Annotated in this window: 54 protein-coding genes and 1 riboswitch (1 of these 55 only partly in view); of the genes, 48 read left to right on the top strand and 6 right to left on the bottom strand. The window is 72.4% G+C overall.

The window, feature by feature from the left end:
* The 10 genes from M1R94_RS17705 to aroQ form a co-directional block, all read left to right on the top strand.
* Positions 1-500, top strand: partial view of a type II secretion system protein gene (locus M1R94_RS17705; RefSeq protein WP_249383057.1) — the 3' portion only. The gene continues 187 nt to the left of window position 1, outside the view; only the last 500 of its 687 coding nucleotides appear in the window; its start codon lies off the left edge, out of view; it ends in the stop codon at positions 498-500.
* Positions 501-583: 83 nt separating this feature from the next.
* Positions 584-2,101, top strand: a complete 1,518-nt coding sequence (locus M1R94_RS17700; protein WP_249383056.1) for an RICIN domain-containing protein — start codon at positions 584-586, stop codon at positions 2,099-2,101.
* On the top strand, positions 2,041-2,925 hold the full coding sequence (locus tag M1R94_RS17695; protein WP_308199930.1) for a prepilin peptidase: 885 nt from the start codon (positions 2,041-2,043) through the stop codon (positions 2,923-2,925). Before M1R94_RS17700 ends, M1R94_RS17695 begins: the two co-directional genes overlap by 61 nt.
* A 107-nt stretch (positions 2,926-3,032) precedes the next feature.
* Complete coding sequence (pilM, locus tag M1R94_RS17690) at positions 3,033-4,094, top strand: type IV pilus assembly protein PilM (protein ID WP_249383055.1); 1,062 nt, start codon at positions 3,033-3,035, stop codon at positions 4,092-4,094.
* Entirely contained in the window at positions 4,091-4,783 is a 693-nt protein-coding gene (locus M1R94_RS17685) for a PilN domain-containing protein (protein WP_249383054.1), read from the top strand. Before pilM ends, M1R94_RS17685 begins: the two co-directional genes overlap by 4 nt.
* Before the next feature lies 1 nt (position 4,784).
* Positions 4,785-5,585, top strand: coding sequence for a type 4a pilus biogenesis protein PilO (locus tag M1R94_RS17680; RefSeq protein ID WP_249383053.1), 801 nt, complete (start codon positions 4,785-4,787; stop codon positions 5,583-5,585).
* 94 nt (positions 5,586-5,679) lie between these two features.
* Positions 5,680-6,897, top strand: a complete 1,218-nt coding sequence (gene aroC, locus M1R94_RS17675) for a chorismate synthase (RefSeq protein ID WP_249383052.1) — start codon at positions 5,680-5,682, stop codon at positions 6,895-6,897.
* Positions 6,894-7,556, top strand: coding sequence for a shikimate kinase (locus M1R94_RS17670; protein WP_249383051.1), 663 nt, complete (start codon positions 6,894-6,896; stop codon positions 7,554-7,556). Before aroC ends, M1R94_RS17670 begins: the two co-directional genes overlap by 4 nt.
* On the top strand, positions 7,549-8,691 hold the full coding sequence (aroB, locus tag M1R94_RS17665; protein ID WP_249383050.1) for a 3-dehydroquinate synthase: 1,143 nt from the start codon (positions 7,549-7,551) through the stop codon (positions 8,689-8,691). The genes M1R94_RS17670 and aroB overlap by 8 nt, the downstream gene beginning before the upstream one ends.
* A gap of 50 nt (positions 8,692-8,741) precedes the next feature.
* On the top strand, positions 8,742-9,182 hold the full coding sequence (aroQ, locus tag M1R94_RS17660) for a type II 3-dehydroquinate dehydratase (RefSeq protein ID WP_249383049.1): 441 nt from the start codon (positions 8,742-8,744) through the stop codon (positions 9,180-9,182).
* A gap of 55 nt (positions 9,183-9,237) precedes the next feature.
* Here the strand turns inward: aroQ and M1R94_RS20860 are convergent, their stop codons facing one another.
* The gene (locus tag M1R94_RS20860; protein WP_249383048.1) at positions 9,238-10,116 is read right to left on the bottom strand and encodes a DUF559 domain-containing protein; all 879 of its coding nucleotides are present in this window, start codon (positions 10,114-10,116) and stop codon (positions 9,238-9,240) included.
* A 286-nt stretch (positions 10,117-10,402) separates the two neighbouring features.
* Between M1R94_RS20860 and M1R94_RS17650 the strand changes: the two genes are divergently transcribed.
* The 4 genes from M1R94_RS17650 to nusB all read left to right on the top strand — a co-directional run bounded on the left by M1R94_RS17650 (position 10,403) and on the right by nusB (position 12,665).
* Positions 10,403-11,017 (top strand): hypothetical protein, encoded by a 615-nt coding sequence (locus M1R94_RS17650; RefSeq protein ID WP_249383047.1) that lies wholly within the window; start codon positions 10,403-10,405, stop codon positions 11,015-11,017.
* The gene (locus tag M1R94_RS17645) at positions 11,014-11,490 is read left to right on the top strand and encodes a hypothetical protein (RefSeq protein WP_249383046.1); all 477 of its coding nucleotides are present in this window, start codon (positions 11,014-11,016) and stop codon (positions 11,488-11,490) included. The genes M1R94_RS17650 and M1R94_RS17645 overlap by 4 nt, the downstream gene beginning before the upstream one ends.
* 190 nt (positions 11,491-11,680) lie before the next feature.
* Positions 11,681-12,241 (top strand): elongation factor P, encoded by a 561-nt coding sequence (efp, locus tag M1R94_RS17640; RefSeq protein ID WP_249383045.1) that lies wholly within the window; start codon positions 11,681-11,683, stop codon positions 12,239-12,241.
* 7 nt (positions 12,242-12,248) lie between these two features.
* Positions 12,249-12,665, top strand: coding sequence for a transcription antitermination factor NusB (nusB, locus tag M1R94_RS17635; RefSeq protein ID WP_249383044.1), 417 nt, complete (start codon positions 12,249-12,251; stop codon positions 12,663-12,665).
* Here the strand turns inward: nusB and M1R94_RS17630 are convergent.
* The gene (locus M1R94_RS17630; RefSeq protein WP_249383043.1) at positions 12,643-14,901 is read right to left on the bottom strand and encodes a putative bifunctional diguanylate cyclase/phosphodiesterase; all 2,259 of its coding nucleotides are present in this window, start codon (positions 14,899-14,901) and stop codon (positions 12,643-12,645) included. The genes nusB and M1R94_RS17630 overlap by 23 nt on opposite strands.
* 143 nt (positions 14,902-15,044) lie before the next feature.
* A complete protein-coding gene (locus M1R94_RS17625; protein WP_249383042.1) occupies positions 15,045-18,359 on the bottom strand; it encodes a bifunctional proline dehydrogenase/L-glutamate gamma-semialdehyde dehydrogenase in 3,315 nt (1,104 codons plus the stop codon).
* 91 nt (positions 18,360-18,450) lie between these two features.
* Between M1R94_RS17625 and M1R94_RS17620 the strand changes: the two genes are divergently transcribed.
* The 14 genes from M1R94_RS17620 (at position 18,451) to M1R94_RS17555 (ending at position 34,577) form a co-directional block, all read left to right on the top strand.
* Positions 18,451-19,284: a helix-turn-helix domain-containing protein gene (locus M1R94_RS17620; protein WP_249383041.1), complete on the top strand. Its 834-nt coding sequence runs from the start codon at positions 18,451-18,453 to the stop codon at positions 19,282-19,284.
* Positions 19,285-19,366: 82 nt separating this feature from the next.
* Positions 19,367-19,972, top strand: coding sequence for a bifunctional pyr operon transcriptional regulator/uracil phosphoribosyltransferase PyrR (gene pyrR / locus M1R94_RS17615; protein ID WP_249383040.1), 606 nt, complete (start codon positions 19,367-19,369; stop codon positions 19,970-19,972).
* The gene (locus M1R94_RS17610; RefSeq protein ID WP_249383039.1) at positions 19,969-20,988 is read left to right on the top strand and encodes an aspartate carbamoyltransferase catalytic subunit; all 1,020 of its coding nucleotides are present in this window, start codon (positions 19,969-19,971) and stop codon (positions 20,986-20,988) included. The genes pyrR and M1R94_RS17610 overlap by 4 nt, the downstream gene beginning before the upstream one ends.
* Positions 20,985-22,337, top strand: a complete 1,353-nt coding sequence (locus tag M1R94_RS17605) for a dihydroorotase (RefSeq protein WP_249383038.1) — start codon at positions 20,985-20,987, stop codon at positions 22,335-22,337. The genes M1R94_RS17610 and M1R94_RS17605 overlap by 4 nt, the downstream gene beginning before the upstream one ends.
* Positions 22,337-22,891 (top strand): PH-like domain-containing protein, encoded by a 555-nt coding sequence (locus tag M1R94_RS17600; protein ID WP_249383037.1) that lies wholly within the window; start codon positions 22,337-22,339, stop codon positions 22,889-22,891. Before M1R94_RS17605 ends, M1R94_RS17600 begins: the two co-directional genes overlap by 1 nt.
* A complete protein-coding gene (gene carA / locus M1R94_RS17595) occupies positions 22,888-24,096 on the top strand; it encodes a glutamine-hydrolyzing carbamoyl-phosphate synthase small subunit (RefSeq protein ID WP_249383036.1) in 1,209 nt (402 codons plus the stop codon). Before M1R94_RS17600 ends, carA begins: the two co-directional genes overlap by 4 nt.
* On the top strand, positions 24,080-27,433 hold the full coding sequence (carB, locus tag M1R94_RS17590) for a carbamoyl-phosphate synthase large subunit (protein ID WP_249383035.1): 3,354 nt from the start codon (positions 24,080-24,082) through the stop codon (positions 27,431-27,433). Before carA ends, carB begins: the two co-directional genes overlap by 17 nt.
* Positions 27,430-28,344 carry an orotidine-5'-phosphate decarboxylase gene (pyrF, locus tag M1R94_RS17585; RefSeq protein WP_308199929.1) on the top strand — a complete coding sequence of 305 codons (915 nt, stop codon included), beginning with the start codon at positions 27,430-27,432 and terminating at the stop codon, positions 28,342-28,344. Before carB ends, pyrF begins: the two co-directional genes overlap by 4 nt.
* A 96-nt stretch (positions 28,345-28,440) precedes the next feature.
* Entirely contained in the window at positions 28,441-28,752 is a 312-nt protein-coding gene (gene mihF / locus M1R94_RS17580; protein WP_249383034.1) for an integration host factor, actinobacterial type, read from the top strand.
* 102 nt (positions 28,753-28,854) lie between these two features.
* Positions 28,855-29,403 (top strand): guanylate kinase, encoded by a 549-nt coding sequence (gene gmk / locus M1R94_RS17575; RefSeq protein ID WP_283253614.1) that lies wholly within the window; start codon positions 28,855-28,857, stop codon positions 29,401-29,403.
* A gap of 82 nt (positions 29,404-29,485) precedes the next feature.
* A complete protein-coding gene (gene rpoZ, locus M1R94_RS17570; protein ID WP_249383033.1) occupies positions 29,486-29,749 on the top strand; it encodes a DNA-directed RNA polymerase subunit omega in 264 nt (87 codons plus the stop codon).
* A gap of 34 nt (positions 29,750-29,783) precedes the next feature.
* Positions 29,784-31,049, top strand: coding sequence for a bifunctional phosphopantothenoylcysteine decarboxylase/phosphopantothenate--cysteine ligase CoaBC (gene coaBC / locus M1R94_RS17565; RefSeq protein ID WP_249383032.1), 1,266 nt, complete (start codon positions 29,784-29,786; stop codon positions 31,047-31,049).
* Positions 31,050-31,107: 58 nt separating this feature from the next.
* Positions 31,108-32,313 (top strand): methionine adenosyltransferase, encoded by a 1,206-nt coding sequence (metK, locus tag M1R94_RS17560; protein ID WP_249383031.1) that lies wholly within the window; start codon positions 31,108-31,110, stop codon positions 32,311-32,313.
* A gap of 104 nt (positions 32,314-32,417) precedes the next feature.
* Complete coding sequence (locus M1R94_RS17555; RefSeq protein WP_249383030.1) at positions 32,418-34,577, top strand: primosomal protein N'; 2,160 nt, start codon at positions 32,418-32,420, stop codon at positions 34,575-34,577.
* 16 nt (positions 34,578-34,593) lie between these two features.
* On the opposite strand, the gene M1R94_RS17550 is transcribed toward M1R94_RS17555, so the two are convergent.
* Positions 34,594-34,836: a hypothetical protein gene (locus M1R94_RS17550; protein WP_249383029.1), complete on the bottom strand. Its 243-nt coding sequence runs from the start codon at positions 34,834-34,836 to the stop codon at positions 34,594-34,596.
* Between the two features lie 63 nt (positions 34,837-34,899).
* Positions 34,900-35,208: an ArsR/SmtB family transcription factor gene (locus M1R94_RS17545; protein WP_249383028.1), complete on the bottom strand. Its 309-nt coding sequence runs from the start codon at positions 35,206-35,208 to the stop codon at positions 34,900-34,902.
* A 119-nt stretch (positions 35,209-35,327) separates the two neighbouring features.
* On the opposite strand from M1R94_RS17545, the gene fmt reads away from it, so the two are divergent.
* The 10 genes from fmt to M1R94_RS17495 all read left to right on the top strand — a co-directional run bounded on the left by fmt (position 35,328) and on the right by M1R94_RS17495 (position 44,084).
* Positions 35,328-36,269: a methionyl-tRNA formyltransferase gene (fmt, locus tag M1R94_RS17540; protein WP_249383027.1), complete on the top strand. Its 942-nt coding sequence runs from the start codon at positions 35,328-35,330 to the stop codon at positions 36,267-36,269.
* On the top strand, positions 36,266-37,894 hold the full coding sequence (locus M1R94_RS17535) for an RsmB/NOP family class I SAM-dependent RNA methyltransferase (protein WP_249383026.1): 1,629 nt from the start codon (positions 36,266-36,268) through the stop codon (positions 37,892-37,894). The genes fmt and M1R94_RS17535 overlap by 4 nt, the downstream gene beginning before the upstream one ends.
* Before the next feature lie 4 nt (positions 37,895-37,898).
* Positions 37,899-38,564, top strand: coding sequence for a ribulose-phosphate 3-epimerase (rpe, locus tag M1R94_RS17530; protein ID WP_249383025.1), 666 nt, complete (start codon positions 37,899-37,901; stop codon positions 38,562-38,564).
* A gap of 54 nt (positions 38,565-38,618) precedes the next feature.
* Positions 38,619-38,765: riboswitch (FMN riboswitch) on the top strand.
* A gap of 119 nt (positions 38,766-38,884) precedes the next feature.
* Positions 38,885-39,991, top strand: a complete 1,107-nt coding sequence (gene ribD, locus M1R94_RS17525; protein ID WP_249383024.1) for a bifunctional diaminohydroxyphosphoribosylaminopyrimidine deaminase/5-amino-6-(5-phosphoribosylamino)uracil reductase RibD — start codon at positions 38,885-38,887, stop codon at positions 39,989-39,991.
* Positions 39,991-40,614, top strand: a complete 624-nt coding sequence (locus M1R94_RS17520; RefSeq protein WP_249383023.1) for a riboflavin synthase — start codon at positions 39,991-39,993, stop codon at positions 40,612-40,614. The genes ribD and M1R94_RS17520 overlap by 1 nt, the downstream gene beginning before the upstream one ends.
* The gene (gene ribA, locus M1R94_RS17515) at positions 40,611-41,939 is read left to right on the top strand and encodes a GTP cyclohydrolase II (RefSeq protein WP_249383022.1); all 1,329 of its coding nucleotides are present in this window, start codon (positions 40,611-40,613) and stop codon (positions 41,937-41,939) included. The genes M1R94_RS17520 and ribA overlap by 4 nt, the downstream gene beginning before the upstream one ends.
* The gene (ribH, locus tag M1R94_RS17510; RefSeq protein WP_249383021.1) at positions 41,936-42,403 is read left to right on the top strand and encodes a 6,7-dimethyl-8-ribityllumazine synthase; all 468 of its coding nucleotides are present in this window, start codon (positions 41,936-41,938) and stop codon (positions 42,401-42,403) included. Before ribA ends, ribH begins: the two co-directional genes overlap by 4 nt.
* 9 nt (positions 42,404-42,412) lie before the next feature.
* On the top strand, positions 42,413-42,676 hold the full coding sequence (locus tag M1R94_RS17505; protein WP_249383020.1) for a phosphoribosyl-ATP diphosphatase: 264 nt from the start codon (positions 42,413-42,415) through the stop codon (positions 42,674-42,676).
* A gap of 67 nt (positions 42,677-42,743) precedes the next feature.
* Positions 42,744-43,601: an ATP phosphoribosyltransferase gene (hisG, locus tag M1R94_RS17500; protein WP_249383019.1), complete on the top strand. Its 858-nt coding sequence runs from the start codon at positions 42,744-42,746 to the stop codon at positions 43,599-43,601.
* 21 nt (positions 43,602-43,622) lie between these two features.
* Positions 43,623-44,084, top strand: coding sequence for a PH domain-containing protein (locus tag M1R94_RS17495; RefSeq protein WP_249383018.1), 462 nt, complete (start codon positions 43,623-43,625; stop codon positions 44,082-44,084).
* Between the two features lie 44 nt (positions 44,085-44,128).
* On the opposite strand, the gene M1R94_RS17490 is transcribed toward M1R94_RS17495, so the two are convergent.
* A complete protein-coding gene (locus tag M1R94_RS17490; protein ID WP_249383017.1) occupies positions 44,129-45,271 on the bottom strand; it encodes a DUF3866 family protein in 1,143 nt (380 codons plus the stop codon).
* Between the two features lie 34 nt (positions 45,272-45,305).
* Here M1R94_RS17490 and M1R94_RS17485 point away from each other — a divergent pair, with 34 nt between their 5' ends.
* The 10 genes from M1R94_RS17485 (at position 45,306) to M1R94_RS17440 (ending at position 57,074) form a co-directional block, all read left to right on the top strand.
* Positions 45,306-46,337: a helix-turn-helix transcriptional regulator gene (locus M1R94_RS17485; protein ID WP_249383016.1), complete on the top strand. Its 1,032-nt coding sequence runs from the start codon at positions 45,306-45,308 to the stop codon at positions 46,335-46,337.
* A complete protein-coding gene (locus M1R94_RS17480; RefSeq protein ID WP_249383015.1) occupies positions 46,330-47,331 on the top strand; it encodes a helix-turn-helix transcriptional regulator in 1,002 nt (333 codons plus the stop codon). The genes M1R94_RS17485 and M1R94_RS17480 overlap by 8 nt, the downstream gene beginning before the upstream one ends.
* A 9-nt stretch (positions 47,332-47,340) precedes the next feature.
* The gene (locus M1R94_RS17475; protein WP_249383014.1) at positions 47,341-47,667 is read left to right on the top strand and encodes a hypothetical protein; all 327 of its coding nucleotides are present in this window, start codon (positions 47,341-47,343) and stop codon (positions 47,665-47,667) included.
* A gap of 46 nt (positions 47,668-47,713) precedes the next feature.
* A complete protein-coding gene (locus M1R94_RS17470; RefSeq protein WP_249383013.1) occupies positions 47,714-47,956 on the top strand; it encodes a twin-arginine translocase TatA/TatE family subunit in 243 nt (80 codons plus the stop codon).
* Positions 47,957-48,002: 46 nt separating this feature from the next.
* On the top strand, positions 48,003-48,851 hold the full coding sequence (gene tatC, locus M1R94_RS17465) for a twin-arginine translocase subunit TatC (RefSeq protein ID WP_249383012.1): 849 nt from the start codon (positions 48,003-48,005) through the stop codon (positions 48,849-48,851).
* Entirely contained in the window at positions 48,848-49,765 is a 918-nt protein-coding gene (locus M1R94_RS17460; RefSeq protein ID WP_249383011.1) for a diacylglycerol/lipid kinase family protein, read from the top strand. The genes tatC and M1R94_RS17460 overlap by 4 nt, the downstream gene beginning before the upstream one ends.
* A 55-nt stretch (positions 49,766-49,820) precedes the next feature.
* A complete protein-coding gene (locus M1R94_RS17455) occupies positions 49,821-52,637 on the top strand; it encodes a DEAD/DEAH box helicase (protein ID WP_249383010.1) in 2,817 nt (938 codons plus the stop codon).
* Positions 52,638-52,658: 21 nt separating this feature from the next.
* Positions 52,659-54,329, top strand: a complete 1,671-nt coding sequence (locus M1R94_RS17450) for an amidohydrolase (RefSeq protein ID WP_249383009.1) — start codon at positions 52,659-52,661, stop codon at positions 54,327-54,329.
* A gap of 332 nt (positions 54,330-54,661) precedes the next feature.
* On the top strand, positions 54,662-56,227 hold the full coding sequence (gene lnt, locus M1R94_RS17445; RefSeq protein WP_249383008.1) for an apolipoprotein N-acyltransferase: 1,566 nt from the start codon (positions 54,662-54,664) through the stop codon (positions 56,225-56,227).
* Position 56,228: 1 nt separating this feature from the next.
* Positions 56,229-57,074, top strand: a complete 846-nt coding sequence (locus tag M1R94_RS17440; protein ID WP_249383007.1) for a polyprenol monophosphomannose synthase — start codon at positions 56,229-56,231, stop codon at positions 57,072-57,074.
* Positions 57,075-57,366: the final 292 nt, after the last annotated feature.

Below are 57,366 nucleotides of genomic sequence, written 5' to 3'. Positions count from 1 at the left end.
AGATGATGGACAAGCAGATCCGGTATGCGAACTCGATCAACTCACCCGGGCCCGGAGCCAGCGGTGCTCACTACGTCGAGTTCCTGACGACGTCCCTGCCTGGAGGGCAGGAGCCGCTGTGCACCCAGTGGCGGTTCGACCCGACCGCCCGGGTGCTCCAGGTCAGGACGTGGCGTGACGTTCCGACTGGTACCAGGTCTGCCTGGAACACCATCGCGACCGACGTGCGCAACGACATGCTCGGGGACCTCGCGGCCGGTATTGCACCGAATCCGCCATTCGTGCTCGAACGCGCCGGAGGCACGCTGACCCGCCAGCAGCTCATGGTCAGCGTGGATGTCGGACGAGGCTCGGCTGGACCGGGTTCGGTGACAGGAGCCGATGTCGCCACCGTCTTCGTCGCCCGCAACAGCTCCTACGAGTCGCCCAGCAACGCCGACCTCAACGGCGACGGAGTGAGCGACACCTTCATCTGCACGAGCCACCTGGAGCGCCCATGACAACCCTGACGTCAACGGCTTCGCGCGTCTTGAGCCGGTTCCGGTTGTGCCGCTCGGCGCGTGACTCCGAGGGTGGGGTGGCGATGGTGACCACTCTGATCGCGATCCTGCTGACCGCCATGCTGAGCATGCTCCTGCTGGGGATCATGATGTCGCAGATGATGCCGACGAGCTTCATGCGCACCAGCAGCCAGACGATCTTCGCTGCCGAAGCCGGCGTGAACACGGTGATCGGACAGATCCGGACCGCGGAGGCGCCTGCGGACTTCACCGGAGCGGTCTACGGCGACCGGGCAAAGCTGCCGTGCTCGGCCGAAGGGCCGGTCGATGACGCCGGAGCGAGCCTGACGTACACGGCCTCCATCCAGTACTTCTTGCAGGACCCTACCGGCCGTAGTGCCTCGTGGATCGCGTCCAACGCCCTTGCCTGCACCCCGGGTTCCGGCCCGACGGCCGACCCGAGCTACGCGCTCGTGACCGCCTCGGGGTTGGCCGAGGGTGTCGCAGGGATGGGCGCAGACGCAGGTAACCGCACCGTCCAGGTGACCTACGAGTTCCAGATCACCAACAACAACATCCCTGGCGGCCTGATCTATAGCTTCGACGGGTCGATCACCCCGGATCGCTTCTGTCTGGAGGCGTACTCGGCGAGTGTCGGGTCCCACGTGAGGTACGTCCCGGCGGTCGACTGCGGCACCGACGACGTGCACCAGCTGTGGATCTACGACACCGACTACCAGATCAAGCTCGCCAGTACGACGCTGCCTGGCCTCGGCGTCGATCCTCTGTGCCTGACCGGCCCGGTCGGCGGCAGCCCTCCACAGCGCATCACCCTAAGGGTGTGTGAACCCAAGACTTCCGCGGCGCGGTGGAACCAGCTCTGGAGCTGGGAGGGAGGAGCTCGCTGGCGCGGCCAGCGCGACCCCATCTCCTCAGGGTATGCGAGTACGTGGTTGAGCTCGGGGACCGCGTCAGGTTCGCCCAACGGCCGTGACCTCTGGGTGACGGGAAGTGCCCCGAGCAACAATGAGTGGGGCTCGTTCAATCCTGACCCACGGGTAGGTGCCGGAGCCGCGGGTGAAGACACCCGTCAGATCGTGAACTACCTGGAGTTTGGACGGTGCTTCGACGTCACCAACGAGGACGTCAACTACTCGCACATGATCGTCTACCCGTGCAAGCAGGACCCGATCCCCGGACAGCCCAACCTGCTCTGGAACCACAAGTGGTACTACACCGAACCGGCGAGCAAGGTCGGGTCGAGCGGACCGCAGCAGATCTCGATCCTGCGCCTGAACAGCACGTCGGCGCGCTACTGTCTCGTCTCACCCGGGACAGAAGGCGGCTACGTGTACCTGACCAGCGCGTGCAGCAGTTCGGCTGCCAACCAGAGGTGGACACGGTTCGCCGACACCGGCAGCTATGCGACCTCCTACACGTTCGTGGACAGCTGGGGTAGGTGCGCCTCCCTCGGGGACAAGTTCCTCGGTGCGTTCTCCAAGATCACCACGGCCACCTGCAACTCGGGTCTTGGCCAGAAGTGGAACGCGCCTCCGAGCACGGTGTCCGCCTCGCTCGACGGCTACCAGGAGATCCCCTGAACCTCGCCGAACCTGCCGTCCTGACAGGTCACGCTCAGGCCGCAGTGCTTGCCCTGGTCGCAGGGATCGGGCTGCTCATCGGGTCGTTTCTCAACGTCGTCATCTGGCGTGTCCCCCGCGGGGAGTCTGTGGTTGCCCCACCGAGTGCCTGCCCGCGCTGCGCGCACCCCATCCGCCGTCGGGACAACGTGCCAGTACTGTCATGGCTCGCGCTGCGTGGAAGCTGCCGTGACTGCCACGAACGGATTCCCGTCCGATATCCGTTGGTCGAACTGGTCACGGGAGTCGCCTTCGTCGTCGTCGCGGTCCGATTCGGGCTCGGAACGGACAACGGCTGGGCGGTACCCGCCTACCTATACCTCGCTGCCATCGGCGTGGCGCTCACACTGATCGACCTGGACACCCGTCGGCTGCCCAACGCGATCGTGCTTCCGTCCTACCTCGTCGGCCCCGTCCTGCTCGCGGTCGCCTCGTGGGGGATACAAGACTGGGGAGCGCTCATGCGTGCCGTCGCGGCCGGTGCTGTGCTCTACGTCTTCTACTTCGTCCTGATGGTGGTGTACCCGGTGGGCATGGGTTTCGGTGACGTCAAGCTCGCCGGGGTTCTCGGTCTCTACCTCGGGTGGATCGGCTGGGGCGCATTCGTTGTCGGCGCCTTCGCTGCCTTCCTCCTGGGCGGCGCCTTTGCCGTCGGTCTCCTTGCCAGCGGACGCGCCGGTCGCAAGTCGGGCATCCCGTTCGGGCCATGGATGGTCGGCGGGGCGGCCGTCGGTGTCGTGTGCGGCGAACAGCTCTGGTCGGGATACATCGGTCTGATGTCCTGATTGCCGCCGCGCCGTCAGCCCGTGTGGTCGTTCTTCTCAAGGGACCTGCCAGACCGTCCGATAGGACTGGTGCAGGGCACGAACACATCGGCAGAGGCGGAAGAAACATGGGCAAGACCCGGGTCGTAGGGCTCGACATCGGCTCGACCGCGGTGCGCGCTGTTGAGCTCGAGTTCGGCAGCGGTGGTCCGTCGGGCCGCCACCAGCCGACCTTGGTCCGGTGCGCAGAGATCGCTCTCCCGCCAGGTGCTGTTCAGGACGCCGAGGTCGCCGAGCCGGAGACCGTCGCATCCACGCTCAAGGACCTGTGGCGCCGCGGGAAGTTCAGCACGCGCGACGTGGTGCTCGGGGTCGGCAACCCCCGTGTCGTGGTGCGCGAGCTGGAGCTCCCCTGGGCCCCGATGGCGCAGCTGCGCGCATCCTTGCGGTTCCAGGTGCAGGAGCTGCTCCCGATGCCCGTCGATGAGGCGCTGCTCGACTACTACCCGACTGCCGAGTACCAGGGCTCCTCAGGTCGAACGCTCCAGGGCATGCTGGTCGCTGCCTCGCGGGAGACCGTCCGTTCGAACGTCATGGCCGCGGAGAGCGCGGGCCTGCGACCCGGAATGGTCGACCTTAACGCCTTCGCGCTCCTCCGCGGGATGGCCCGAGGGGAGTTCGCCGACAAGGTCGTCGCACTGGTCGACGTCGGCGCCCGGGTGACCAACGTCATCATCTCGGCGCACGGCGTGCCACGATTCGCGCGCACACTGCCCTCGGGTGGGAACGACGTCACCGACGCGTTGGCGGGGCAGATGCAGATGTCGGGTCCGGATGCAGAACGGCTCAAGCGCGAGATCGGGGTCGGTTACCCGGTCGCTCCCGAGCTCTCCCTAGGGGCCAACGCTGTGAGCGAGGTGACACGGAACCTGGTCGAGGCGATCCGTAACACCTTCGTCTACTACTCGAGCAACAACCCTGGTTCAGGCCTGGACGTTGCGCTCCTGACAGGCGGTGGTGGTCTCCTGCCAGGACTCGCTCAGTACCTGTCGACCGCCAGCCGCCTACCCGTGACCTACGGCGACCCGCTGGCCACCCTGAAGGTCGGAGCAGATGCCCGCAAGCACCTGCCCGAGTCCATCTCCCTGCTGGCCATCCCGGTGGGCCTCGCCATGGGAGTCGCCGCGTGAGCGCCACCTCCGTCGCTCCTGTTCGCACCGCCGCGATGGTGCCCGGAGCTCCCGCACTGCCGCAGGTCAACCTGCTCCCGCCGGAGATCACGGCGGGACGTCGGCTCGGCCGGCTCAAGGCGTGGCTCGGCGTTGCGATCCTCGTGTCGATCTTCCTTGCTGGACTGCTCCTCCTATGGGCCACCTTCAGCGCACGCCAGGCCCAGGCCGAGCTCAGTGATGTCGAAGCCGTGAACCAAGGGTTGCTCGCCGAACAGGCCGAGTACGCCGAGGTGCCCCGCGTCCTCAATCAGCTCAGCGAGGCTCTGACGGCTCGCCGGCTCGGGATGTCGACCGAGGTCAGGTGGCGTCCCTACCTCGCTGCACTGGCTGCGACGTCTCCGACGGCCGTGAGCTTCGACACGTTCTCCGTCGTGGCTGCCACCCCCACGATGGCACCTGTGGGAGCCGCTCACCCGTTGCAGGGCCCCAACGTCGGGACGCTCACCTTCACCGCGCGATCGGTCACCGTCCCGGACACCGCGGCCTGGCTCGACAACCTCGACGCAGTCACCGGGTTCTCCGACCCGTGGATCTCGTCTTCGCAGGTCACCGAAGACGAGGGCGTCTACTTCATCGTGTCGGGTTCGGTGCAGATCACTGAAGACGCCTACGCACAGCGCTTCATCGACATCGACGAGGAGAGCTGACATGGGCACCGCCAAGGCCAGCAGGTGGATCGCAGGCACGGTCGTCGTGGCCCTCCTGATCGTCGCTGGGGTCTGGTTCCTCGCTGTCACCCCCAAGCTCACCGAGGCACAAGAGACCCGCGACATCACCGAGTCGGAACTGGCCCGTCAGGACATCCTGCAGCTCCAGCTCGCCACCCTCAAGAAGCAGTACGAGGACCTCGACAGCTACAAGGCGCAGCTCGAAGCCATCCAGGTCCAGTTCCCGCAAGATGCAGACCTGGCCGACTACCTCCGTGAGATTGATGCTGCAGCGGCGGCGCACGGCGTGACGATCGTGGGGCTGACCCCTGGCCTTCCGCAGCTCGTCGTCCCGCCTGTCTCGGTGGCACCGGTGCCCGCAGCCGAGGAGGCCGACGCGGAAGAGGTTCCGGCCGAGGAGGCCGACGACATCACCCGTGACCCCACCCAGGACGCCGCACCGGAACCGGTCGCCGAAGCGACGCGCCTCGTCGGTATTCCCATGTCGATCACCCTGGTAGGCCCCTATGCCAATGTCTCTGCATTTCTCGAGGCACTCCAGGAGGGCACACGGCGGCTGTATCTCGTGACCAGTCTCAACACCTCCGCGTTGCCGCTCGCCGAGGCATCGGGCGGCAGGCCCGCTACCCAGGCGGGCGATCTGGACATGACGATCGACGGGATGATCTACGTGCTCCCCGCGGTCGACGTGCCAGCGGTCGACGGGGAGGAGCCTGAGGTCGAGCTCGCGCCCTTGCCAGCGAGCGAACGCAACCCGTTCGCACCCGTCGTCGGCAGCTGACCCGACCGCTTGCTCTTGCCGGTTCGCCCCTCGGCCCGCGTCCGCAGCCCGGACGCGGGCCGAGGTGCGTCCGGGGCCGTGGAAGGATCGACCCATGCTGCGCTGGTTGACCTCAGGTGAGTCGCACGGTCCCGCTCTGGTCGGGATCCTCGAGGGCCTGCCCGCCGGGGTCGAGGTCACCACCGACGACGTCCGGGAGAAGCTGGCCCGTCGTCGGCTCGGCTACGGTCGCGGGGCGCGGATGAAGTTCGAGCAGGACGAGGTCCGGATCCTCGCGGGGCTGCGTCACGGGGTGAGCCAGGGCGGCCCGATGGCGATCGAGATCGGCAACACCGAGTGGCCCAAGTGGGTCGACGTGATGTCTCCCGACCCGGTGGCGCCCGAGCGGCTCCAGGTCGACGCCGGCACCGGGGATGTGCGGGAGGTGGCACGCAACCGCCCTCTGACGCGTCCTCGTCCGGGTCACGCGGATCTGGTGGGCATGCGCAAGTTCGGCTTCGCCGACGCTCGCCCGGTGCTCGAACGGGCTTCCGCGCGCGAGACCGCGACCCGCGTCGCTCTGGGCGCCGTGGCGGCCGCGTTCCTCGAGCAGGCCGTGGGCATCCGGCTGGTCTCCCACGTGGTGGCCATCGGTCCGGTGAGCGTGCCCGACGGCGTCGACCTGCCCACCCCGCAGGACGCCGCGGCCCTGGACGCCGACCCGGTGCGGTGCTTCCACGCCGAGTCCTCGGCGGCGATGGTCGCCGAGATCGACGACTGCCACACCGCGGGTGACACCGTGGGCGGCGTGGTCGAGGTCCTGGCCTATGACGTGCCCTCGGGCCTGGGCAGCTACACGCACTGGGACCGTCGGCTGGACGCGCGCCTGGCGGCAGCGCTGCTGGGTATCCAGGCGATCAAGGGCGCCGAGGTGGGCGACGGGTTCCGCACCGCCACCCGACGTGGCTCGCAGGCCCACGACGAGATCGAGCGGGACGAGCAGGGTCGCATCCGCCGGCGCACCAACCGGGCCGGGGGCGTCGAGGGCGGCATGTCCAACGGGGAGGTCCTGCGGGTCCGGGCGGCCATGAAGCCCATCTCGACGGTCCCGCGTGCGCTGGACACCGTGGACGTGGTCACCGGTGAGGTCGCGCAGGCCATCCACCAGCGCTCCGACGTGTGCGCCGTCCCACCGGCCGCGGTGGTCGCCGAGGCCATGGTCGCCCTGGTGCTCGCCGAGGCCGTGCTGGAGAAGTTCGGCGGGGACAGCGTCGCCGAGGTCCGTCGCAACGTCGACGCGTACCTCGCGTCGATCCCCGAGCTGCAGCGGTGACCGGCGCCCCGCACGGACCCCGGGCCGTCCTGGTCGGCCCTCCCGGGTCGGGCAAGTCGACGGTCGCCCGGGCGTTGGCTGCGCTGTGGCACGTGACGAGCCGCGACACCGACGAGGACGTCGAGGCGGTTGCGGGCAAGTCCATCTCGGAGATCTTCGTGGTCGACGGAGAGCCACGGTTCCGCGAGCTCGAGCGTGAGGCCGTGACCACGGCCCTGGCGACCCACGACGGCGTGCTGGCCCTGGGTGGGGGAGCGGTGCTCGACCCGCACACCGAGCAGGCGCTGCACGCCTACACCGACGCCGGCGGCATGGTCGTCTTCCTGGACGTGTCGCTGGCTCAGGCCGCTCCCCGGGTCGGCTTCAACACCTCACGACCGCTGCTGCTGGGCAACCCCCGCGCGCAGTGGCAGGCGCTGATGGACGCCCGTCGCCCGGTGTACGACAGGGTCAGCACCCTGCACGTCGTCACGGACGGGGTCCGTCCGGGGCAGGTGGCCGCGAAGATCGCCGAGCACGCCCGCGCGCAGCAGCCCGACGCCGAGCAGGTGCCACCGCCCGACCCGACGTCGTCGGCGGCCCCGTCCGCGGCACCCGCCCGGCTCCCCGCGCCGCCACCCGCTCACGCCGCGACCCCGGAGGACGACCAGCATGAGTGAGACCACGCCCCCCTCGACGCCCACCTCGGTCCACGTGCCCGGGGACAGGCCCTACGAGGTGCTGATCGGCAGCCACCTGCTGGGCGAGCTGCCCCGGCTGCTCGGCGACCGCACCCGACGCGTGCTGCTGATCCACCCCGGCGCGCTCGCCACCTCGGCCGAGGCGGTCCGCGAGGACCTCGTCGCCCAGGGCTACGAGACCCTGCTCGCCGAGATTCCCGAGGCCGAGGAGGCCAAGACCGCTCAGGTCGCTGCGTTCTGCTGGCAGGTGCTGGGGCAGGCCGACTTCACCCGCAGCGACGCCATCGTCTCGCTGGGCGGGGGAGCGACGACCGACCTGGCCGGCTTCGTCGCCGCGACCTGGCTGCGGGGCATCAAGGTCGTGCACATCCCGACGACCCTGCTGGCCATGGTCGACGCGGCCGTGGGAGGCAAGACGGGCATCAACACCGCGGAGGGCAAGAACCTCGTGGGGGCCTTCCACCCGCCTGCCGGGGTGCTCTGCGACCTGGAGACCCTCGACTCGCTGCCCCGGCACGACCGCACCGCCGGGCTCGCCGAGGTCATCAAGACCGGCTTCATCGCCGACGAGCGGATCCTCAACCTCATCGAGGCCGACCCCACCGCCCTGACCGGCGAGACCCTCGAGCCGGCCGGCCGTGCCGTCCTGCGCGAGCTGATCGAGCGGTCGGTGGCGGTGAAGGCCCGGGTCGTCGGGCAGGACCTCCGTGAGGCCGACCTGCGCGAGATCCTCAACTACGGCCACACCTTCGCCCACGCCATCGAGCATGTCGAGCGGTACTCGTGGCGCCACGGTGCGGCCGTCAGCGTCGGGATGGTCTTCGTCGCCGAGCTCGCCCGGCTCAGCGGCAGGCTCTCCGAGGACGTCGTGGACCGCCACCGGGCGATCCTCACCTCGGTCGGGCTGCCGGTGACCTACCGCGGGGACCGCTGGGAACAGCTCCTCTCGGCGATGCGCCGGGACAAGAAGACCCGCGGTGACCTGCTGCGCTTCGTGGTCCTCGAGGGCATCGGGCGGCCGACCCGTCTCGAGGGGCCCGACCCGACCCTCCTGGTCGCCGCCTACGCCGAGGTGAGCCGCGAGGCGCCGTCGGGCACCGCGATCTCCCTGTGAGGTCGGCGGGCCGGTCGGAACGGGCCGCGGCGATCCCCTAGCCTTGCGCCATGACCCGTGTTCTGGTGCTCAACGGACCCAACCTCGGACGGCTCGGGGTGCGTGAGCCGGAGGTCTACGGGTCGGCGACCCTCGCGGACCTCGTCCAGGCCACCCAGCGCTGGGGGACCGAGTCGGGACTGGACGTCGAGGTCCGCCAGACGGACGACGAGTCCGAGCTCGTGGGCTGGATCCACGAGGCGGTCGACACCGGTGCGCACGTCGTGATCAACCCGGCGGCGTTCACCCACTACTCCTACGCGCTGCGGGACGCCGCCGCGCAGATCACCACCGCGGGGCTGCTCCTGGTCGAGGTGCACCTGTCCAACCCCGCCGCCCGCGAGGCCTTCCGGCAGCACAGCGTCATCGGCCCGGTCGCGACCGGCACCGTCGCGGGCTTCGGCCTCGACTCCTACCGCCTGGCCCTGTCGGCCATCGCCGCGCGCCTCTGAGCCTCGTCGCTCGCGAGATCGCGCGAGGTCTGCGTCGCTGAGAACAGCAGGAACCTCACCGGATCGTGTGTGCCCGCAGGCGGGTGCGGGTCACCGTGTGGAGCACGGTGTTGGGGCGGTCGGTGAGGTCGTGCCAGGTGAAGCGCAGGACGGTGAACCCTGCGGCGACCAGCCGGTTCTGCCGGGTCCGGTCCCGCTGGAACTGCGCGCCCTGGTGGTAGGCCTGTCCGTCCACCTCGAGCACCAGCTTCTCGGCGCGGAACAGCACGTCGGCGTTGCCGATGATGCCTGTGTCGTCCCTCAGGGTCTGGTCGGCCTGCCATCCGGCGACGCCGCCGCGCTCGAGGATGGTGTGCAGGCGGCGCTCGGCGAGGCTCATCGCCCCGCCCCGGGTGGTGGCGAGCAGGGCACGACGACGGACGTTCCCGGCAAGACCCGGGCGTTCGCTGAGCAGCCGCTCAAGGTGGGCATGGGTGAGCACGCGGCGGGTGAGCACCCAGACGAGCAAGGACTCGCTCTCCCGCTCGGGCAGGTGTCCCAGGAGGTCCAGGACGGTCCGAGGCAGCGTGGTCAGGGCGAAGCCGGCGAAGCGCAGGACGTCGTCCTCGGGCAGAGCGACCCGTAGCGGTTCCAGCCGTGCGCGGGCGCGTCGGCCGTGCGGGACGATCGCGTGGACCCTGCCCGTGAGGTCGACCGGAAGGCCATGGACCCTCGCCGCCGCCCGGCGGCAGACCACGGCATCGGGCCAGGTGAGGCACGCCGCCCAGACCGGGACCATCGGGTCCCGTCGTGCGTCGAGGTCTCGGTGCCGCAGGGCTGACCCGGCCACCGGGACCCACAGCCGGGTGGAGCGGCGGTGGCGCACCTGCCCGATCGTCATTCCCGCCGACAGCGCCTGAGCCGCGGTGAAGACCGAGGACTGCCCGTTGGCCACCGGGGGGATCCACTCGGATGCAGGAGGTGGCCGCACCGCCCCACCCTCCCGCACATCCCGACGCCACCACCACGCCCCCTCGGCCCCTGTGCACAACCTGCCCCGCCCGCCCCTCCCGACCCAGCCCCACCCGCCCGCCCCCACCCCGCGGGCTGCCGGATCGCGCGAGGTCTAGGTCGCTCAGAGCGACCGAAACCTCGCCGGACCGCGCGAGGGCGTGGGGTTGATGGGGGTGGGTTAAGGCTGGGGGCTTGAGGGGGCGGGATCTAGGGTCTAGCCTTGAGCGATGTTCGTACTGACGGTCGACCAGGACGCCAGCACCACGCGCGGGGACCTCGTGCCTGAGCTGCTCACGACGATGGCCCCGCTCACCGCCGCACTGCCCGGCGTGCTGCGACCCTTCGAGCGGACGGTGGGGGACGAGGTGCAGGCCGTCCTGCGCGACGCCGACGACCTCACGACCGTGACCCTGGCCCTGCTGCGCATCGGCGGGTGGAGCATCGGCATCGGCATCGGGCCGGTGCACGAGCCGCTCCCGGCCTCGAGCCGCGCCGCCTCGGGGGAGGCCTTCGTGCGCGCCCGTGCCGCGGTGGAGCGGGCCAAGGGTCGGGGGAGCGCAGCCCCGGTGGCGGTCGAGGCCGGTGCGGGTGAGACGGGGGCCAGAGGGCGCGAGGCGGAGGCCGTCCTGCGCCTCCTGGGCGGCGTGATCGCGCGACGCTCCGACGCGGGCTGGGAGGCGATCGAGCTGGTCGGTGCGGGCGGTCTGCGGCAGAAGGACGTCGCGGCGCGTCTCAAGATCAGTGAGCAGGCCGTCAGCCAACGGCTGCGTACGGCACTGTGGTCCGAGGAGGTGGCCGTCCGTCCGGTGGTCGCCCGGTTGCTCGCAGAGGGAGACCGATGAACCCCTGGCTCGTCACGCTCATCGGTGCCGCGGCGCTGGCCCTCAGCGCCCTCGTCGGCGCCCCGCTCACCGCCGGGGTGCTCAGGCTCGCCGCGCGATCGGCCGATGCCGGTGGCGAGGAGGGGGCCGCGCTGCGCGACGAGGCGCCGCAGGACGCCCCCCTGTCCGCGGAGCTCACCCGCGACCCCGACCTGGACGCCCGTGTGGGTGACGGCCCGGTGGGTGACCGTTCCCGGGACGCGCTGCGGGGCGGGACGTGGATCGGGATCCTCGAACGCATCGCGATCACCGGGGCGCTGCTCGCGGGCTACCCGGCGGCGATCGCGTTCGTCATCGCGATCAAGGGACTGGGGCGCTACCCCGAGCTGCGGGAACGGCCCTCCGCGTCGGAGCGGTTCGTCATCGGCACCCTCGCCTCGATGCTCTGGGCGGTCGCCGTGGGTGGGGCGTTCCGCGGTCTGCTGACCGGCTGACATCCGCAGGCGACCTGGCTGGCCCGTCCGGGGGACACGCCACGCTAGACTTGACGTCGCCCTCATGCCGTCGCCGGTCCCCACCGTCCCGCGCTGCCCTGGCAGCCTGCGGTGATCCGCTCGGCCCGTCCACGGGACGTGCCGCCTGGGCTCGGGCACGACCTCTTCGACCTCGACAGGAAGACCCACTGTGGCCACGACGAATGACCTGAAGAACGGCACGGTTCTCAAGATCGACGGCCAGCTGTGGTCCGTCATCGAGTTCCAGCACGTCAAGCCCGGCAAGGGTGGTGCCTTCGTGCGCACCAAGCTCAAGAACGTGCTCTCGGGCAAGGTCGTGGACAAGACCTTCAACGCGGGTCTGAAGGTCGAGACGGCCAACGTCGACAAGCGCGACATGCAGTACCTGTACAAGGACGGCACCGACTACGTCTTCATGGACAGCTCCTCCTTCGAGCAGCTGAACGTCTCCGAGACGACGGTGGGCGACGCGGCCAGCTTCCTGCTCGAGAACCAGCAGGCCATGGTCGCGACCAACGAGGGCATCCCGCTCTACGTCGAGCTCCCCCCCTCGGTGGTCCTGGAGATCACGTACACCGAGCCGGGCCTGCAGGGTGACCGCTCGACGGGCGGCACCAAGCCCGCGACCGTGGAGACCGGCGCGGAGATCCAGGTGCCGCTCTTCATCGAGAACGGGACCAAGGTCAAGGTCGACACCCGCGACGGCTCGTACCTCGGCCGAGTGAACTGATCAGCCGGTGAGCGCACGCAGCAAGGCGCGCAAGCGCGCGCTGGACGTCCTGTTCGAGGCGGACCAGCGCGGACTGGCCCCGCTCCAGGTGCTCAGCGACCGCATCGCCCAGCCCGGGACCGAGGCCTCGTTGCCCCAGTACTCGGTCGACCTGGTCGAGGGGGTGCTCGACCAGCGCGATCGCATCGACGAGCTGATCGCGACCTACGCCCACGGGTGGAGCCTGGACCGGATGCCCGCGGTCGACCGTGCCGTGCTGCGCATCGGCGCCTGGGAGATCCTCTTCAACGACGAGGTGCCCGACGCCGTCGCGGTGGACGAGGCCGTCGAGCTCGCCCGGGCACTGTCCACCGACGACTCGCCGACCTTCGTCAACGGGTTGCTCGGGCGGCTCGTCGAGCTCAAGCCGACGCTGCTGGGCTGATCAGCGGTCGCGGGCCGGTCAGGCGGCCCGGGCCGCTGGGTCGGGGTCCCCGGACCGGCAGGCCCGCTGCCGGCCGACCGAGCATGTGGCCCTGGACCGTGGGGACGTTCATCGCGATCAGGGCGGTGAGCTCGTCGACCCGCTCGACCCCTTCGGCGATGACCTCGAGGTGATGAGCCTCGGCCAGCGCCAGGATCGCCCGGAGCACCGCGGCGCCCTCGGGGGTGCGGATGTCCCGGACGAAGGTCCGGTCGATCTTGAGCACGTGCACCGGCAGCTCGCCGAGGCGTGAGAGCGAGTTGTAGCCGGTGCCGAAGTCGTCGAGAGCGATCTTGACGCCCTTCTCCGCGAGCGCCGCCAGGGCCGCGCAGACGTGCTCGGCGTCGTGCAGCAGCGCCGACTCGGTCACCTCGATGGTGAGGCGGTCCCAGGCGGTGTCGCCCCATGCCTGCTCGACCAGGTGCAGGAAGCCGGGCTCGTCGAGCTGACGGGCGGCGACGTTGACGGCGACCGGCAGGTCGAAGCGTTCCATGCCCTCGCGGGCGGCGACGAACATCTGTCGGCCGATCTCGACGATCAGCCCTGACTCCTCGGCGAAGGGGAGCCACTCGGCCGGGTGGCGCAGCCGACGCCCGTGACGCCACCGGGCGAGGACCTCCAGGCCGACGACCTCGAGGGTCGAGGTGTTCGTCAGAGGTTGGAAGTGGGCGATGATCTCGCCGTTGGCCACACCGTTCTGCAGGTCACGGCGCAGGGCGTTCTGAGCGGTCACCCGGCTGCGCAGGACGTCGTCGTACAGGGCGACCCCGGACCGGTGGCGTTTGGCCTCGAGCATCGCTACGTCGGCATCGCGCACCAGCGCCGAGGTGTCGACCTGCTCACCGGGCTCCCAGGCGGCGACCCCGATCGTCAGGGAGGTGGTCGCACTCTCGTCGTCGGGCGGACGGAAGTCTGTGCGCAGGCGAGTGGCCAGGTCGGCGAGCTCGTCCAGGCTCCCTGCGCGTTCGATCACGACGACGAACTCGTCACCGCCGTGACGAGCGATGAAGGGCTTGGGGCCCACGACCTCACGCAGGTGCTCGGCGGTGAGCACCAGCAGGGTGTCACCCCACTCGTGGCCGTGGCGGTCGTTGACCTGCTTGAACCCGTCGAGGTCGCAGAAGAGCAGTCCCACCCGGGTGCGCTCGACGTTGGCCTTCTCGAGCGCCTCGGTCAGGTAGCGGTCCAGGGAGTGGCGGTTGTGCAGCTGGGTCAAGGAGTCCGTCGACGCGGCCCTGCCGAGCCGGTTGGTGAGCTCCTGGCGTTCGGCGGCACCCGAGACGACCCGTGCGATGTCGCGCAGGAAGACCTGCTCGTCGGTGTCGAAGACGTGGCCTCCGCGCGAGTAGAGCTCGGTCACGAAGCGGTGGCGGGCCAGGGGCCGCAGGCTCCCCTCGATGGACTCGTCGGCGAGGAGGTCGCGGCTCTCGGCGATCGCCCGGTCCAGGATCTGCTCGGGGCACTTGACGAAGAGCGCCGCGTTGGCGACGGCGGACAGGGCGTCGCGCATCCGTGCACGGCGGACCGCGGCGCGCTGGACGGTCGAGATGCGGACCGCGGCCATGACGTGCAGGCCGATCACCATCGGCACGACCCACACGCCTCGGAGGAGCTCGCCGGCAGCGGAGGCAGGCTCGGCGTGAGAGGCCACGAGGAGCAGCGCTGACACGCACGCGGTCACCGTCACCACGGCGCCGACGGGGTTGATCGGTCGGCCGCGGACCGCGCGGACGAGGTACTGCCCGACGGCGAGCAGGGGCAGCAGCGCGACGGCGGTCGACAGCGGTCCGTAGACGGGCAGTCCGTCCTCGAAGCCGCGCACGCCCACGAGGTCCGTCGCGACCCACAGGACCGCACCCACCAGGTACCACCCGCCGACGGCGGCAGTCAGGGCACGGACCGACGGCCCACGGGTGTAGGCCTGCGTCGCGGGGAGGCTCAGGGTGATCGCCGCAGCGAGCGCGCAGAAGCGTGCGAAGGTCAGCGCGGAGGCCTGGCCAGTCTGCTGGGCACCGTCGAGCAGGCCGTTGGTGAGCAGGACCACCGCGAGGGCGAGGGACAACGTGAGGGTCCACGCGGCGCCCGAGCGACGGAGCTCGCTGCGCCACCACACCCAGTGGAGTGCGCACAGGCCGATGACCGCGCCCGCGACGACGCACTGGACGACCGTGAGCCACGAAGGCGCGAGTCCTTGCACGGATCAAGTATCGGCGCAGGCCAGCCTTACCGTGAGGACCTTTGCCCGCAGTTCTCCGTTTCTCTCCCATTTCACTCGTTCGGGCGTACCCGGAGCGGACACCTCGCCGGACCTGGTCACCCGTCCGGACGCAGCTCGTGCGGTCAGCGCTTCGACCGGGGCTCCGTGACGTGCCCGAAGCGGTGCAGGGTACGACTGATCGCCTGCTCGCGCAGCACGGTGAGCAGCTCCCGTCGGCCGCTCGCGAGAACCGGACCGTCGAGCACGGTGACCTCACCGACACGGCCCGCGGCGGCGTCGCGCAGACCGGCGGCGGTGCCGATCACGCGGACCCGGCCCGAGACCGCGCCCGAGCGGACGCGGGCGGCGAACGTCGCGTCGTCCTCGTGCGAGGCGCGGCTGACGGTGACCGGCACACCTGCCAGCGCAGCGGCTGCCAGGACCCGGCGGACCTCGCGGTCCCGGGCGTCCTGGGTGACCCGCACGGTCAGGTGAGGGACGGGCCGGTACCGCAGCACGTTGGCCTCGCTGTGCAGCCCGCTGGGGTCGTGCTCGCCCCCGAGCTCGCGGTCCCACCAGCGTTGGTCGTCGGCCTCGGCCCACGCCAACCACTCGTCGTCCTGCTGGGGGACGTCGGGCGAGTCGGTCCAGGTCCCCAGCTCGGCGAGGTAGTTGGGTCCACCCGCCTTGGCGCCCGGCCCGACGACCGACGCCTTCCACCCACCGAAGGGCTGGCGTCGCACCACGGCCCCGGTGATGTGACGGTTGACGTAGGCGTTGCCCACCTCGACGCGTTCCAGCCAGGTTGCGACCTCGGCCTCGTCGAGCGAGTGGATGCCCCCGGTCAGGCCGAAGGCGACCGCGTTCTGCCACGCGATGGCCTCGTCGAGGGTCTCGGTGCGCATCACACCGAGCACCGGACCGAAGCACTCGGTCAGGTGGAAGAACGAGCCGGGCGCGACCCCGTGCTTGACCCCGGGGGTCCATGACCTGCCCTCGGCATCCAGGCGGCGCGGTTCGACGAGCCACGCCTCACCGGGGTCGAGGGTGGTCAGGGCACGCAGCAGCTTGCCGGTCGCCGGCTCGGTCAGGGGCCCGACCGTGGTCGAGAGCTCGGTGGCGGGCCCGACCTGCAGCGAGGTCACCGCATCGGCGAGCTGGCGACGCAGCCGGTCGGACCGCCCGGCCGAGCCGACCAGGATCAGCAGCGACGCGGCCGAGCACTTCTGACCGGCGTGCCCGAAGGCCGAGCGGACCGCGTCGGCCACCGCCAGGTCGACATCGGCCGAAGGTGTCACGATCAGGGCGTTCTTCCCGGAGGTCTCCGCCAGGACGTCCAGGTCGGGGCGCCACGAGGCGAAGAGCTGCGCGGTCTCGATCGAGCCGGTCAGCACCACCCGGGAGACCGCCGGGTGGGTCACCAGGCGCCGGCCCACCTCGCCCTCGGGGGACAGCACGACCTGGACGACGTCGCGGGGCAGGCCCATGTCGTCCAGGGCCCGGTGGACCGCGCCCACCGCGACCTGCACGCACCGGGGTGTCGGCGGAGCGGGTTTGACCAGGACGGGGCTCCCGGCGGCGAGCGCCGCGAGGGTCGAGCCGAGGGGGATGGCGACCGGGAAGTTCCACGGCGGGGCCACGACCGTGAGCCCGTGCGCCCGGTAGACGGCACCCGGCACCGCTCCGTCGGCCAGCAGCTCAGCCTGCTCGGCGTAGTAGCGGGCGAAGTCCACGGCCTCGCTCACCTCGGGGTCCGCCTCGGCGACGGTCTTGCCGGCCTCCTGGACCATCGTGGCGACGAGGTCGCCGCGCAGTTCCTCGAGGTAGCGGGCGGCGAGCCGGAGAACCTCGGCCCGACGCCCGGGTGGCGTGTCGTGCCAGCCGGCGGCGAGCTCCGCGGCCCGGTCGACGGCGGCGTCGACGTCGGCGACCGAGGTGATCGGCACACCGTCGGGCACCAGGACGTCCCGGGTGAGCAGGTCCTGCGCCCAGCGACGGGATGCCTCGACGGCGGGGTCGGTGTCGGGCGCGTTGGTGAAGGGGTCCTCTGCCGGGAGGCCGGTGCGCTCCGTACGGCGCGGCGTGGTGCTCACCGTGCCCGCCTCGCGCACCGAGGTGAGGAAGGCCTCACGCTGCCGGTCCAGGGCGCTGGGCCGGCGCCCGCCGTGGGCCGGTTCACCGGCGAACAGGGCGTGCAGGAAGTTCTGCTCGGCGGCGTTCTCCTCGAGCCGGCGGATCAGGTAGGCGATCGCGACGTCGAAGTCCTCGCGCGCGACCACCGGTGTGTAGAGCAGGACCCGTCCGACGTCGGCCTGGACCGCCCGTGCCTGGGCCGGTGCCATGCCCTGCAGCATCTCCACGTCGAGGTCGGCGCCCACCCCGCGTTCGGCGGCGACCAGGTGCGCGAGGGCGACGTGGAACAGGTTGTGGCTGGCGACGCCCACCCGGAGCGCCGATGTGCTCGCGGGCCGCAGCGCGGTGTCGAGCAGGCGCACGTAGCTCGCGTCGACGTCGGGCTTGGTCGGGTACGGCGCCTGCGGCCACCCGTGGATCTCGGCCTCGACCCGCTCCATCGCCAGGTTCGCGCCCTTGACGAGGCGCACCTTGAGTCGTGCGCCGCCCTGCTCGACCCGCCGCTGAGCCATCGCGGCGATCTCGTCGAACGCGGCGTGGGCGTCCGGGAGGTAGGCCTGGAGCACGATGCCCATCTCGAGGTCGTGCAGCGCCGGGTCGGTCACCAGCCGCTCGAAGACCTGCACCGTGAGTGCCAGGTCGCGGTACTCCTCCATGTCGAGGTTGATGAAGGTGCCGTGGTGCTGCGCGGTCAGGTACAGCGGTCGGAGGCGCTCGACGACCCTGTCGCGGCTTCCCGCGGTGTCCCAGGTCGAGAGCTGGCTCGCGACGGCGGAGACCTTGATCGAGACGTAGTCGACGTCCGGCCGCTCGATCAGCGCACGCACGCGATCGAGACGGCTCCGGGCCTCGGCCTCACCCAGCACGGCCTCGCCGAGCAGGTTGAGGTTGAGCCCGAACCCGTCGGCCCGGGCAGCGGCCAGGTGCGCGCCGAGCCCGGGCCCGGCGTCGGCGACGAGGTGCCCGACGAGCTGGCGCAGCCGGGCGCGGGCCGCCGGCACCACGACCTGGGGGAGCACGGGGGCGACCAGGGTCCCCAGGCGCAGCAGGGTGCGATCCACGGGGCCGAGGAAACCGGCCGCGGCGTCGGCCGACGCGGCCAGGCCTGTGAGCTCGTGGGCGGCGACCGCGGTGTCCTGGGGCCGAGCCACCCGGTCCACGAAGCGGACCGCCAGCTCGAGCCCCGCGGGATCGGAGACCAGGGCCGCCAGCCGCCCGGTGGTGCGCCTCTCGCGGGCCGTCTCACCGGCGGCGGTCGCGGCCATCCACCGGTCGGCGAGGTCCGCGGCGGGTCGGGCGCACTGCGTCAGGGTCTGGGTGTGCATGGGCCCATGGTCCGTCGCGAGGGCCGTACGCGTCTTGTACGAATCCCGCAGGCTGCTGGTCGGCCGCCGGTCTTGTACTGTCCCCCCTGCCATGACGCCACGTCCGACCCGGCCTGCGGGCCACGCCGACCCCTGGCCCGAGGGTGAGCGTCTGCTCGCCGCCCTGAGCCCGGCCGTCCTGCAGCTCATGGACGAGCTCACCGCGACGATGTTCTGCGCCAAGGACACCAGCGGCCGCTACGTCGCGGTCAACCAGGCCTTCGTCGAGCGCACCGACGAGCGGTCCCGGCGGTCCGTGGTGGGCCGCCGCGCCGAAGAGGTCTTCGACGCGCAGCTCGCCGAGCACTACGTCGCCCAGGACGAGGTCGTGCTGCGGACCGGCAACCCGGTGCGCAACGAGCTCGAGCTGATCCGGCGGCCCGGGGGAGCGCCCGGGTGGTACCTGACCTCCAAGGTCCCGGTGAGCGTCGACGGCGTGGTGGTCGGCCTCGTGAGCATCTCGGAGGACCTGCGCACCTACGACCCCGCCGACGCAGCGGTGAGCTCGCTCTCCAGGGTCGTGGCCCTCGTGCACGAACGGGTGTCCGAGACCGTCACGGTGGCCGAGATGGCCGCCGCGGCGGGATGCTCCGCGTCGACCCTGGACCGTCGCATGAGGCGCGTCTTCTCGCTCTCGCCCCAGCAGTTCGTGCTGCGTGCGCGCATCGACCGGGCGACGGTGCTGCTCAGCTCGACCACGTTGCCCCTGGTCGAGGTCGCCCACCGGACGGGCTTCTACGACCAGGCGGTCTTCACCCGGACCTTCGGCCGGCTCACCGGTCAGACCCCCGCGCAGTTCCGTCGCCGGGCGGGTGCCGTGCAGCGTGCGCCGGGGCCCGAGGAGTCGTCCGGCGCGCCACGTCCCGACCGTCGGGACGAGCCCTGAGAGGTCGGTCGGGTGCAGTAGGGTGCGCTGTGTCCGACATCCTTTAAGACCCGTCCTGTGAGGCGGGGAAGGAGGTCGCCAGATGTCCTCTGGCCCTGCTCTGCCCGTACCCGCCTCCGGAGTCCCGGGGGCTGAGGTCCTCGGCCCCGCCGAGATCACCCGTGCGCTGACGCGCATCGCGCACGAGATCCTCGAGCGCAACAAGGGAGCCTCAGGAATCGTCCTGCTCGGCATCCCGACCCGTGGTCTGCCCCTCGCTCACCGGCTCGCGGCCAAGATCGCCGAGGTCGAGCCCGACGTCGACCCGAGCTCCCTGGTCGGCTCGCTCGACGTCACGATGTACCGCGACGACCTGCACCGCCACCCCACCCGGACCATCGGCGCCACCGAGGTCCCGGCCGACGGCGTGGACGACAAGGTGGTGGTCCTGGTCGACGACGTGCTGTTCTCGGGCCGGACCATCCGTGCCGCGCTGGACGCCCTGAACGACCTCGGCCGGCCCCGCGCCGTCCAGCTCGCCGTCCTGGTCGACCGCGGCCACCGCGAGCTGCCGATCCGCGCCGACTACGTCGGCAAGAACCTGCCGACCTCACTCAGCGAGAAGGTGCGGGTCCGGTTGAGCGAGACCGACCCGGACGCGGGTCCCCAGGTCGTGGACACGGTCCGCATCGACGGGGGCGAACGATGAAGCACCTCCTGAGTGCCGGCGACCTGGACCGTGACGCCGCGATCCACGTGCTCGACACCGCGGCACGGATGGCAGCGACCCAGGGCCGGGAGATGAAGAAGCTGCCGACCCTGCGCGGGCGCACCGTGGTCAACCTCTTCTTCGAGGACTCCACACGCACCCGGATCTCGTTCGAGACCGCCGCCAAGCGCCTCTCGGCGGATGTCATCAACTTCGCGGCCAAGGGCTCGAGCGTGTCCAAGGGGGAGTCGCTCAAGGACACCGCGCAAACCCTTCAGGCCATGGGGGCCGACGCCGTCGTCATCCGGCACCCCGCCTCGGGTGCCCCGCACCGGCTCGCGCACTCGGGTTGGGTGGGGACCTCGGTGATCAACGCCGGGGACGGGACGCACCAGCACCCGACGCAGGCACTGCTCGACGCCTACACGATCCGTCAGCACCTCGCAGGTGGTCCGACCCACGACCCCACGGCGGAGCCGGACCAGCGCGGTCTCGGCCAGGACCTGGCCGGTCTGCGCATCGCGATCGTGGGCGACGTGCTGCACTCGCGGGTCGCGCGGTCCAACGTTCAGCTGCTGCACACCCTGGGGGCGCAGGTGACGCTCGTCGCGCCACCGACCCTGGTGCCCGTCGGCGCCCAGGCCTGGCCGTGCGACGTCTCGTACCACCTGGACGAGGTGCTCGCCGACCAGCAGCCGGACGCGATCATGATGCTCCGGGTGCAGCGCGAGAGGATGGGGGCCGGAGCCGGGTCGGGCCCGTCCCACGGCACCGGGTTCTTCCCCAGCCCGCTCGAGTACACGCGGGCCTTCGGGCTCGACGCGCGGCGCCTGCGGATGCTCCCGGACCATGCGATCGTCCTGCACCCGGGCCCGATGAACCGCGGGCTGGAGATCTCGGCCGACGCTGCTGACTCGGCCCGCGCGGTGATCCTCGAGCAGGTCACCAACGGCGTGGCCGTCCGGATGGCGGTCCTGTACCTGCTGCTCGCCAAGGAGAAGGAGACGTGGGCGTGACCACTCAGTACCTGTTGCGGGGAGTCGCCCCGCTGGGCGGCGCACCGACCGACCTCCTGCTGGCCGACGGGCGGATCGTGGCCGTGGGACCCGACGCCTCCGACGGCGCCGGCCCGGAGGCGGTGACGATCCAGGGCGACGGCCTCGTGGCCCTGCCCGGGCTGGTGGACCTGCACACCCACCTGCGCGAGCCGGGTCGGGAGGACGCCGAGACGGTGGCCACCGGTACCCGCGCCGCTGCGCTCGGCGGGTTCACGTCGGTGCACGCGATGGCCAACACCTCACCCGTGGCGGACACCGCCGGGGTGGTCGAGCAGGTGTGGCGGCTCGGTCGCGACGCCGGCTGGGTGGACGTCCATCCGGTGGGTGCGGTCAGCATGGGACTGGCCGGTGAGCAGCTCGCCGAGCTCGGTGCGATGGCCCACTCGGCCGCGCGGGTGCGGGTCTTCTCCGACGACGGTCACTGCGTCGACGACCCGGTCCTCATGCGCCGGGCCCTGGAGTACGTCAAGGCCTTCGACGGCGTCATCGCCCAGCACTCCCAGGAGCCACGCCTGACCCTCGGCTCCCAGATGCACGAGGGGATCGTCTCGGCGGAGGTCGGCCTGGCCGGGTGGCCGGCGGTCGCCGAGGAGGCGATCATCGCCCGTGACGTGCTGCTGGCCGAGCACGTGGGCTCGCGGCTGCACGTCTGCCACGTCTCGACCGCGGGTTCGGTGGAGATCCTGCGCTGGGCCAAGTCCCGGGGGATCTCGGTGACGGCCGAGGTCACCCCGCACCACCTGCTGCTGACCGACGAGCTCGCCCGCTCCTACGACCCGCTCTACAAGGTCAACCCCCCGCTGCGTACCGCCGCCGACGTCGAGGCGGTGCGGGAGGCCCTGGCCGACGGCACCATCGACATCGTGGCCACCGACCACGCCCCGCACACCCGCGAGGACAAGGACTGCGAGTGGGCTGCTGCGGCCTTCGGCATGACCGGTCTGGAGACCGCGCTGGGCATCGTGACCCGGACCATGGTCGACACCGGCCGGATGACCTGGGCCGACGTCGCCCGTGTCCTGTCCTCCGCCCCGGCACGTATCGGCCGGGTGCACGAGGGGGAGCGGCCGCAGGGGCGTCCGCTGAGCGTCGGCGAGCCCGCGAACGTCACCCTGGTCGACCCGGCCGCGCGGTGGACGGTCGACGGCACACAGCTGGCGAGCACGAGCCGCAACACGCCGTTCGGCGGACGTGAGCTGAGCGGCCGCGTCGTGGCGACCTTCCTGCGGGGCAGGCCCACCGTGCTCGACGGCGTCGCGGCCGACGGGACTCGCTCGGGCGCGGCCGGCCCTCCTGGTGGCGCCTGATGGGCACCGGTGCCGCGATCGCGATCCTGGTCGGGGTGTTCGTCCTGGTCCTGCTGGGCATGTGGCTCGGCTGGCGCGCGCGTGGGCGTCGCACCGCCCGGGTCGTCGTCTCGATCCCGGACGTGCCGTCCACGGACGACCTGGGTGCGGGGCGCAGCGCCCCGATCCCCGCGACCTACGTCTCGACCACGCTCGGGGGTGACTGGCTCGAGCGCGTCGTCGCGCACGGTCTGGGTGTGCGTTCGGCCGCCACCGTCCGGGTGCACGACGCGGGTGTGGTGGTCGAGCGTCCCGGCGCGCGCGACGTCTTCGTCCCGGCCGCCTCGCTGCGCGAGGTGAGCCTCGCCCCGGGCATGGCCGGCAAGTACGTCGGCGGCCAGGGGCTCGTGGTCCTGCGCTGGGAGACCGGCGGACAGGTTCTGGACACCGGGCTGCGGACACGCGTCGCCGGCGACCGCGAGGTGCTCGCCACGGCGGCACGTGGTCTGGTCACCCCCCGTACCGCCGCGGCCGAGGCCGCTGCCCCCGACCGCACGAGCGAGGAGAACCCATGAGCGAGCACACCGCGGTCCTGGTGCTGGAGGACGGCCGGACGTTCACCGGTCTGGCCTACGGGGCGACGGGGCGCACGGTCGGGGAGATCGTCTTCAACACCGGGATGACCGGCTACCAGGAGACCCTCACCGACCCCTCGTACCACCGGCAGATCGTGGTGATGACCGCCCCGCACGTGGGGAACACCGGCATCAACGAGGAGGACGTCGAGTCGCGGCGCATCTGGGTCGCGGGCTACGTGGTGCGTGACCCGGCCATCCGACCCTCGAGCTGGCGCTCGACCCGGAGCCTGGCCGACGGGCTGGTCGACGAGGGGATCGTGGGGATCAGCGACATCGACACCCGCGCACTGACCCGCCACCTGCGTGACCGCGGTGTGATGCGTGCCGGGATCTTCTCGGGCGACGCGCTGGTCGACGCGAGCGGTCGGCAGCGGACCTCGGAGGACCTCCTGGCCGTGGTCACCGCGGCCCCGGTCATGTCCGGCGCGGACCTGGCCGGCGAGGTCACCACGAGCGAGCCCTACACCGTGGAGGCCCAGGGCGTCGACGCGCCCGTGGCGACGGTGGTCGCCCTGGACCTGGGGATCAAGACGATGACCCCGCAGCGGCTCGCCGAGCGGGGGGTCCGCACGCACGTCCTGCCGGTCGGCTCGAGCGTGCAGGACGTCCTGGCCCTGCGGCCCGACGGCGTCTTCTTCTCCAACGGCCCGGGGGACCCCTCGGCGGCCGTGCACGAGGTCGCCCTGCTGCGCGAGGTGCTCGACCGCAGGATCCCCTTCTTCGGGATCTGCTACGGCAACCAGCTGCTCGGTCGGGCGCTGGGCTACGGCACCTACAAGCTGACCTTCGGCCACCGCGGGGTCAACCAGCCGGTGATGGACCGTCGCACCGGCAAGGTCGAGATCACCGCGCACAACCATGGCTTCGCTGTCGACGCGCCGCTGGACGGCGAGTCCGTCGCCCCGCACGACGGCGGCCGCTACGGGCGGGTCGTGGTCTCGCACGTCGACCTCAACGACGACGTCGTCGAGGGCCTGGAGTGCCTCGACCTGCCGGCCTTCTCGGTCCAGTACCACCCTGAGGCCGCTGCCGGCCCGCACGACGCCGCGTACCTCTTCGACCGGTTCGTCGAGCTCATGTCCAGCGCCGGGTCGACCGGCAGCCCCACCGAGGAGTCACCCGCACATGCCCCGTCGCACTGACATCTCGAGCGTCCTGGTCATCGGCTCCGGTCCGATCGTCATCGGCCAGGCCGCCGAGTTCGACTACTCGGGCACCCAGGCCTGCCGGGTGCTGCGCGCCGAGGGGATCCGGGTGATCCTGGTCAACTCCAACCCGGCGACGATCATGACCGATCCCGAGTTCGCCGACGCGACGTACATCGAGCCGATCACCACCGAGGTGCTCGAGTCGATCATCGCCAAGGAGCGGCCCGACGCGGTGCTGGCCACCCTGGGCGGCCAGACCGCGCTCAACGCGGCGATCGCGCTGGACGAGGCGGGTGTCCTGGAGCGCTACGGGGTCGAGATGATCGGGGTCAACACGGCCTCGATCCACCTCGCCGAGGACCGGCAGGCCTTCAAGGAGGTCGTCGAGCGGTGCGGTGCCGAGTCCGCCCAGAGCGCGATCGCGCACACCATGGACGACGTCCTGCGCTACGCGGACGAGCTCGGCTACCCGGTGGTCGTGCGCCCTTCGTTCACGATGGGCGGGCTGGGCTCGGGCATCGCGTACGACGAGGCCCAGCTCCGGCAGATCGCCGGTGCTGGCCTGCACTACTCGCCGACCACCGAGGTGCTGCTCGAGGAGTCGATCCTGGGGTGGAAGGAGTTCGAGCTCGAGCTGATGCGCGACCACGCGGACAACGTGGTGGTGGTCTGCTCGATCGAGAACGTCGACCCGGTCGGGGTGCACACGGGTGACTCGATCACCGTCGCGCCGGCGTTGACGCTCACCGACCGTGAGTACCAGCGGATGCGTGACGTGGGGATCGCCATCATCCGCGAGGTGGGCGTGGACACCGGCGGGTGCAACGTGCAGTTCGCCGTGGACCCGGCCACGGGACGCATCGTGGTCATCGAGATGAACCCACGGGTCTCGCGGTCGAGCGCCCTGGCCTCGAAGGCGACCGGCTTCCCGATCGCCAAGATCGCCGCGCGGCTCGCGGTGGGCTACACCCTCGACGAGATCCCCAACGACATCACCAGCTCGACGCCCGCCTCGTTCGAGCCGTCGCTCGACTACGTCGTGGTGAAGGTCCCGAGGTTCGCGTTCGAGAAGTTCCCCGCGGCCGACCCGACGCTGACCACCACCATGAAGTCGGTCGGTGAGGCGATGGCCATGGGGCGCAACTTCGCCGAGGCGCTCGGCAAGGCCATGCGGTCCATCGACAGGTCGGGCTCGGTCTTCCACTGGGACGGCCCGGCGCCCGAGGGTGAGGTGCTCGACGACCTCCTGGCAGCGATCCGGATCCCCACCGAGCACCGGCTGATCCAGGTCCAGCAGGTGCTGCGCACCGTCGGCCGTGAGGGCGGTGCGAGGTTCGAGCAGGTCTTCGACGCGACCGGCATCGACCCGTGGTTCCTGGACCAGATCGTGCTCGTCAACCAGATCGCCGAGGAGGTCTCCCAGGCCCGTGAGCTGGGCCGCACCCTGCTGCTGCGGGCCAAGCGGCACGGCCTGTCCGACGTCCAGATCTCCCGGCTGCGGGGGATCAGCGAGCAGACCGTGCGTGAGGTCCGTCAGGCGCTGGGGGTGCGCCCGGTGTTCAAGACGGTGGACACCTGCGCGGCCGAGTTCGCGGCCACGACGCCGTACCACTACTCCTCCTACGACGAGGAGACCGAGGTGCAGCCCCGGACCCGCCCGGCGGTGCTGATCCTCGGCTCGGGTCCCAACCGCATCGGCCAGGGGATCGAGTTCGACTACTCGTGCGTCCACGCGGCGCTCGCGCTGCGGGGTGAGTTCGAGACGGTCATGGTCAACTGCAACCCCGAGACGGTCTCGACCGACTACGACACCTCCGACCGGCTCTACTTCGAGCCGCTGACCTTCGAGGACGTGCTCGAGGTCTACCAGGCCGAGCTCGCTGTCGGTCCGGTCGCGGGCATCATCGTCCAGCTCGGTGGCCAGACCCCGCTCGCCCTGGCCGAGCGCCTCGAGGCCGCGGGTCTGCCGATCCTGGGTACACCGCCCTCGGCCATCGACGCTGCGGAGGACCGCGGTGCGTTCGGCCGGGTCCTGGCGGCCGCGGGGCTGCCGGCACCCGCCTTCGGCACGGCCCGCACCCTGGCTGAGGCGACCGAGGTCGCCACCAGGATCGGGTACCCCGTCCTGGTCCGTCCGTCGTACGTGCTCGGCGGTCGCGGGATGGAGATCGTGTACTCCGACGGGCAGCTCGAGGGCTACGTCACGCGAGCGCTCGAGGGTGCCGCCCTGGCCGGGGGCACGGGCAGCAGCGGGGAGATCCCCCCGCTGCTGATCGACCGCTTCCTGGACGACGCGATCGAGCTCGACGTCGACGCGCTCTACGACGGCACCGAGCTGTACCTCGGCGGTGTCATGGAGCACATCGAGGAGGCGGGGATCCACTCGGGCGACTCGGCCTGCGTGCTCCCCCCGGTGACCGTCTCGGTCTCCGAGCTGGACCGCATCCGGGTCTCGACCGAGGCGATCGCCCGCGGGGTCGGGGTGCGGGGCCTGCTCAACGTCCAGTTCGCCCTGGTCAGCGACGTGCTCTACGTCCTGGAGGCCAACCCGAGGGCCAGCCGGACCGTTCCCTTCGTGTCCAAGGCGACCGGTGTCCCTCTGGCCAAGGCGGCGGCGCTGGTGATGGCAGGGCAGAGCATCGCGACGCTGCGCGCCTCGGGGGTGCTGCCCTCGACCGGTGACGGCGGGACCCTCGGGCTGGACGCCCCGATCGCGGTCAAGGAGGCGGTGCTGCCGTTCAAGCGGTTCCGTACCAAGGAGGGGCTGGTCGTCGACACCGTCCTGGGCCCCGAGATGCGTTCGACCGGTGAGGTGATGGGCTTCGACGTCGACTTCCCGACGGCCTTCGCGAAGTCCCAGGCAGCGGCGTTCGGTGGGCTGCCCGTCGGGGGCAAGGTCTTCATCTCGGTGGCCGACCGTGACAAGCGGGCCATCACCTTCCCGGTCAAGCGGCTCACCGAGATGGGGTTCGAGGTGCTCGCCACCGCGGGGACCTCGGCGGTGCTGCGTCGCAACGGGATCGCGTCGACCGTGGTGCGCAAGCACTCCTCGGGCCGAGGGCCTGCGGGGGAGCCGACCATCGTGGACCTGATCGTCGCCGGCGAGGTGGACATGGTGGTCAACACGCCCTCGGGGCAGGGGGCACGGGCGGACGGGTACGAGATCCGCACCGCGACGGTGGCCGCCGACAAGGCGATCGTGACGACCGTCCAGCAGTTCGCCGCGGCGGTCCAGGCCATCGAGTCGCTGCAGCGTGGACCGTTCGAGGTCCGCAGCCTGCAGGACCACACGCTCGAGCTCCGCGCCGTCCCCACCGCGATCCTCACGTGAGGACCGACGGCGCCGCCCGGCCGACCTTCGGTGACCGGCTGGCAGCGGCGATGGACCGTCTGGGACCGCTGTGCGTGGGGATCGATCCCCACCCGGCCCTGCTGACCCGCTGGGGGCTCTCGGACGACGTGGACGGTCTGCGTCGGTTCTCGATGGGTGTCGCGGAGGCGCTCGACGGCCACGTGGCGGCTCTCAAGCCCCAGTCGGCCTTCTTCGAGCGGCACGGGTCGCGGGGTGTGGCGGTCCTCGAGGAGCTGTTGCGCGCGGTGCGCACCTCCCCGAGCCTCACCCAGGTGGTGCTCGACGCCAAGCGGGGTGACATCGGCTCGACCATGGACGGCTACGCGGACGCGTACCTGCGCCCCGGCGCGCCGATGGCCTGCGATGCCCTCACGGTGAGCCCGTACCTCGGGTTCGGGTCGCTCCAGCCTGCGGTCGACGCAGCGACGGCCTCGGGCAGCGGGTTGTTCGTGCTCGCGCTGACCTCGAACCCCGAGGGCGCCTCGGTGCAGCACGCCCTGCGTGACCGGCAGCCGCCGGGCGGGGCCGACGGTCCCTTCGGGCGCTCGGTCGCCGGGTCGGTGGCGGCAGGTGCCGCTGCGCTCAACGCCGCGGAGATCTCGCTCACCGGTTCCAGGCTCGGCTCGGTGGGCCTGGTGGTCGGGGCGACCATCGGTGCGGCCGTGGCCGAGCTCGGGATCGACCTCGGCGCGGTCCAGGGACCGCTCCTGGCCCCGGGGGTCGGCGCCCAGGGTGCGGGGCCCGCCGAGCTGGTCGCGGTGTTCGGCTCGGCGCGGGGGGCCGTGCTCGCCTCTACCTCGCGGGCCGTCCTCGAGGCCGGTCCGTCGCCTGCCGCACTGCTCGACCAGGCACGTCGGGCGGCCGATGACGCCGCTCGCGCGGTGCGCTGACCTCGGTCGCTGCCGCTCTCGCGTTGCCGAGCGGGCCTCCGGCTCGCTAGGTTCGACCTCGTCCACCCACCCCGTCTGGGAAGAAGGTGAGCCCGCGTGGCCCTACCCCCGCTGACTCCTGAACAGCGTGCCGCTGCCCTCGAAAAGGCAGCTGCTGCCCGCCAGGCTCGCGCAGAGGTGAAGAACCGCCTGAAGTACTCGCAGGGATCCCTCTCGGAGGTGATCGAGCAGGGGCGTACCGATGACGTGATCGGCAAGCTCAAGGTCTCGGCCCTGCTGGAGTCGCTCCCCGGGGTCGGCAAGATCAAGGCTCGAGCCATCATGGCCGACATCGGCATCTCGGAAACCCGACGGCTGCGTGGCCTGGGCCCTCACCAGGCCCGCGCCCTGATCGAGCGGTTCGGCTGAGCTGCCGCGATCTTGACCTCCTCCGAGCAGCACCCCATCTCTCGTCATGCCCGGGGGCCGTCAGAAGCCCTCGCCGGCGCGGCCGACGGCGGTCGGTCCCGACTGACCGTCCTGGCCGGTCCCACCGCCGTCGGCAAGGGCACCGTCTCCGCCGACATCCGCCGGCGGTACCCCGAGGTCTGGCTGTCCGTCTCCGCGACGACGCGTGACCCTCGCCCCGGGGAGGTCGACGGCGTGCACTACCACTTCGTGGGACCCGCCGAGTTCGCCCGGATGGTGCACGAGGGCGAGCTGCTCGAGTGGGCGGTCGTGCACGGTCGGAACAGCTACGGGACGCCCCGCGCCCCTGTCCAGGAGCGGCTCAGCGCCGGGCGACCGGCGCTGCTCGAGATCGATCTGGCCGGCGCTCGGCAGGTCCGGCTGGCGATGCCCGAGGCACGTTTCGTGTTCCTCGCACCGCCCAGCTGGGACGAGCTGGTCCGGCGGCTGGTCGGGCGAGGGACCGAGGACGCCGAGGAGCGGGCCCGTCGCCTGGCCACGGCCAGGGTCGAGCTCGCGGCCGAGAGCGAGTTCGACCACGTGATCGTCAACGACGACGTGCACCGCGCCACGGACGAGCTGATCGAGGTCATGGGTCTTCCGAAGCGGTAGCATGGGAGGCTGCGTGCCTGGGAGACCGCCCCGGGCAGGGCCCGAGTGGTCACCCGCAGCCCCACGAACACCCGGAGCGAACATGTCTGGAACCGTTGCTGCCCCCGAGGGCATCACCGACCCGCCCATCGACGAGCTGCTCGCCGCGGCCGACTCGAAGTACGCGCTGGTGATCTACTCGGCCAAGCGCGCTCGGCAGATCAACGCGTACTACTCCCAGCTCAACGAGGGCCTGCTCGAGTACGTCGGCCCGCTGGTCGAGACCCGTCACCAGGAGAAGGCCCTGTCGATCTCGATGCGGGAGATCAACGCCGGCCTGCTGACCGTCGAGCCCATCGAGGGCTGACGAGCCCCGAGCCACCCCCCGGACTGAGTCGGACGTGCGCATCCTGCTCGGCGTGAGCGCCGGCATCGCGGCCTACAAGGCGGCTCTGCTGCTGCGCCTGCTCACCGAGTCCGGGCACGACGTGCACGTGGTCCCCACACGCGCCTCGCTCGAGTTCGTCGGCGCGGCCACCTGGGAGGCGCTGTCAGGTCACCGGGTCACCACGGGCGTGTTCGAGGACGTCCCGGCCGTCGAGCACGTCTCGCTCGGCAAGCAGGCCGACCTCGTGGTCGTGGCCCCTGCGACGGCCGACCTGCTCGCACGCGCTGCGTCAGGTCGCGCCGACGACCTGCTCACCGCAGCGCTGCTCACCGCCCGCTGCCCGGTGCTGATGGCTCCCGCGATGCACACCGAGATGTGGGAGCACCCGGCGACCCGTGCGAACGTCGCCCTGCTGCGCGAGCGCGGGGTGCACGTGCTCGAACCGGACTCGGGGCGGCTCACCGGTCAGGACACCGGGCCGGGCCGGCTGCCCGAGCCCGCGGTGATCGCTGCAGCGGCCCTGGCCCTCGTCGCACCTGCGACCGGCAGCGCGATCGACGCGGGCGCACAGCGCACGGTCCCGTCGGGTGCTGTCGTCGAGGACCTCGCAGGCCGTCGTGTGGTCGTGTCCGCCGGTGGGACGCGGGAACCGCTGGACCCCGTCCGCTTCCTGGGGAACCGCTCGACCGGTCGTCAGGGCTACGCGCTGGCCGAGACCGCACGGCGTCGAGGGGCGCAGGTGACGCTGGTCGCCGCGAACGTCTCGCTCGACCCGCCCCCGGGCGTCGACGTCGTGCCGGTCGAGACGACGGACGAGCTGCGCGAGGCGGTCCGCCGTGCCGCGGCCCGGGCCGACGTGATCGTGATGGCCGCTGCGGTCGCCGACTTCCGCCCCCTCACGGTCGCCGGTCACAAGATCAAGAAGGACGGCACGGGTCAGGGGCCCTCGATCGAGCTGGTCGCCAACCCCGACGTCCTCGCCGAGCTCGCTGCCGACCGGCTCCGTCCTGGCCAGCTGGTCGTGGGCTTCGCTGCCGAGACGGGTGACTCCACCGCGACGGTGCTCGAGCACGGCAGGGCCAAGGCGCGGCGCAAGGGCGCGGACCTGCTCGCGGTGAATGCGGTGGGCGACGGGCGCGGCTTCGCCAGCGCCGACAACGCGGTGACGATCCTCGACGCGGAGGGTGGGACGGTGTCCCAGGCCGAGGGCTCCAAGTCGGTCGTGGCCGACGCGCTCTGGGACGCGGTCCTGGGCCTGCTCAGGTCACGGTCGGTCTGACCGGTCCCGCGCGTGGACGCGCCGGGACGGGTTCTGAACCGTAGGTAGGGTGTCGGGCATGACCTCTGCTGAGCTGCGCCTGTTCACCTCGGAGTCGGTGACCGAAGGGCACCCGGACAAGGTCTGCGACCAGGTCTCGGACGCCATCCTCGATGCCCTGCTCACCCAGGACCGGCAGGCCCGTGTCGCGGTCGAGACGATGGTCACCACAGGGCTGGTGCACGTGTCGGGTGAGGTCTCGACCGAGGCCTACGTCGAGATCCCGCAGGTCATCCGCGACGTCGTGCGCCGTATCGGCTACACCTCGTCCGACATCGGCTTCGACGCCGACTCGTGCGGGGTGTCGGTCTCGATCGGTCAGCAGTCCCCGGACATCGCGGCCGGCGTGAACACCGCGTGGGAGGTCCGCAGCCACGGCGACCAGGAGGTCGATCCGCTCGACCTGCAGGGCGCGGGCGACCAGGGCCTGATGTTCGGGTACGCCTGTGACGAGACCCCCTCGCTCATGCCGTTGCCGATCTGGGCCGCGCACCGACTCGCCGAGCGACTGGCGACGGTCCGCAAGGAGGGCACGCTCGACTACCTGCGTCCCGACGGCAAGACCCAGGTGACCATCGGCTACGACGGTGACACCCCGGTGCGGGTGGACACGGTGGTCCTCTCGACCCAGCACATGCCCGGCATCTCGCTCGAGGGAAGGCTGGCCCCGGAGGTCGCCGAGCACGTCGTCCTGCCGGTCCTGGAGGATCTCGGGATCGACACCATCGGTCATCGTCTGCTCATCAACCCGACCGGTCAGTTCGTCGTGGGCGGACCGAAGGGGGACGCCGGCCTGACGGGTCGCAAGATCATCGTGGACACCTACGGCGGCATGGCCCGGCACGGCGGCGGTGCCTTCTCGGGGAAGGACCCCTCCAAGGTGGACCGGTCGGCGTCCTACGCCATGCGGTGGGTGGCCAAGAACGTCGTCGCCGCCGGCCTGGCCACCCGGTGCGAGGTCCAGGTCGCCTACGCGATCGGCGCGTCGCACCCGGTGGGCCTGTACGTCGAGTGCTTCGGTACCCACACGGTTCCGCTGGACCGGCTGACCGCCGCGATCCGTGAGGTCTTCGACCTGCGTCCGGCGGCGATCGTCCGCGATCTCAACCTGCTGCGTCCGATCTACTCGCGCACGGCCGCGTACGGCCACTTCGGGCGAGAGCTCGCCGACTTCACCTGGGAGCGAACCGACCGCGTCCTGGATCTTCACTCAGCCCTGTCCTGACCGCCGGCCCGTCGGCGGTGCCGACCGCCTGACCGCCGCCGCGAGGACGACCGGCCTGGGGAGCGTCGGGGGGTGCAGGTGGTCCGTGGTGGGATGTGGTCGTGGTGAGTGCCGAGCGGGACGGTGAGCAGCTGACGCTGAGCGGCCTGCCTGCGCCCCGTCCCGCCCGCCGGCGTCGGACGGCGGTCACCGGGGAGGTCGCCGCGGTCCGTCCCGTGGCCCGTGTGGCCGTGGACCGACCCCAGCCGCACCTGGACCGGCCCTTCGAGTACGCGGTCCCAGCGGCGCTCGACGACAGCCTCCGGCCCGGGGTGCGGGTGAAGGTCCGGTTCGGGGCCCAGGACGTCGACGGGTACGTGCTGGAGCGGACCGAGACCGCTGAGCACACCGGTGAGCTCGCGCAGGTGCGACGTGTGGTCTCCACGGAGGTCGTGCTCACCCCGGAGGTCCGGGGTCTCGTCGAGGCGGTCGCCCGCCGGTACGCCGGGACCCTGGCCGACGTGCTGCGGCTCGCGATCCCCCCACGGCACGCGCGGACCGAGCAGGAGACGTGGACCCGTGCGGAGCCGGGTGCTGCGGCCACGCCCGCCACCGCTGCCGAGGACGTCATCACGGACGCCGGAGAGTCGTGGGGGACCTACGCGGGCGGGCACGCCTTCCTGCGCCGGGTCACCGAGGGGCAGAGCCCTCGCGCGGTCTGGTCGGCGCTGCCCGGTCCCGAGGGTGCCACGTGGGCCGACTGCCTGGCCTCGGCCGTCCGCGCCGCGTGCGCGGGTGGCCGTGGAGCGCTGGTCGTCGTGCCCTCGGCAGCTGACCTCTCACGCCTCGAGCAGGCGCTCCTGCGGGCCGGCCTGCCGGCCTGGGTCCCCGGGGGCGCCCGTGGATGGGTACGTCTCGTGGCGGACGACGGTCCCGCGGCCCGCTACCGGGCGTTCCTCGCGGCTGCTCGCGGCGCCGCCGACGTGGTGATCGGTACCCGGGCGGCCGCGTTCGCCCCGGTGCAACGGCTGGGGCTGGTGGTCTGCTGGGACGATGCCGACCCCCTGCACGCCGAACCGCGCGCCCCCTACCCGCACGTGCGCGAGGTGCTCGCCCTGCGGGCGCAGAGCGAGGGTGCCGCCCTGCTCGTCGGCGGTTTCGCCCGGTCCACCGCGTCCCAGCGTTGGGTCACCGCGGGATGGGCCCGTGAGCTGGTCGCACCTCGTGAGGTGGTGCGGGGACGCACGCCCCGGGTGCGGGCGCTGACCTCTGCCGAGCTGGCGTCCGAGGGCGCAGGTGCCGCCGCGAGGCTGCCCAGCGCCGCATGGCGGGCGATCCGCGACGGGCTGCTGCGCGGCCCGGTCCTGGTCCAGGTTCCGCGGGCCGGCTACGTCCCGAGCGTCGCGTGCGTCCGTTGCCGCACGCTGGCGCGGTGCGCCGACTGCCACGGCCCGCTGTCGCTGCCCGGGCACGACGCCACGCCCCAGTGCCGGTGGTGCGGCCGGCTCGCCGGCGCCTGGCGATGCGGCGAGTGCGGGTCCACCGGGCTGCGGTCGGTGCGGGTGGGGTCCGACCGGACCGCCGAGGAGCTCGGTCGTGCGTTCCCCGGGGTCCCGGTGCACGTCTCGGGGGCCTCGGCCGTGGCAGGAGTCATCGCTGCGGTCGGTGAGCGTCCGGCCCTCGTGGTGGCCACGCCGGGCGCCGAGCCGGTGGCCCAGGGTGGGTATGCCGCGGCGGTGCTCCTCGACGCCGCCGTGGTGACCGCACGAGCCTCGTTGGACGTGGCGGAGCAGGCGCTGCGGACCTGGCTGGGGGCGGCGGTCCTGGTCCGGGCTGCCGCCGACGGGGGAGTGGTGCTGCTGGTGGGTGACGCGGCTCCGGCACCGACGCAGGCGTTGGTCCGATGGGACCCGGCAGGCCTGTCGGCACGTGAGCTCGCCGAGCGGTCGGAGCTGAGCCTGCCGCCCGCCGTGCACATGGTGGTCCTCGAGGGTGCCCGCGAGGCGGTCTCGGCGCTGCTGTCGCGGTTGCACCTGCCGTCGGGCTCGAGCGTCCTGGGTCCGCACGCCGTCGACCAGCACCCGCACGACCAGGGTCCGGTCGTGGCCGAGGAGCAGGCGCTCGTGCCGTTCGAGGACGACCGCCCTGTCCGGGCCCTGGTCCGCTCGGCCTGGTCCGACGCCCCCGGCGTCACGGCACAGGTCGCGGCGGCGGTCGTCACGCGCAGTGCTCGGCGAGAGCCGGGTGCGGTTCGCGTGGAGGTCGAGCCCGCCGAGGTGATCTGAGCAGCCGACGGCGGGGTCAGGGGATGTCGGTCAGCGTCTTCTCGATGGTCTGCAGCCGGCCGTCGATGCCGTCGAGCCGCGCGAGCAGGCGTGCGTTCGTCTCGGCCAGCTCGGCGGTCTGCTGCTGGTCGGCCAGGGCCGCCTCGGCGACCTTCTGGCGGGACCTGACGACGGTCTCGACGATCGAGTGCAGGAAGTAGCCGATGATGGCGACGATCGGGATCCAGGCGAACCAGGGGATGACGTTGATCTCGGCCATGGGCGCTCCTCGTACGGGTGGTGGGACTGGACGGGTGGTCAGACGTCGTGCGTCGTCGGTCTCTCAGGTCTCGGGCTCGGGACCGGGCTCGTCGACGGCCGCCCGGATCGCGGCGAGATCGACAGTGATCGAGAACTCCTGGATCTCGAAGACCTTGAGCGCACGGCCGTCGGGGGAGAGCTCGAGGTGCCCGCTCACGTAGCCGTTCTCCTCGAGCTTGGTCAGGTGCATGTAGAGCAACGGTCGGGACATGCCCACCCGGCGGGCGATCTCGCTGACGTGCAACGGTCCGTCACCGAGCACGGCGAGGATCCGCAGCCGCGGAGGGCTGGCCACGGCGGTCAGCCGTGCGCTCAACGCGTCCACGTCCACGTGCGCTCCCGTCGGCTGCCGTCCTGCACGATCTTGCATCTGTCAGAGAAATATGACAGGTGTCGGCCCGGTGAGCAAGGTGCGGCCGACGACGATCCGGCCGCACCTAGGATCACAGGATGCGCTTGCTCTTCGCCGGGACCCCCGAGGTCGCCCTGCCGGCCCTGGACGCCTTGATCGACTCGCCCCACGAGGTCGTCGCGGTCCTCACCCGCCCAGACGCACCCGCCGGCCGGGGGAGGAGGCTCACGGCGAGCCCCGTCAAGGAGCGTGCCCTGGCGGCCGGCATCGAGGTGCTGAGCCCGGCCAGCGCCCGTGACCCCGAGCTGGCCGCACGCATCGCGGCGCTCGAGATCGACTGCGCACCTGTGGTCGCCTACGGGGCGATGCTCCCGCCCACCCTGCTCGACCTGCCCGTCCACGGCTGGGTCAACCTGCACTTCTCGCTGCTGCCCGCCTGGCGCGGAGCGGCACCGGTCCAGCACGCCGTCCTCGCGGGCGACGAGGTCACGGGAGCCACCACGTTCCGGATCGAGGAGGGGCTGGACACCGGCCCGGTCTTCGGGACGCTGACCGAGACGGTACGGCGTCGCGACACCGCGGGCGACCTGCTCGACCGGCTCTCCCGTGCCGGCGCCGGCCTGCTGCTCGCCACCCTCGACGGGCTCGCCGACTCCTCGCTCGTGGCCGTTCCTCAGCCCTCGGACGGCGCGAGCCACGCACCCCGGCTGACCACGCAGGACGGGCAGGTCCGGTGGGGGCATCCCGCCCTGGCGGTCGACCGTCGGGTGCGTGCCTGCACGCCGGCCCCGGGGGCATGGACGACCGCGCCCGACGGAGCGCGCCTCAAGCTGGGTCCCGTCCGGCTGCTGGACGACGACGTCCCGGCGCTGGCCCCCGGTGAGCTGCTCGTGGCACGGACACAGGTGCTCGTGGGGACCGGGACCGACCCGGTGGCGCTGGGCGAGGTCGCACCGGCGGGCAGGCGGATGATGCCCGCGGCCGACTGGGCGCGCGGCGCGCGCTGGGAAGCCGGCGCGCGGCTGGGGGAGGTCTCATGAGCGAGGACCGGCACGAGCGGCGCGAGAGCACCGGACGCGAGGGCCCGCCCGGTCCCGGCCAGCGCCGTGGGGGTCGGAGCGCTCCGGGGAGGGACGCCGCTGGTCGCCAGCGCGGTCCGGCCCGTGCCGAGGGCAGGCCGGTCGAGCGATCGGCCACCCGCCCCGCCGCGCGCCCTCGCACCGGCGACGCCGCCCGCCGGGTGGCTTTCGACGTCCTGCGCGAGGTCGCCGAGTCGGACGCGTACGCCAACCTCGTGCTTCCTCCCCTGCTGCGCAGCCGTGGGATCGCCGGGCGCGACGCGGGGTTCGCCACCGAGCTGACCTACGGGACCCTGCGCTGGCAGGGCCGCTACGACGCCGTCATCGCCCTCGCCGCGAGCCGCACCACCGACCGGATCGATCCTCCGGTCCTCGACGTGCTCCGGCTCGGCGTGCACCAGCTCCTGGCGATGCGCGTCCCGGCGCACGCGGCGGTCTCGGAGTCGGTGGCACTGGCGCGCAGCACCACCGGGACCGGGGCGTCGCAGTTCGTCAACGCCGTGCTCCGCAAGGTCTCGTCGACCTCGACCGAGGAGTGGATCGACCGGATCGCCGAGGCCGCCGGCGAGGACGCCACCGAGCGTGCCGCCGTGGTCCACAGCCACCCCGTGTGGGTCGTCCGGGCGCTGCGGCAGGCGCTCCTGGCGGACGGGCGCCCGGCCGAGGAGCTCGATGCCCTGCTCGAGGCGGACAACGCCTCACCGGCCGTCTCGCTCGTGGCGCGCCCTGGACTCGCGGACAGCAGGACGCTCCTCTCGACGCTGACGGACGCCCTGCCCGGGCGCTGGGCGCGCACCGCGGTGATCCTGGACGGCGGCGACCCCGCGTCGGTCCCCGGGGTGCGCGAGGGCAGCGTGGGCGTGCAGGACGAGGGAAGCCAGCTGGTCGCCCTCGCCCTCGCGGCCGTCGAGCTCGAGTCCGCTCCCGGCGGGGCTCCCGAGCGCTGGCTCGACCTCTGCGCGGGGCCGGGGGGGAAGGCCGCGCTGCTCGGTGCCCTGGCCGCCCAGCAAGGAGCCACCGTCGTGGCGAACGAGCTCCAGCCGCACCGCGTGCGTCTGGTCGAGCGCACGGTCGCAGCCCTGCCCGACGGGGTGGTCGAGGTCCGCTGCGCAGACGGTCGGGAGGTCGGACTCACCGATCCCGACGTCTACGACAGGGTGCTCGTCGACGCGCCGTGCACCGGGCTGGGAGCGTTGCGCCGTCGACCTGAGTCGAGGTGGCGGCGCACGGCCGCGGACGTCGGCCCGCTGACCCAGCTGCAGCGCGAGCTCCTCGGTGCGGCCCTGGACGCCGTGCGACCTGGCGGGATCGTGGCCTACGCGACGTGCTCGCCCCACGTCGCCGAGACCCAGCTCGTGGTCCGCGACGTGCTCAAGCGGCGGGCCGATGTCGAGCTGCTCGACGCACGCGACGCGCTGCGGCTGGTCGGCGGTGAGGACCTTCCGCTCGGACCCGGACCCCACGCCCAGCTCTGGCCGCACGTCCACGGGACGGACGCGATGCACCTGACCATGCTGCGCAAGACCCCCGGTCCCGTACCGCCGACGCGGGCGCCGGGCGGCACCGACCCCCGAACGGAAGGCTGAGGCCATGGACGTCGTCATCTCCCCGAGCATCCTCGCCTCGGACTTCACGAACCTCGAGCGCGAGCTCGGTCGCATCACCACGGCCGACTACGCGCACGTGGACGTGATGGACAACCACTTCGTGCCCAACCTGACCCTCGGTCTGCCCGTGGTCGAGCGGCTGGTGCAGGTCTCGCCGGTCCCGATCGACTGCCACCTGATGATCGAGGACCCCGACAGGTGGGCGCCGGGCTTCGCCGAGGCTGGTGCGGCCTCGGTGACGTTCCACGCCGAGGCGGTTCAGGCGCCGGTGCGGCTCGCGCGCGAGCTGCGGCGCCTGGGAGCACGAGCCGGCCTGGCACTGCGGCCGGCGACACCGGTCGAGCCCTTCCTGGACCTGCTGGACGAGATCGACATGCTGCTCGTGATGACCGTCGAGCCGGGCTTCGGTGGCCAGTCGTTCATCGACGGGACGCTGCCCAAGATCCGTCGGGCCCGCGACGCCGTGAGCGCGGCAGGGCTTGACGTCTGGGTCCAGGTCGACGGCGGGATCTCGGGCGCGACGATCGAGCGCGCGGCCGAGGCGGGGGCGAACGTCTTCGTCGCCGGGTCTGCGGTGTACGGGGCCGACGACGCCGCCGCCGCGATCCAGGACCTCCGGTCGCTCGCGGCAGGGGCTCACCGCCACTGAGCGGACATCGACCACGGGTCCTGGTCCGCGTGTGGCAAACTGACGCCAGAACACACACGTGCTCCGGGGTCGGTGCAATTCCGAGCCGGCGGTGACAGTCCGCGACCCGGTCGCGGTGCAGCCTCACGGCGGCACCTGACCGGTTGACCTGGTGGAACTCCAGGACCGACGGTGAAAGTCCGGATGGGAGGAAGCGCGTGGCGTCCGCCGTACGGGACGGATCCGGGGACTTCCGGCCTCGTCCTGGTCCGGCGACGTCGTGGCACGGCGGCATCATGCGCCTGGCCGTCACCCCGGAGCGTTGACGCCCGGAGGTGACGATGAGCACGGAGCCCCGTCCGACGACCGCAGCGACCGCTGCCGAGGTCGCCGCGATGGACCGCGCCCTCGAGCTGGCCGCACGGGGCCCTGTGCACGGACCGAACCCTCGGGTGGGATGCGTCCTGCTCGCCCCCGACGGCACCACCCTGGCCGAGGGATGGCATCGCGGTGCGGGATCACCGCACGCCGAGGCAGCTGCGGTGAGCGAGGCCCTGGCGCGCGGGACGGACCTGAACGGGGCGACCGCGGTGGTCACCCTCGAGCCCTGCGCGCACACCGGGCGGACCGGACCGTGCACCAGGGTCCTCCTCGACGCCGGGGTGACCCGGGTCGTGGTGGCCGTCAAGGACCCTGACCCGGTCGCCGCGGGTGGCGAGAGGGTGCTCCTCGACGCCGGCGTGGACGTGGTGACGGGCGTGCGGAGCGACCAGGGGGAGCAGCTGCTGCGGGTCTGGCTCCGTGCGGTCCGGCAGGGGCGTCCTTTCGTCACCCTCAAGCTCGCGACGACCCTGGACGGGCGCGTCGCCGCCTCCGACGGCAGCAGCCGGTGGATCACCTCGGAGCCCGCACGGCGGCACGCCCACGCGGTCCGTGCCACGGTCGACGCCCTCGCGGTGGGCACCGGCACCGCACTGATCGACGACCCGGAGCTGACCGCACGGACGACGTCGGGGGACCTCGCGGCCCATCAGCCGCTGCGCGTGGTCGTGGGACGACGCGAGCTGCCCGTGGGGGCCCGGGTGCACGGCGCGGGGGGAGAGCTCGTGCAGCTCGCCACGCACGACGTCGGTGAGGTCCTCGCGCTCCTGGCCGCGCGCGAGGTACGGCACGTCCTGGTCGAAGGGGGACCGACCCTGGCGGCCGCCGTCCTGCGGGCAGGGGTCGTGGACGAGGTCCACGCCTATGTCGCACCCCTGCTGCTCGGCGCTGGCCCGTCCGCTGTGGGCGATCTGGGCATCACCTCGATCGTCGCGGCGTTGCACCTGGAGGTCGCGAGGGTCGAGCGGCTCGGCCCCGACGTCCTGGTCGTCGCTACCCCGCGCACCGACCACCGCGAGACCCACGAGCCGCCCGGGCCGGGTCCGTCGACGCTGGAGGAGAGCTGATGTTCACAGGGATCGTCGAGGAGGTCGGTGCCGTCATCGACCTGGAGGAGGGCCCGGGCGACGCGCGACTGAGCCTGCGAGGGCCCGTGGTCACGACCGGCACCCGGCTCGGGGACTCGATCGCCGTGGACGGTGTGTGCCTGACGGTGACCGCGCTGGGGGATGACGGCACCTTCGTGGCCGACGTGATGCCCGAGACCTTGCGCCGCAGCACCCTGGGGCGCCTCGTGCCCGGCGCACCGGTCAACCTCGAGCGCGCGATGCGCGCCGACGGACGCCTGGACGGCCACCTGGTCCAGGGGCACGTGGACGGGGTGGGCACCCTGCTGAGCCGGGATCCCGGTCCTCGCTGGGACGACCTCGTGGTCGGCTGCCCGGTGGACCTGGCTCGCTACATCGCCGAGAAGGGCTCGATCTGCGTCGCGGGCGTCTCGCTGACCGTGACCCACGTCCAGGACGACCGTTTCGGCATCTCGCTCATCCCGACCACCCTTGCTGCTTCCACCCTCGGGGGGCTGCGCGCGGGCGACGAGGTGAACCTCGAGGTCGATGTGATCGCGAAGTACGTCGAGCGGCTGCTCGGCACGACCCCGCCGGGTACGGCGAAGGGAGGACGACCATGAGCGTCGAGCACGAGGTGAGGCAGGCGCCCGACGGGGCGGACGATGCTCGACCGCACGCGACCGCGATCCGGCTGGGCACCGTCGAGGAGGCGATCGAGGCGCTCCGCGCGGGGCTCCCGGTGGTGGTGGCCGACTCCCTGGACCGGGAGAACGAGGCCGACGTCGTCCTGGCGGCGCAGTCTGCCTCCGCCGAGTGGGTGGCATGGACCATCCGGCACTCCTCGGGCTACCTGTGCGCCCCGATGCCCTCGGCCAGGGCCGACGCCCTCGACCTGCCCCTCATGGTGCCGCACAGCCAGGACCCGCGCCGGACCGCCTACACCGTGACGGTCGATGCCACGGACGGTGTGACCACGGGGATCTCGGCCCAGGACCGCGCCCGCACCCTGCGCGTCCTGGCCGACCCGGGGGCCGGCCCGCAGAGCATCATCCGGCCGGGGCACGTGCTGCCGCTGCGCGCCGTCCCCGGGGGGGTGCTCCACCGCGCCGGCCACACCGAGGCTGCTGTGGACCTGTGCCGGCTCGCCGGGCTGGAGCCGGTCGCCGGGATCGCCGAGCTCGTGCACGACGACGGCTCGATGATGCGGCTCGACGCCGCAGCCGGGCTGGCCGAGGGTGCCGGGCTGGTGCTGCTGACCATCGCCGACCTCATCGCGTGGCGTCGGGAGCACGACGACCTCGTCCCCGACCCTGAGCAGACCGTCCCGCAGCGACGGGTGCACAGCACCGGCACGGCCCTGCTGCCCACCCGGCACGGGCCCTTCGTCGTCCACGGCTTCCGGGACCTGCGTACGGGGGCCGAGCACGTCGCGCTGGTCGCGCAGGACCCCCTCGAGCCCGGCTCGACACCTGTGGTGCGGGTGCACTCGGAGTGCCTGACCGGGGACTCCTTCGGGTCGTTGCGGTGCGACTGCGGGCCTCAGCTCGACCACGCGCTCGAGCGGGCGGGGCGAGAGGGGGGTGCCGTGGTCTACCTACGGGGGCACGAGGGCCGGGGCATCGGTCTGCTGTCCAAGATCAGCGCCTACGCCCTCCAGGATGCCGGCCGGGACACGGTCGAGGCCAACCTGGAGCTCGGGCTGCCCGCCGACCGTCGTGAGTACGGCGCGGCCGCAGCGATCCTGGTCGGCCTGGGCATGGACAGGGTGCGACTGCTCACGAACAACCCGGCCAAGGTCACCGGCCTCGCGGCCCATGACGTGACCGTCGAGGAGGTGCTGCCGATCGAGGTCGGGCGCACCACCCAGAACGAGGCGTACCTGCACACCAAGGCTGTGGCGATGGGCCACCTGCTGAGCCACCACACCGAGGAGGACCCACGATGAGCGGAGCCGGAGCACCGAGCCTGGAGCTCGACGGACGCGGGCTGCGGGTGACGATCGTCGCCGCCAGCTGGCACACCGTCGTCATGGACGGGCTGGTCGCGGGCGCAGAGCGGGCGCTGGCCGAGGCCGGGGTGCACGACGTGCGGCTCGTGCGGGTCCCCGGCTCGTTCGAGCTCCCGGTCGCCGCGGCCAGGGTCGCGCGAGGTGGGGTGGATGCCGTGGTCGCCCTCGGGGTGATCATCCGTGGCGGCACCCCGCACTTCGACTACGTGTGCAGCGCGGCCACGACCGGCTTGACCGATGTCGCCGTCAGGTCCGGTGTCCCGGTCGGGTTCGGGGTCCTCACCTGCGACGACGAGGCCCAGGCCCTGGACCGTTCAGGGCTGCCCGGCGCGCGTGAGGACAAGGGCGCGGAGGCTGCCCAAGCCGCGGTCGCGACAGCCCTGGCGCTGCGTGGCGTCTAGGCTCACCCCGTGAAGACCTTCGACGGACTGTTCGCCGAGCTGGCCGAGAAGGCCCGCACCCGCCCCGCCGGTTCCCGCACGGTCGCCGAGCTCGACACCGGGGTGCACGGTGTGGGCAAGAAGGTGGTCGAGGAAGCAGCCGAGGCCTGGATGGCCGCCGAGCACGAGAGCGAGGAGCGCGCAGCGGAGGAGATCTCCCAGCTGCTCTACCACGTGCAGGTGCTCATGATCGCCCGCGGCCTGTCCCTCGAGGACGTCTACCGCCACCTGTGACCCCTCGGACCACTCCGACCCCCACCCGTGACAGGGCCCCGTGCCCACCGACCGCCTGAGGACCCCCGTGCTGCGCATCGCCGTCCCGAACAAGGGCTCGCTCTCCGAGCCGGCCGCCGAGATGCTGCGTGAGGCGGGCTACCGCCAGCGACGCGACTCTCGCGAGCTGGTCCTGCCCGACCCCGCCAACGACGTCGAGTTCTTCTTCCTGCGCCCGCGGGACATCGCGGTGTACGTCGGCTCGGGCACGGTCGACGTCGGCATCACGGGTCGTGACCTGCTGCTCGACTCGGGCTCGGCCGCCAGTGAGCACCTCGATCTCGGGTTCGCGCGGTCGACGTTCCGGTTCGCCGCTCCCGCAGGTCAGCTGACCGACGTCGCGCAGATCGCCGGTCGTCGCGTCGCGACCTCCTACCCGGTGCTGGTCGAGGGATACCTCACCGCCCGTGGCGTGACCGCGGCCGAGGTCGTCCGGCTCGACGGTGCGGTCGAGACCGCCATCAAGCTCGGCGTGGCCGACGTCATCGCCGACGTGGTCGAGACCGGGACGACACTGCGTGCCGCGGGCCTGGAGGTCTTCGGCGACCCGCTGCTGCGGTCCGAGGCGGTCCTGATCCGACGCGCGGGCGCCGACGCTGCGGCCCTCCCCGAGGGTCTCGAGGTCCTCACCCGGCGGATCCAGGGGGTGCTCACCGCTCGCCAGTACGTCCTGATGGACTACGACGTGCCGCTCGAGCACGTGGATGCCGCCGTCGCGATCACCCCGGGCCTGGAGTCGCCGACGGTCTCTCCGTTGCACAACCGGGACTGGGCAGCGGTACGGGCCATGGTGCGCCGCGAGGACACCAACCGCGTGATGGACGCCCTGTACGACGTGGGTGCCCGCGCGATCCTGGTGACCTCGATCCACGCCTGCCGGTTGTGACCCTGACCCGGACGTGAACGCATGACGGACCGACGCGCCGAGCTCCACCGCCCGTTCCGTCCGCGCGCGGCACGGTGGGTGTCATGGGTGTTCGGAGTCCTCGTCGTGGTCGTGCTCGGGTCGATCGTCGTCGTCCTTCCCTCTGAGGGACCCGTGGCCGCCAGCCCGCTGGACCGCGCCGGGATCGCCGCCTTCGCCGCCCTGGTCGTGTGGTTCCTCGGGCGGCAGGCCGGCGTCAGGGCCGACCCGGACGAGGACGGCCTGACCGTGCGCAACCTCGTCGTCCGGCGTCGCCTGGACTGGGGGCAGGTCGTCTCGGTGCGCTTCGGGCAGGGGCGTCCCTGGGTCCAGCTCGACCTGGACGACGGCGACACGTTGGCGGTGATGGCCATCCAGCGTGCGGACGGCCTGCTCGCCGCCGCCGAGGCACAACGTCTCGCCACGCTGGTCGCGCTGCACTCGACGACCGACCGCGACGACTGAGACACCTTCGGCCGGAACGGTTCGGGGCCGGCGGGGGAGAGCGGTCAGGGGGAGAGCAGGTCGGCGGCGTGCACCCCGGCGACCGCCGCCGCGAGGAACGCGTACGGGTCCTGGTCCAGTCCGCGGCCCATCGTGGAGAGCCGCACGGGGCTCGCCCCCAGGGCGTCGAGGAGCTCGGCGTCGGCCACCACCTCGACCAGGCGGTGGTGGCCCTGCGGTGCGCACAGACCGCGTGCCTGCTCGTGCACCAGCGCGGCGAGGTCGTCGACGACGACGACCGGGGCCGCTGCGGGCGCACGGTCCGCGGGCGGCACCGGCACGACGACGTCGACCGGGACCAGGGCGACCCTGCCGTAGGCGGTGAGCGAGTGGTGGGAGACACCGCGGTGACGTTCGCGGGGATCGGCGCCCGAGACCCGGAGCGCGGCCACGGGCCGACCACCCAGCACGCCGGTGGCGTTCAGCGCCTCTCCGGCCGCGACCCCCGAGAAGCCCCACCGGGTCCCGGTGCCGAGGTTGCCCGGACCCTGGGCGACGACGACCAGGTCGGCCTCGCACACCTCGCGCGCGGCCAGCAGACCGGTGTGCACGGTGACGGCCTCGAGGTCACCGCCGAAGGACTGGCCCACCGTCACGCACGCCTCGAGCCAGTCGGCCTCGCGCAGCCCGGCCACGGTCCGGGAGAACCACGCGGGCAGCGCCCCGCCGTCGGTCATCACGTAGACGACCCGCGGAGCGCGGTGGCCGGCCCTGCGTGCTGCGTGGCGGGCGCCGGCGATCACCGCCGGCAGTGCCGAGTGCAGGTCGGCCACGACCACGGGCAGGCCACCGAGGTCGTCCGCCTCGCGCAGCACCTCGTGGTGGGCCGACTCCTGCTCGTCGACCCCCAGGACCATGGTCTGCAGCGGCGTGTAGCGGGCCTTGACCAGATGGCCGGGGCCGGGTGGTGGGTCCTGCGGCAGGGAGTCCGGCGCGGCGACGACCAGCGCGTAGCCACCGGTTCCGAGCCCGCGGGCCAGGGCGGTGACGTTGAGCAGGACCCGTTCGCCGACCGCCGGCGCACCGACCAGCCCGGGGTGCGCGAGCGCTCTGAGCTCGTCGCCGTCCTCGGTGCGCACCCGCAGCTCGAGGGATCCCGCCCAGGCTGCGCCGTGCGCCACCACCGTTCCCGCACGCCAGGTGATCACCCCTGCACGCTACCGGCCGCTAGCGTGTGGGGTGATGCCCGCACAGATCCCTCCCGCAGAACGGTTGCTCAACCTCGTCATCGCGCTGGTCAACACGACCGGCCGGATGACCAAGGAGCAGATCCGTACCTCCGTCGCCGGTTATGACCCGTCCGGCTCGACCGAGGCCTTCGAGCGCATGTTCGAGCGGGACAAGGACACCCTGCGTGAGCTCGGGGTGCCCGTGCTGACGGTCACCGACCAGACTCACGGTGACGACCAGGGCTACCGGATCGACCCCGACGCCTATGCGCTGCCACCGATGGAGCTCACCTCGGCCCAGCTCGGCGTGCTCGCTCTCGCGGCCGAGTTCTGGCACGACCAGTCCCTCCAGGCCGATGCCGCGCGTGCGTTGACCAAGCTCCGGGCGGTGGGGGCGACGCCGACCGCCACGGACGCGGTCGCGGCGCTCGCGCCACGTGTGCACCCGGCGGGTCCGGCGCTCGTCCCGCTGCTCGACGCCGCCCAGGACCGCCGCGTCGTGTCGTTCACCTACCGGGCCGCCAGCACCGGTGAGGTGCGCCGACGCACGGTCGAGCCGTGGCGTCTCATCGCCAGCCGCGGTGGGTGGTACCTGGTCGGGCGTGACCGGGACCGTGCCGCACCCCGGGTGTTCCGGCTGAGCCGGATCACCGGTTCGGTGACCACGTCGGGCGGGCCCGACGCCTTCACGGTGCCGCCCGACGCCGACCCGAACGCCCTGCTGCTCAGCAGCCAGACCACGCAGGGGAGGGTCGCGCGGCTCGCTGTGGCCACCGACCGGGCCGGCGCCCTGCGCGCCCGGGCGACCTCGGTGGTGGGTGAGTCGACCCCCGACGCCCGGACCGACGTTCCTGCGGGCATGGACGTCCTGGAGGTCTCGTACACGGTCACCGGAGACCTCGCCGAGGAAGTGTTCGGATACGCGGACGCGGTGGTCGTGCTCGGCCCCCCGGCACTGCGCGAGGACGTGGTGCGCCGGCTCCGCGTGGCGGCGGCACTGGTCGACCTGGCCCCGACACCGCCCGCAGGAGGTTCGGATGGCTGAGCGCACGCCTGAGCGACTGACCCGGCTGCTGGGGATGGTGGCCTATCTCGACCGGCATCAGGGGGTCACGGTCGAGCAGATGGCAGGGCACTTCGGGGTGCCGCCGGCACAGATCCTGCGCGACGTCGACACCCTGTGGATGTCGGGGACCCCCGGCTACTGGCCGCACGACCTCATCGACTTCGACTCGGCCTCTCTCGAGCACGGGGTGCTGCGGCTGACCGAGTCGCGTGGCATGTCGCGCGCCCTGCGCCTGGGGGCCCGCGAGGCCGTGTCGCTCGTGGCCGCGCTGCGCGCCCTGCGGGAGTCGGTCGGTGAGGCCCTGGACGCCGAGCAGCGCGCCGTGCTGACCAGCACGCTGGACGCGCTGGTGAGCGTGACCGGGGAGGCGGCCGGCACCGTGGACGTCCAGCTGTCCGTGGGCGGCGTCCCCGAGGCGGTGGCGCAGGTGCGCACGGCGCTGGTCGGGCGTCGTCGGCTCCGGCTGCGGTACGTCGACGCGGCCGACACCGTGAGCGAGCGCGAGGTCGACCCGTGGCAGCTGGTGACGGGCGACGAGCGGTCCTACCTGCAGGCCTGGTGCCACGAGGCCAGGGGTGAACGGCTGTTCCGGCTCGACCGGATCCTCGAGGCGCGCGCACTGCAGGAACCGGTGACCCGTGCGGCCGGCTCTCGACGCGACACCACCGTGTTCCAGCCCGAGGCCGAGCACGAACGGGTCGTGCTCGAGCTCGACGGCCGCGCGCGGTGGGTCGCCGAGCAGCTCCCGGTCGACGAGCTCACCGAGCTGGCCGACGGCGGGTTCCGGATCGTGCTGCCGGTGGCTTCTCCGGCGTGGTTGCAGCACCTGCTGCTGCGGGTCGCGGGTTATGTGCGGGCCGTCGAGCCGGCCGCCCTCGCGGGTCAGGTCGCCGCTGTGGCCCGTCGGGCCCTGGCTGCCTACGACGAGGACCCGTCCGGGGGCTCGACGAGCGCCCCGGACGGCCCGGGCTAGGCTGGCGCGATGCTCTGGTTCACGGTGTGGAGCGTGCTCGTGGTGGGCACGCTCGTCGGTGCCTTCTTCCTCGGTCGTTCCCTCTACCGCTCGGGGCGCGAGCTGCTGCGTGAGCTCGAGCGTGCCGCCGAGGTCTTCGAGGTGGCCACCGACCGCGTCGAGGAGCTGACCGCCCTCGCCGAGGCCCGTGGCGCCCTCGCCCCGGTCGACCTGAGCGACCCCGAGCCCGCGCGGGCTCGGCGGGTCGCGGCCCGGGCCGCAACCGCCCGTCGACGGGCGGCACGTACGTCTCGCCACGAGGCGACGTACCGGCGCTGGCGGTCCTTCTCGCACTGAGCCGAGGGCTAGAGTGGGCGGAGACCGGCAACGCCTGGAGGACCCCGTGAGACCCGGAACTTGGCAGATCGTGCTGCTGCTCGTCGTCGTCCTGCTGCTGTTCGGGGCCAACCGTCTTCCGGGCCTCGCACGCAGCGTGGGTCAGTCCCTGAAGATCCTCAAGACCGAGGTCAAGGACCTGGCCGACGACGACAGGCCTGCCGCCACACCCGCTGACCGTCCCGATGGCGCTGCCCCGTCCGCCACGCCGGCGCCGCCCGCCGAGGGTGATCCCGGGCCCAAGGCCTGACCCCACGGTGGCCCGAACCTCTCGAGCGCGGGCGTCCGACGGTCGGATGCCGCTGCGCGCCCACCTGCTCGAGCTGCGCCGCCGCGTCGTCCTCGTCGCCCTCGGGCTGACGGCGGGCGCGGTCGTCGGGTGGTTCCTGTACGACCCTGTCGTCGCGGCCCTGCAGGATCCGCTCCTGCGGCTCGAGGACCGCGGTCTCGTCGCGCTCAACTACCCGGGGATCGCGACCCCGTTCGACATGAAGATCAAGGTCAGCCTCTTCCTCGGCGTCCTGATGTCGAGCCCGTGGTGGCTGCTCCAGCTGTGGTTGTTCATCACCCCTGGGCTGACCCGCAGGGAACGTCGCTACGCCATCGGCTTCCTGGGTGCTGCCGTGCCGCTGTTCCTGGGGGGTGCGTTCCTGGCCTGGCAGGTGCTGCCGAACGCCGTGCGCCTGCTCACGGCCTTCACCCCGGAGGGCGCCGCCAACCTCATCGACGCCCAGATGTACCTGGGCTTCGTGATGCGCGTCATCCTGGCCTTCGGGATCGCCTTCCTGCTGCCCGTGGTGATGGTGGCGCTGAACTTCGCCGGGCTGGTGAGCGCGCGCACCTGGCTCGCCGGGTGGCGCTGGGCGGTCATGCTCGTCTTCACCTTCGCCGCGTTCGCCACGCCGACCCCGGACGCGATCACGATGATCCTGCTGGCCACACCGATGTGCGGGCTCTACTTCGCCGCTGTCGGCGTCTGCCACCTGCGGGACGCGTCACGTCGACGCGCCGGTGAGGGCGGCACGCACGACGGCGGTCCCCAGGACGGTGACGGGTCGGCGTCCGGCGAGGACACCGAGGGCAGCACGGCGGCCAGCGGGACCACGACGGGCTCCTCCGCCCGTGATGCCGACGACCCGCGATGAGCGCCGTCCGCATCGGCGTCGTGGTCAACCCCACGGCCGGGCACGGCAGGGGCGCGTCGAAGGGTCGCCATGTGGTCGAGGCGGCCCGGCGTCGTGGGCACACGGTCGTCGACCTCTCTGCCGCGAACCTCGAGCAGGCCGCCCAGCATGCCCGGCAGGCCGTCGTGGACGGGCTCGACGCCCTCGTCGTGGTGGGTGGTGACGGCATGGTGCACCTCGGGGTGAACGTCGTGGCCGGCACCGACCTGCCGCTGGGCATCGTCGCCGCCGGGAGCGGCAACGACGTCGCACGGGCACTGGGCCTGCCCCGGCACGACGTGTCCACCGCCGTCCGGGCGATCGAGCGCGGGCTCGAGACCGGGGGACGTGCGGTCGACGCGGTCATCACCGGCCCGCCCGACTACAGCGCCCACGAGTGGTACCTCGGGGTGCTCTCGGCCGGCGTGGACGCCGCGGTCAACGCCCGGGCGAACACCTTCACGTGGCCGCGGGGAGGCGGCCGGTACGTCCGAGCCCTCGCGGCCGAGCTCGGCCGCTTCCGGCCGTACGGCTACCGCATCACGCTCGACGACACCACCTGGGAGTCCACCGGCACGCTGGTCGCCGTCGCCAACGGTGGGCTGATCGGGGGCGGGATGCGTATCGCCCCCGATGCCCGGATGGACGACGGCCTGCTCGACGTGGTGATCGGCGGACCGCTGAGCCGGGTGGGGCTGCTGGGCGTCTTCCCACGGGTCTACACCGGTTCGCACGTGCGTCACGCAGCCTGCCACGTGGCGCGCAGCCGCTCGGTCCTGCTCGAGGCGAGCGACGTCGGACCACCACCACCTGCGGCCTTCGCGGACGGTGAGCGCATCGGTCCGTTGCCCCTGCGTGCCGAGGTGCGGCCGGGCGCCGTCCGGCTGCTGGCCTGAGCGCGCCGGGGCGATCCGTCCTGCTCGGTGGTCGGCGACTGCCTAGGCTGCAGGCATGTCCTCCCCGGCCGAACGCTATGCCGCCTCCCGCCGCCGCGCCGTCGAGTCGCGTACCGAGCTCGCGACCTTCGCCGCGGGGACCGGGTTCGAGCTGGACCCCTTCCAGGTCGAGGGCTGCACAGCGCTCGAGGGTGGACGAGGAGTCCTCGTCGCGGCGCCGACCGGTGCGGGCAAGACCGTGGTCGGTGAGTTCGCCGTGCACCTGGCCCTGGTGCAGGGCCGCAAGGCGTTCTACACGACCCCGATCAAGGCGCTGAGCAACCAGAAGTACGGCGACCTCGTGCGACGGCACGGCACCGACAACGTCGGGCTGCTGACCGGTGACACCTCGATCAACGGTGACGCCCCGGTCGTGGTGATGACCACCGAGGTGCTGCGCAACATGCTCTACGCGGGGTCCACCGCGCTGGACGGGCTCGGGTACGTCGTGATGGACGAGGTGCACTACCTCGCCGACCGCTTCCGGGGCCCGGTCTGGGAGGAGGTGATCATCCACCTTCCCGACGACGTCCAGCTCGTCTCGCTGTCCGCGACGGTGTCCAACGCCGAGGAGTTCGGCGACTGGCTCACGATGGTGCGCGGGGACACTGCGGTCGTGGTGAGCGAGCACCGACCGGTGCCGCTGTGGCAGCACGTCATGGCGCGGGACGACCTCTACGACCTCTACGCGGGCCATGTCGACCCCACTGCTCCCGGGGTGGACCCGCCGATCAACCCCGAGCTCGCGCAGGCCCTGCGGCGTCAGGAGCGGACCGACGGTGGGTTCCGCGGCCGCTCCGGGCCGGGTGACCGCGGCTACCGGGGACGTGGTGGACGCATCCGGCCCGACGCGGCCCGCCAGGGCGGCGGTCCTGCACGTCGGCCGGCACCGCGGTTCGCCGTGGTGGACGTATTGGACCGTGGCGGCCTCCTCCCGGCGATCTTCTTCGTGTTCTCCCGTGCGGGGTGCGACGCGGCCGTCCAGCAGTGCCTGCGGGCGGGGCTGCGCCTGACCGGACCCGAGCAGGAGGCGTTGATCCGCGAGACCGTCGAGCAGCGGTGCGCCGCGATCCCCGCGCAGGACCTCGCGGTCCTGGGCTACTGGGAGTGGAGCCAGGCGTTGTCCCGCGGGATCGCGGCGCACCACGCCGGCATGCTCCCGCTGTTCAAGGAGACCGTGGAGGACCTGTTCTCGCGGGGCCTGGTGAAGGTGGTCTTCGCGACCGAGACCCTTGCGCTGGGGATCAACATGCCCGCCCGCTCGGTGGTCCTCGACAAGCTCGTCAAGTGGGACGGGTCGGCCCATCTGGACATCACCCCCGGTGAGTACACCCAGCTGACCGGGCGGGCCGGGCGGCGCGGCATCGACGTCGAGGGGCACGCGGTGGTGGTCGACCACGGCGCCCTGGACCCCGTCGCCCTGGCTGGTCTGGCCTCCCGGCGGCTCTACCCGCTGCGCTCGAGCTTCCGCCCGACGTACAACATGGCGGTCAACCTGGTCGCCACGGTCGGACGCGACCGGGCCCGTGAGGTGCTCGAGACCAGCTTCGCGCAGTTCCAGGCCGATCGTGGTGTGGTCGGGCTGGCGCGACAGGCGCAGGCGCACACCGAGGCCCTGGACGGGTACGCCGCCGCGATGCGATGCCACCTCGGCGACTACGAGGAGTACTCGGCACTCCGCCGTGCGCTGAGCGACCGTGAGTCGGACCTGTCGCGGGAGGCCGCCCGACGTCGGCGCCGGGAGGCCCTGGACAGCCTGCGGGCCGTGCGGACCGGCGACGTCGTGGAGATCCCGACCGGGCGTCGCGCCGGGTACGCGGTGGTGCTCGACCCGGGCAGGGACGCCGGGCTCGACGGACCGCGTCCCACGGTCCTGACGGGGGAGCGGCAGGTCCGGACCCTCTCGCCGGCCGAGCTGCCGCAGGGACTGCGCGCGGTCACGAGGGTCCGGGTGCCCAAGCACTTCTCGCCGCGTGACGCCCGTGCCAAGAAGGACCTGGCCGCGTCGATGCGCAGCGCCCTGGCTGCCGTCGGTGGCCGCGACCCCGCCACGGAGCGCGGCTCCTCACGGTCCGGGGACGACCCGACGATCGCGGACCTGCGTCGCCGGCTCAGGTCCCACCCCTGTCACGGGTGCTCCGACCGTGAGGACCACGCCCGGTGGGCCGAGCGTCACCATCGACTCCAGCGGGAGCACGACGCCCTGGTGCGTCGGATCGAGGGGCGGACCAGCTCGATCGCCCGGGACTTCGACCGGATATGCGACATCCTCCTGTCGGTCGGCTACCTGGAGAGGGTCGCCGACGGCGGTCGGCTGCGCGTCACCGACCCCGGCCAGTGGTTGCGGCGCCTCTACGCCGAGAGCGACCTCCTGGTCGCCGAGTGCCTTCGCGGTGGGGTCTGGGACTCGCTGGACGCACCGGGCCTGGCAGCGGCGGTGTCCAGCGTGCTCTTCGAGGCCCGTCGGGAGGACCGCGAGAACCCCCCGCAGGTGCCCGGAGGTCCGCAGGGCAGGTTGGGGCGGGCGCTGGACGAGACGGTGCGGGTCTGGTCGCGCCTCGAGGACCTCGAGAAGGACCATGGGATCTCGGCCACGCGGCCGCTGGACCTCGGGCTGGTCGAGCCGGTGCACCGGTGGGCCAGCGGCCGATCCCTGGGCGTGGTGCTCCAGGGCACCGACCTGGCCGCGGGGGACTTCGTACGGTGGTGCAAGCAGGTGATCGACCTGCTCGACCAGATCGGGCAGGCTGCGCCGTCCGCCTCGACACGGACCACGGCTCGCCGTGCGGTGGACCAGCTGCGCCGCGGGGTGGTCGCCTACAGCTCGGTCTGAGCGATGCCCTAGGGTCGGGCCGTGACCAGCACCCTGTACCACAACGGCACGATCCACTCGTCGGCCGACCCCTTCGCCGAGGCCGTCCTGGTCGCCGACGGTCAGATCGCGTGGATCGGCGCGCAGGACTTCATCGGGAAGGTCGCGGACGGTGCCGACGAGGTCGTCGACCTCGACGGGGCGCTCGTCACACCGGCCTTCGTCGACGCGCACGTGCACGTGCTCGAGACCGGTTTCGCGCTGTCGAGCATCGACCTGTCGCCCGAGGGCGGGGTCAGGAGCCTGACCCGGCTGCTCGAGGCGGTGGGTGCCGCCGCCGGGCGCGCGCGCACCGAGGGTCGCACGGCGCCCCTGCTGGGACACGGCTGGGACGAGACGACCTGGCCCGAGCGCCGGCCGCCCACAGCGGCCGAGCTCGATCGCGCGACGGGCGGGGCCCCGGTGTACCTGGCCCGTGCCGACGTGCACTCGGCCGTGGTCTCGAGCTCGTTCGCCGAGGTCGCTCGCTGCCGCGGGCTGCCCGGGTGGTCGGACGACGGGCTGGTCCGGCTCGAGGCCCACCACGCGGCCCGAGCCGCCGCGCGCGAGGTGACGCCGGCGCGCCGCGACGAGCTGTACCGGCTGTCGTTGGGAGCAGCAGCCGCCGCGGGCATCGCCAGCGTGCACGAGCACAGCGCCCCGTCGATCGACACCCGCGAGGGGTTGGCGACCTTGCTGGCAACGACCGCCGACCCCCTGAGCGGTCTCCCGCTGGTCGTGGGCTACCGGGGTGAGCTCTGCGAGACCACCGATGACGCCCGCGCCCTGCTCGAGGCGATCCCGGGGCTGTCGGGAATCGGGGGGGACCTCAACGTGGACGGGTCGATCGGCTCGCGCACGGCAGCCTTGCGGGCTCCCTACCAGGATCTCCCGAACGGTTCGCCCGAGGCGCTCGGTCGGCTCGCCCTGAGTGCGGAGCAGGTCGCCAACCACGTCGCGGCCGTGACGCGGGCCGGGGTCCAGGCCGCGTTCCACGTCATCGGTGACCGGGGCATGGACGAGGTCCTGCTGGGGATCCGCGCGGCGACCGAGGTCGAGGGGGTCGGTGCGGTCCGTGGCTCGGTTCATCGACTCGAGCACGCCGAGATGCTCGACGCCCGGGCGCTGGCGACCCTGGTGCTGCTGGGGCTGACCGTCAGCGCCCAGCCGGCGTTCGACTCCCGGTGGGGAGGTCCCGACCGGATGTACGCGCAGCGTCTGGGGGCAGGTCGTGCCGCCTCGCTCAACCCGCTCGCCGATCTCGCCGGGGCGGGGGTGCCGCTGGCGTTCGGGTCGGACGCGCCGGTGACGCCCTTGGACCCCTGGGCGGCCGTCCGCGCAGCGATCAGCCACCACGAGCCCTCGCAGCGGATCTCGGCACGGGCGGCCTTCCGCGCACACACCCGCGGTGGGTGGCGGGCCGCGCGCCTGGACCACACGGGGGCCGGGGAGATCCGGCTCGGGGCTCCCGCGTCGATCGCGATCTGGGCGACCGAGCGGCTCACCGTGCAGGCTCCCGAGGGTCGCCTCTCGGCGTGGAGCCCGGACGCGCGTGCGGGCATCCCGCTGCTCCCCGAGCTGTCTGACGACGTCCCGCCGCCGGTGTGCCTGCGCACCCTGCGCGAGGGCGTGGTGATCCACGACACATGGGATCGTCCGTCGGTGACCGGGTGACGACGGCCCTCGTGACGGATCGTGCGACACGCCGAACGACACGCCGCGTCACCATGATCGGGCTGGTCAGGACGGCTCCCGCTGACCTGCAGGGACGGCTCTGACCTGCACGTTCGTCGCCTTGACTGAGACGCGTGAACCGGTAAGTTCTGGGTGTTCCTCCCCGCGATCACCCCATGCTGGCGCCCCCCGTCGCACGTGGTCGTGAGGCTGAGGGCACTGGCTTGGCCCGCGTGTTCAGTAGACAACGGGCGGCGCACCTCCGGGTCGTCGCCGTCCGGTCCGAAGGACACGCGGGCCAGTCGGCCGGTGCGGCAGGTTAACCTTCTCTGGTGCCCTTCGTTGCGCCCCGCCGGGGCACGTCCCTGGTCCTGGCCATCGTGGGCGGCCTCGTGGCCGAGGCCGGTTTCCCCGGGCTCGGATGGTGGCCGCTGACCTTCCTGGGCATCGCCCTGCTGTTCATCGCGCTGGGTCGTGACAGTGCCTGGTGGAACACCCTGGTCGGGTTCCTCTTCGGGCTGGCGTTCTTCGCGCCACACATCACGTGGGCCGCACTGGCGGTCGGCCCGGTGCCCTGGGCCGCGCTCAGCATCGTCGAGGCCGCATTCATCGGGCTCTTCGGTGCGGCGTGGTCGTGGGCCCGCCGGGGAGCCGTCATCTGGACCCGCGCACGCCTGCAGGTCCCCGCCTTCGCCGTCCTGTGGGTCGGGATCGAGGAGATCCGCTCGAGCTGGCCCTTCGGCGGGTTCCCCTGGGGCCGGCTCGCTTTCTCGCAGGCCGACTCGCCGGTGGCCCGATGGGCGTGGCTCGGTGGCGCACCACTGGTCAGCCTGCTCGTGGTGATGGCCGGTGTCCTGCTCGCCCTGGCCCTGCTCTCGCTGCGCCGCGTCGACGTCGGACAGGCCAGCGCCTACCTCCTGCTCACGGTGACCGTGGTGCTCGGTGGTCTCGTCGTGCCGCTCGACACCAAGGCCGAGGAGGGCCGGCTCGCCGTGGGTGCCGTCCAGGGCAACGTCCCCAACGACGGGCTCGACGCCTTCGCCCAGCGTCGACAGGTCCTCGACAACCATGCTGCGGGGACGCTGGCCCTGCTCGACCAGGTCGAGCCCGGCGAGCTGGACCTCGTCGTCTGGCCCGAGAACGGCACCGACATCGACCCGCGCCGGGACGACGAGGCCCGCGCGATCGTCGACGAGGTCGTCCGTGCGGTGGGTGCCCCGACCTTGATCGGCACCGACGAGTACCCAGCGGAAGGTGGTCGACTCAACGTGGGGCTGCTGTGGGACCCGGTCGAGGGTCCCGTGGACAGCTACGCCAAGCAGCGACCCGCTCCGTTCGCGGAGTACATCCCCATGCGGGAGATCGCCCGTCGGTTCTCCGACGCGGTCGACCGGGTCCAGACCGACATGGTGCCCGGGACCGAGGTCGGGCTGATCGAGCTCGACTCCCCGCGTCTGGGTCGCACGGTGGGGATCGGGGACGTCATCTGCTTCGAGGTCGCCTACGACGTCCTCGTCCGCGAGGCGGTCGTCGCGGGCGGTGAGATCCTGATCATCCAGACCAACAACGCGACGTTCGGGATGTCCGACGAGTCGACCCAGCAGCTGGCGATGTCCCGGATCCGCGCGATCGAGCACGGCCGTGCGACCATCCAGATCTCGACGGTCGGGGTGAGCGGTGTGATCGCACCCAACGGCGTCGTCCGGCAGCAGACCGGTCTGTTCACCGCCGAGCAGATGGTCACGACCCTGCCGCTGCGCAGCACCCTGACCCCTGCGAGCCGCTACGGCAGCGCGATCGAGTGGGTCCTGCGCGGTCTTGCTCTGACCGTCACGCTGGCCGGGATGGCCGGGGCAGCGCGGATCCGGCGATCCGACCGCCCCCTGTCCGATGGCTGAGGTGGGGGAGACGGCGGACGAGCGCCGGCGTCCTGGACGGCCCGGGCGGGTGGTCGTGGTCGTGCCCACCTACGACGAGGCGCAGACCCTCACGGGCACCCTGGCTCGCCTGCGCCGCGCCGTCCCGTGGGCAGATGTGCTGGTGGTCGACGATGCGAGCCCGGACGGCACCGGAGACCTCGCCGAGGCTCTGGCAGCGCACGACCCGGCCGTCCACGTGCTGCACCGCACCGGGAAGCAGGGACTGGGGTCGGCCTACGTCGAGGGGTTCACCTGGGCGCTGGCCCGCGACTACGCGGTCGTGGTGGAGATGGACGCTGACGGCTCGCACCAGCCCGAGCAGCTGCCCGACCTGCTCGAGGCCCTGACCGGCGCGCCGGGAGACGAGGGCGGAGAACCGTGGGGGGTTGCCGGTACCGGTGCAGGGCTTCAGGTCGGGGGACCGGACCTGGTGATCGGCTCGCGGTGGGTGACCGGGGGGAGCGTGGTGAACTGGCCCGCTCACCGGTCGGTGCTCTCCCGAGGTGGCAACACCTACACCCGGTGGGTCATGGGTCTGCCGCTGCGTGACGCGACCGCCGGCTTCCGCGCCTACCGCGCCGAGATCCTGCGGCGGCTCCCGCTCGCGCAGGTGGCCTCGCAGGGCTACTGCTTCCAGGTCGACATGGCATGGCGTGTGCTCCAGGCCGGTGGACGGGTGGTCGAGGTCCCGATCCGGTTCGTGGAGCGCAGCGAGGGGCGGTCAAAGATGAGTCGCGCGATCGTCGTCGAGGCCCTGGTCCGGGTCACGGCCTGGGGGGCGGCCCACCGTGCGGCCCAGGTGCGCCGGGCGATCCTGGGCCGTTGACCCCGCGACCCCGTCCCTGGCGGCCAGCCGGTCCTTGGCGCCCGCAACCCGGCCGTCCTGCGCAGGAGACGGGCAGCACGACGGGCGGCGCCCCCCGGGGGGGGGGGGGGGGGGGGGCGGGGGCCCCGGGGGGCCCGGCCCCCCCCCCGCCCCGCCCCCGCCGCCGCCCCCGGCGCGGGCCGGGGCGAGGCCCCCCGCCCGGCGCGCGCCGGCGCCCCCGGCGGCCCGTGCCGCCGGGGAGGCGTCGCGACCGTCCGCGGTGACGGGGTCGTGCCCACGCAGCGACCCCCAC

This window comes from Actinotalea alkalitolerans, from assembly GCF_023369855.1.
GTDB lineage: Bacteria > Actinomycetota > Actinomycetes > Actinomycetales > Cellulomonadaceae > Actinotalea.
Note: the sequence above shows the minus strand (reverse complement) of the source record. Positions and strands in the feature narration are given on the sequence as shown.

Excerpts from the sequence above, each read along its gene's own strand:
- M1R94_RS17700 (WP_249383056.1), top strand. The coding sequence starts at position 584 with ATGGTGACCACTCTGATCGCGATCCTGCTGACCGCCATGCTGAGCATG.
- pilM (WP_249383055.1), top strand. The coding sequence starts at position 3,033 with ATGGGCAAGACCCGGGTCGTAGGGCTCGACATCGGCTCGACCGCGGTG.
- M1R94_RS17680 (WP_249383053.1), top strand. The coding sequence starts at position 4,785 with ATGGGCACCGCCAAGGCCAGCAGGTGGATCGCAGGCACGGTCGTCGTG.
- aroC (WP_249383052.1), top strand. The coding sequence starts at position 5,680 with ATGCTGCGCTGGTTGACCTCAGGTGAGTCGCACGGTCCCGCTCTGGTC.
- aroB (WP_249383050.1), top strand. The coding sequence starts at position 7,549 with ATGAGTGAGACCACGCCCCCCTCGACGCCCACCTCGGTCCACGTGCCC.
- aroQ (WP_249383049.1), top strand. The coding sequence starts at position 8,742 with ATGACCCGTGTTCTGGTGCTCAACGGACCCAACCTCGGACGGCTCGGG.
- M1R94_RS17650 (WP_249383047.1), top strand. The coding sequence starts at position 10,403 with ATGTTCGTACTGACGGTCGACCAGGACGCCAGCACCACGCGCGGGGAC.
- M1R94_RS17645 (WP_249383046.1), top strand. The coding sequence starts at position 11,014 with ATGAACCCCTGGCTCGTCACGCTCATCGGTGCCGCGGCGCTGGCCCTC.
- M1R94_RS17625 (WP_249383042.1), bottom strand. The coding sequence starts at position 18,359 with ATGCACACCCAGACCCTGACGCAGTGCGCCCGACCCGCCGCGGACCTC.
- M1R94_RS17620 (WP_249383041.1), top strand. The coding sequence starts at position 18,451 with ATGACGCCACGTCCGACCCGGCCTGCGGGCCACGCCGACCCCTGGCCC.
- pyrR (WP_249383040.1), top strand. The coding sequence starts at position 19,367 with ATGTCCTCTGGCCCTGCTCTGCCCGTACCCGCCTCCGGAGTCCCGGGG.
- M1R94_RS17610 (WP_249383039.1), top strand. The coding sequence starts at position 19,969 with ATGAAGCACCTCCTGAGTGCCGGCGACCTGGACCGTGACGCCGCGATC.
- M1R94_RS17600 (WP_249383037.1), top strand. The coding sequence starts at position 22,337 with ATGGGCACCGGTGCCGCGATCGCGATCCTGGTCGGGGTGTTCGTCCTG.
- carA (WP_249383036.1), top strand. The coding sequence starts at position 22,888 with ATGAGCGAGCACACCGCGGTCCTGGTGCTGGAGGACGGCCGGACGTTC.
- carB (WP_249383035.1), top strand. The coding sequence starts at position 24,080 with ATGCCCCGTCGCACTGACATCTCGAGCGTCCTGGTCATCGGCTCCGGT.
- rpoZ (WP_249383033.1), top strand. The coding sequence starts at position 29,486 with ATGTCTGGAACCGTTGCTGCCCCCGAGGGCATCACCGACCCGCCCATC.
- metK (WP_249383031.1), top strand. The coding sequence starts at position 31,108 with ATGACCTCTGCTGAGCTGCGCCTGTTCACCTCGGAGTCGGTGACCGAA.
- M1R94_RS17550 (WP_249383029.1), bottom strand. The coding sequence starts at position 34,836 with ATGGCCGAGATCAACGTCATCCCCTGGTTCGCCTGGATCCCGATCGTC.
- fmt (WP_249383027.1), top strand. The coding sequence starts at position 35,328 with ATGCGCTTGCTCTTCGCCGGGACCCCCGAGGTCGCCCTGCCGGCCCTG.
- M1R94_RS17535 (WP_249383026.1), top strand. The coding sequence starts at position 36,266 with ATGAGCGAGGACCGGCACGAGCGGCGCGAGAGCACCGGACGCGAGGGC.
- rpe (WP_249383025.1), top strand. The coding sequence starts at position 37,899 with ATGGACGTCGTCATCTCCCCGAGCATCCTCGCCTCGGACTTCACGAAC.
- ribD (WP_249383024.1), top strand. The coding sequence starts at position 38,885 with ATGAGCACGGAGCCCCGTCCGACGACCGCAGCGACCGCTGCCGAGGTC.
- M1R94_RS17520 (WP_249383023.1), top strand. The coding sequence starts at position 39,991 with ATGTTCACAGGGATCGTCGAGGAGGTCGGTGCCGTCATCGACCTGGAG.
- ribA (WP_249383022.1), top strand. The coding sequence starts at position 40,611 with ATGAGCGTCGAGCACGAGGTGAGGCAGGCGCCCGACGGGGCGGACGAT.
- ribH (WP_249383021.1), top strand. The coding sequence starts at position 41,936 with ATGAGCGGAGCCGGAGCACCGAGCCTGGAGCTCGACGGACGCGGGCTG.
- M1R94_RS17495 (WP_249383018.1), top strand. The coding sequence starts at position 43,623 with ATGACGGACCGACGCGCCGAGCTCCACCGCCCGTTCCGTCCGCGCGCG.
- M1R94_RS17485 (WP_249383016.1), top strand. The coding sequence starts at position 45,306 with ATGCCCGCACAGATCCCTCCCGCAGAACGGTTGCTCAACCTCGTCATC.
- M1R94_RS17480 (WP_249383015.1), top strand. The coding sequence starts at position 46,330 with ATGGCTGAGCGCACGCCTGAGCGACTGACCCGGCTGCTGGGGATGGTG.
- M1R94_RS17475 (WP_249383014.1), top strand. The coding sequence starts at position 47,341 with ATGCTCTGGTTCACGGTGTGGAGCGTGCTCGTGGTGGGCACGCTCGTC.
- tatC (WP_249383012.1), top strand. The coding sequence starts at position 48,003 with ATGCCGCTGCGCGCCCACCTGCTCGAGCTGCGCCGCCGCGTCGTCCTC.
- M1R94_RS17460 (WP_249383011.1), top strand. The coding sequence starts at position 48,848 with ATGAGCGCCGTCCGCATCGGCGTCGTGGTCAACCCCACGGCCGGGCAC.
- M1R94_RS17455 (WP_249383010.1), top strand. The coding sequence starts at position 49,821 with ATGTCCTCCCCGGCCGAACGCTATGCCGCCTCCCGCCGCCGCGCCGTC.